The sequence below is a fragment of the Hwanghaeella grinnelliae genome (assembly GCF_004005845.1).
Classification (GTDB): Bacteria; Pseudomonadota; Alphaproteobacteria; order UBA8366; family Aestuariispiraceae; genus Hwanghaeella; species Hwanghaeella grinnelliae.
Map to the genome: position 1 here is coordinate 2,284,629 of NZ_SADE01000001.1, position 55,229 is coordinate 2,339,857.

46 protein-coding genes and 1 riboswitch (1 of these 47 only partly in view) are annotated in these 55,229 nt (G+C 58.3%); of the genes, 20 read left to right on the forward strand and 26 right to left on the reverse strand.

Annotated elements, in window-relative coordinates:
• The 3 genes in view from EOI86_RS10560 to EOI86_RS10570 are tightly spaced (at most 22 nt apart) and all read right to left on the reverse strand, a layout consistent with a single transcriptional unit that may run on beyond the window.
• Positions 1 to 904: the 5' portion of an acyclic terpene utilization AtuA family protein gene (locus EOI86_RS10560; RefSeq protein ID WP_127765011.1), read on the reverse strand. The gene continues 431 nt to the left of window position 1, outside the view; 904 of the gene's 1,335 nt are visible here — the first part of the coding sequence; its start codon is at positions 902 to 904; its stop codon lies beyond the left edge, outside the window.
• A complete protein-coding gene (locus EOI86_RS10565; RefSeq protein ID WP_127765012.1) occupies positions 901 to 2,757 on the reverse strand; it encodes a TRAP transporter permease in 1,857 nt (618 codons plus the stop codon). Before EOI86_RS10565 ends, EOI86_RS10560 begins: the two co-directional genes overlap by 4 nt.
• A gap of 22 nt (positions 2,758 to 2,779) precedes the next feature.
• Complete coding sequence (locus EOI86_RS10570; protein ID WP_127765013.1) at positions 2,780 to 3,751, reverse strand: TAXI family TRAP transporter solute-binding subunit; 972 nt, start codon at positions 3,749 to 3,751, stop codon at positions 2,780 to 2,782.
• 97 nt (positions 3,752 to 3,848) lie between these two features.
• Here EOI86_RS10570 and EOI86_RS10575 point away from each other — a divergent pair, with 97 nt between their 5' ends.
• Complete coding sequence (locus tag EOI86_RS10575) at positions 3,849 to 4,769, forward strand: LysR family transcriptional regulator (RefSeq protein ID WP_127765014.1); 921 nt, start codon at positions 3,849 to 3,851, stop codon at positions 4,767 to 4,769.
• Between the two features lie 263 nt (positions 4,770 to 5,032).
• Here the strand turns inward: EOI86_RS10575 and EOI86_RS10580 are convergent, their stop codons facing one another.
• Positions 5,033 to 6,448: a glutamine synthetase gene (locus EOI86_RS10580; RefSeq protein ID WP_127765015.1), complete on the reverse strand. Its 1,416-nt coding sequence runs from the start codon at positions 6,446 to 6,448 to the stop codon at positions 5,033 to 5,035.
• Between the two features lie 352 nt (positions 6,449 to 6,800).
• Between EOI86_RS10580 and EOI86_RS10585 the strand changes: the two genes are divergently transcribed.
• The 5 genes from EOI86_RS10585 (at position 6,801) to EOI86_RS10605 (ending at position 11,390) form a co-directional block, all read left to right on the forward strand.
• On the forward strand, positions 6,801 to 7,565 hold the full coding sequence (locus EOI86_RS10585) for a creatininase family protein (protein WP_205032124.1): 765 nt from the start codon (positions 6,801 to 6,803) through the stop codon (positions 7,563 to 7,565).
• Between the two features lie 146 nt (positions 7,566 to 7,711).
• A complete protein-coding gene (locus EOI86_RS10590) occupies positions 7,712 to 8,809 on the forward strand; it encodes a putative urea ABC transporter substrate-binding protein (RefSeq protein ID WP_205032125.1) in 1,098 nt (365 codons plus the stop codon).
• A gap of 114 nt (positions 8,810 to 8,923) precedes the next feature.
• Positions 8,924 to 9,736: an ABC transporter permease gene (locus EOI86_RS10595; protein ID WP_127765016.1), complete on the forward strand. Its 813-nt coding sequence runs from the start codon at positions 8,924 to 8,926 to the stop codon at positions 9,734 to 9,736.
• A gap of 21 nt (positions 9,737 to 9,757) precedes the next feature.
• Positions 9,758 to 10,636: an ABC transporter ATP-binding protein gene (locus EOI86_RS10600; RefSeq protein ID WP_127765017.1), complete on the forward strand. Its 879-nt coding sequence runs from the start codon at positions 9,758 to 9,760 to the stop codon at positions 10,634 to 10,636.
• A 4-nt stretch (positions 10,637 to 10,640) separates the two neighbouring features.
• Positions 10,641 to 11,390, forward strand: coding sequence for an SDR family NAD(P)-dependent oxidoreductase (locus EOI86_RS10605; protein ID WP_161973778.1), 750 nt, complete (start codon positions 10,641 to 10,643; stop codon positions 11,388 to 11,390).
• Positions 11,391 to 11,394: 4 nt separating this feature from the next.
• Here the strand turns inward: EOI86_RS10605 and EOI86_RS10610 are convergent, their stop codons facing one another.
• Positions 11,395 to 12,450 (reverse strand): isopenicillin N synthase family dioxygenase, encoded by a 1,056-nt coding sequence (locus EOI86_RS10610; RefSeq protein ID WP_127765019.1) that lies wholly within the window; start codon positions 12,448 to 12,450, stop codon positions 11,395 to 11,397.
• A 165-nt stretch (positions 12,451 to 12,615) separates the two neighbouring features.
• Between EOI86_RS10610 and EOI86_RS10615 the strand changes: the two genes are divergently transcribed.
• Positions 12,616 to 13,383 (forward strand): SDR family NAD(P)-dependent oxidoreductase, encoded by a 768-nt coding sequence (locus EOI86_RS10615; protein WP_240035613.1) that lies wholly within the window; start codon positions 12,616 to 12,618, stop codon positions 13,381 to 13,383.
• Positions 13,384 to 13,401: 18 nt separating this feature from the next.
• Here the strand turns inward: EOI86_RS10615 and EOI86_RS10620 are convergent, their stop codons facing one another.
• Positions 13,402 to 14,064 carry a cysteine hydrolase family protein gene (locus EOI86_RS10620; protein WP_127765021.1) on the reverse strand — a complete coding sequence of 221 codons (663 nt, stop codon included), beginning with the start codon at positions 14,062 to 14,064 and terminating at the stop codon, positions 13,402 to 13,404.
• On the opposite strand from EOI86_RS10620, the gene EOI86_RS10625 reads away from it, so the two are divergent.
• From EOI86_RS10625 to EOI86_RS10655, 7 genes are all read left to right on the forward strand, one after another.
• Entirely contained in the window at positions 14,063 to 14,773 is a 711-nt protein-coding gene (locus EOI86_RS10625) for a hypothetical protein (RefSeq protein ID WP_127765022.1), read from the forward strand. The two genes, EOI86_RS10620 and EOI86_RS10625, sit on opposite strands and share 2 nt — an antisense overlap.
• Positions 14,774 to 14,837: 64 nt before the next feature.
• Positions 14,838 to 14,946: riboswitch (guanidine-I (ykkC/yxkD leader) on the forward strand.
• 135 nt (positions 14,947 to 15,081) lie between these two features.
• On the forward strand, positions 15,082 to 15,918 hold the full coding sequence (locus tag EOI86_RS10630; RefSeq protein WP_127765023.1) for an urea amidolyase associated protein UAAP1: 837 nt from the start codon (positions 15,082 to 15,084) through the stop codon (positions 15,916 to 15,918).
• A gap of 86 nt (positions 15,919 to 16,004) precedes the next feature.
• The gene (locus EOI86_RS10635) at positions 16,005 to 16,634 is read left to right on the forward strand and encodes an urea amidolyase associated protein UAAP2 (RefSeq protein ID WP_127765024.1); all 630 of its coding nucleotides are present in this window, start codon (positions 16,005 to 16,007) and stop codon (positions 16,632 to 16,634) included.
• Between the two features lie 8 nt (positions 16,635 to 16,642).
• The gene (gene uca / locus EOI86_RS10640; protein WP_127765025.1) at positions 16,643 to 20,269 is read left to right on the forward strand and encodes an urea carboxylase; all 3,627 of its coding nucleotides are present in this window, start codon (positions 16,643 to 16,645) and stop codon (positions 20,267 to 20,269) included.
• Between the two features lie 3 nt (positions 20,270 to 20,272).
• The gene (atzF, locus tag EOI86_RS10645) at positions 20,273 to 22,090 is read left to right on the forward strand and encodes an allophanate hydrolase (RefSeq protein ID WP_205032126.1); all 1,818 of its coding nucleotides are present in this window, start codon (positions 20,273 to 20,275) and stop codon (positions 22,088 to 22,090) included.
• A 77-nt stretch (positions 22,091 to 22,167) separates the two neighbouring features.
• The gene (locus tag EOI86_RS10650) at positions 22,168 to 23,259 is read left to right on the forward strand and encodes an isopenicillin N synthase family dioxygenase (RefSeq protein ID WP_127765026.1); all 1,092 of its coding nucleotides are present in this window, start codon (positions 22,168 to 22,170) and stop codon (positions 23,257 to 23,259) included.
• A 27-nt stretch (positions 23,260 to 23,286) separates the two neighbouring features.
• Positions 23,287 to 24,189, forward strand: a complete 903-nt coding sequence (locus EOI86_RS10655; protein WP_127765027.1) for a polysaccharide deacetylase family protein — start codon at positions 23,287 to 23,289, stop codon at positions 24,187 to 24,189.
• Positions 24,190 to 24,306: 117 nt separating this feature from the next.
• On the opposite strand, the gene EOI86_RS10660 is transcribed toward EOI86_RS10655, so the two are convergent.
• Both EOI86_RS10660 and EOI86_RS10665 read right to left on the reverse strand, forming a co-directional pair.
• Positions 24,307 to 24,858 carry a carboxymuconolactone decarboxylase family protein gene (locus tag EOI86_RS10660; RefSeq protein ID WP_127765028.1) on the reverse strand — a complete coding sequence of 184 codons (552 nt, stop codon included), beginning with the start codon at positions 24,856 to 24,858 and terminating at the stop codon, positions 24,307 to 24,309.
• A gap of 164 nt (positions 24,859 to 25,022) precedes the next feature.
• The gene (locus tag EOI86_RS10665; RefSeq protein ID WP_127765029.1) at positions 25,023 to 25,400 is read right to left on the reverse strand and encodes a hypothetical protein; all 378 of its coding nucleotides are present in this window, start codon (positions 25,398 to 25,400) and stop codon (positions 25,023 to 25,025) included.
• A gap of 245 nt (positions 25,401 to 25,645) precedes the next feature.
• Between EOI86_RS10665 and EOI86_RS10670 the strand changes: the two genes are divergently transcribed.
• Positions 25,646 to 26,215, forward strand: a complete 570-nt coding sequence (locus EOI86_RS10670) for a TetR/AcrR family transcriptional regulator (RefSeq protein WP_127765030.1) — start codon at positions 25,646 to 25,648, stop codon at positions 26,213 to 26,215.
• A gap of 19 nt (positions 26,216 to 26,234) precedes the next feature.
• Here EOI86_RS10670 and EOI86_RS10675 read toward each other — a convergent pair whose 3' ends face one another.
• The 3 genes from EOI86_RS10675 to ahpC form a co-directional block, all read right to left on the reverse strand.
• Positions 26,235 to 28,526 (reverse strand): molybdopterin guanine dinucleotide-containing S/N-oxide reductase, encoded by a 2,292-nt coding sequence (locus tag EOI86_RS10675; protein ID WP_127765031.1) that lies wholly within the window; start codon positions 28,524 to 28,526, stop codon positions 26,235 to 26,237.
• Between the two features lie 207 nt (positions 28,527 to 28,733).
• The gene (ahpF, locus tag EOI86_RS10680) at positions 28,734 to 30,317 is read right to left on the reverse strand and encodes an alkyl hydroperoxide reductase subunit F (RefSeq protein ID WP_127765032.1); all 1,584 of its coding nucleotides are present in this window, start codon (positions 30,315 to 30,317) and stop codon (positions 28,734 to 28,736) included.
• Positions 30,318 to 30,451: 134 nt separating this feature from the next.
• Positions 30,452 to 31,015: an alkyl hydroperoxide reductase subunit C gene (gene ahpC / locus EOI86_RS10685; protein WP_127765033.1), complete on the reverse strand. Its 564-nt coding sequence runs from the start codon at positions 31,013 to 31,015 to the stop codon at positions 30,452 to 30,454.
• 174 nt (positions 31,016 to 31,189) lie between these two features.
• Here ahpC and EOI86_RS10690 point away from each other — a divergent pair, with 174 nt between their 5' ends.
• Positions 31,190 to 32,143: a hydrogen peroxide-inducible genes activator gene (locus tag EOI86_RS10690; RefSeq protein WP_127765034.1), complete on the forward strand. Its 954-nt coding sequence runs from the start codon at positions 31,190 to 31,192 to the stop codon at positions 32,141 to 32,143.
• A 67-nt stretch (positions 32,144 to 32,210) separates the two neighbouring features.
• Here EOI86_RS10690 and EOI86_RS10695 read toward each other — a convergent pair whose 3' ends face one another.
• The 3 genes from EOI86_RS10695 to EOI86_RS10705 form a co-directional block, all read right to left on the reverse strand.
• A complete protein-coding gene (locus tag EOI86_RS10695) occupies positions 32,211 to 33,323 on the reverse strand; it encodes an acyltransferase family protein (protein WP_127765035.1) in 1,113 nt (370 codons plus the stop codon).
• Between the two features lie 4 nt (positions 33,324 to 33,327).
• Positions 33,328 to 34,284 (reverse strand): sterol desaturase family protein, encoded by a 957-nt coding sequence (locus tag EOI86_RS10700; RefSeq protein WP_127765036.1) that lies wholly within the window; start codon positions 34,282 to 34,284, stop codon positions 33,328 to 33,330.
• A 147-nt stretch (positions 34,285 to 34,431) separates the two neighbouring features.
• Positions 34,432 to 35,757 (reverse strand): aspartate aminotransferase family protein, encoded by a 1,326-nt coding sequence (locus tag EOI86_RS10705; RefSeq protein ID WP_127765037.1) that lies wholly within the window; start codon positions 35,755 to 35,757, stop codon positions 34,432 to 34,434.
• Positions 35,758 to 35,905: 148 nt separating this feature from the next.
• Between EOI86_RS10705 and EOI86_RS10710 the strand changes: the two genes are divergently transcribed.
• The gene (locus EOI86_RS10710) at positions 35,906 to 37,378 is read left to right on the forward strand and encodes an aminotransferase-like domain-containing protein (RefSeq protein WP_205032127.1); all 1,473 of its coding nucleotides are present in this window, start codon (positions 35,906 to 35,908) and stop codon (positions 37,376 to 37,378) included.
• On the opposite strand, the gene EOI86_RS10715 is transcribed toward EOI86_RS10710, so the two are convergent.
• From EOI86_RS10715 to EOI86_RS10740, 6 genes are all read right to left on the reverse strand, one after another.
• Positions 37,368 to 38,030, reverse strand: a complete 663-nt coding sequence (locus EOI86_RS10715; RefSeq protein ID WP_127765038.1) for a DUF6064 family protein — start codon at positions 38,028 to 38,030, stop codon at positions 37,368 to 37,370. The genes EOI86_RS10710 and EOI86_RS10715 overlap by 11 nt on opposite strands.
• Positions 38,027 to 38,944 (reverse strand): aldo/keto reductase, encoded by a 918-nt coding sequence (locus EOI86_RS10720; RefSeq protein WP_127765039.1) that lies wholly within the window; start codon positions 38,942 to 38,944, stop codon positions 38,027 to 38,029. The genes EOI86_RS10715 and EOI86_RS10720 overlap by 4 nt, the downstream gene beginning before the upstream one ends.
• Positions 38,945 to 39,066: 122 nt before the next feature.
• Positions 39,067 to 40,350: a TIGR03862 family flavoprotein gene (locus tag EOI86_RS10725; protein ID WP_127765040.1), complete on the reverse strand. Its 1,284-nt coding sequence runs from the start codon at positions 40,348 to 40,350 to the stop codon at positions 39,067 to 39,069.
• A gap of 93 nt (positions 40,351 to 40,443) precedes the next feature.
• Complete coding sequence (locus EOI86_RS10730) at positions 40,444 to 41,211, reverse strand: SDR family NAD(P)-dependent oxidoreductase (RefSeq protein ID WP_127765041.1); 768 nt, start codon at positions 41,209 to 41,211, stop codon at positions 40,444 to 40,446.
• A gap of 43 nt (positions 41,212 to 41,254) precedes the next feature.
• A complete protein-coding gene (locus tag EOI86_RS10735; protein WP_161973779.1) occupies positions 41,255 to 42,397 on the reverse strand; it encodes an ROK family protein in 1,143 nt (380 codons plus the stop codon).
• A 209-nt stretch (positions 42,398 to 42,606) separates the two neighbouring features.
• A complete protein-coding gene (locus EOI86_RS10740; protein WP_127765043.1) occupies positions 42,607 to 43,599 on the reverse strand; it encodes a substrate-binding domain-containing protein in 993 nt (330 codons plus the stop codon).
• Positions 43,600 to 43,883: 284 nt separating this feature from the next.
• Here EOI86_RS10740 and EOI86_RS10745 point away from each other — a divergent pair, with 284 nt between their 5' ends.
• Positions 43,884 to 44,624 carry an ATP-binding cassette domain-containing protein gene (locus tag EOI86_RS10745; protein ID WP_127765044.1) on the forward strand — a complete coding sequence of 247 codons (741 nt, stop codon included), beginning with the start codon at positions 43,884 to 43,886 and terminating at the stop codon, positions 44,622 to 44,624.
• A gap of 59 nt (positions 44,625 to 44,683) precedes the next feature.
• On the forward strand, positions 44,684 to 45,685 hold the full coding sequence (locus tag EOI86_RS10750; RefSeq protein ID WP_127765045.1) for an ABC transporter permease: 1,002 nt from the start codon (positions 44,684 to 44,686) through the stop codon (positions 45,683 to 45,685).
• A gap of 115 nt (positions 45,686 to 45,800) precedes the next feature.
• Here EOI86_RS10750 and EOI86_RS10755 read toward each other — a convergent pair whose 3' ends face one another.
• The 6 genes from EOI86_RS10755 to EOI86_RS10780 form a co-directional block, all read right to left on the reverse strand.
• Complete coding sequence (locus tag EOI86_RS10755; protein ID WP_205032129.1) at positions 45,801 to 46,784, reverse strand: C45 family autoproteolytic acyltransferase/hydrolase; 984 nt, start codon at positions 46,782 to 46,784, stop codon at positions 45,801 to 45,803.
• Positions 46,785 to 46,829: 45 nt separating this feature from the next.
• On the reverse strand, positions 46,830 to 48,425 hold the full coding sequence (locus EOI86_RS10760) for a biotin carboxylase (RefSeq protein ID WP_127765046.1): 1,596 nt from the start codon (positions 48,423 to 48,425) through the stop codon (positions 46,830 to 46,832).
• Between the two features lie 92 nt (positions 48,426 to 48,517).
• A complete protein-coding gene (locus tag EOI86_RS10765) occupies positions 48,518 to 51,280 on the reverse strand; it encodes an aminotransferase class I/II-fold pyridoxal phosphate-dependent enzyme (protein ID WP_205032130.1) in 2,763 nt (920 codons plus the stop codon).
• Positions 51,280 to 52,245, reverse strand: coding sequence for a carbon-nitrogen hydrolase family protein (locus tag EOI86_RS10770; RefSeq protein ID WP_127765047.1), 966 nt, complete (start codon positions 52,243 to 52,245; stop codon positions 51,280 to 51,282). The genes EOI86_RS10765 and EOI86_RS10770 overlap by 1 nt, the downstream gene beginning before the upstream one ends.
• A gap of 110 nt (positions 52,246 to 52,355) precedes the next feature.
• A complete protein-coding gene (gene gabT, locus EOI86_RS10775; protein WP_127765048.1) occupies positions 52,356 to 53,660 on the reverse strand; it encodes a 4-aminobutyrate--2-oxoglutarate transaminase in 1,305 nt (434 codons plus the stop codon).
• Between the two features lie 33 nt (positions 53,661 to 53,693).
• Positions 53,694 to 54,290 (reverse strand): VOC family protein, encoded by a 597-nt coding sequence (locus tag EOI86_RS10780; protein WP_127765049.1) that lies wholly within the window; start codon positions 54,288 to 54,290, stop codon positions 53,694 to 53,696.
• A gap of 207 nt (positions 54,291 to 54,497) precedes the next feature.
• On the opposite strand from EOI86_RS10780, the gene EOI86_RS24610 reads away from it, so the two are divergent.
• The gene (locus EOI86_RS24610; protein ID WP_193555777.1) at positions 54,498 to 54,917 is read left to right on the forward strand and encodes a hypothetical protein; all 420 of its coding nucleotides are present in this window, start codon (positions 54,498 to 54,500) and stop codon (positions 54,915 to 54,917) included.
• Positions 54,918 to 55,229 lie beyond the last annotated feature (312 nt).

Here is a 55,229-nt window from a genome sequence, read left to right on the forward strand (position 1 = left end):
CATCGGCACCGTCGACCGCAACCCGGTCCGGCCCTTCCTGATGGAATGTCACACCTGAAAAATCAGCGATGACGTCCGGCTGGAAATAGGCGGATGGATCGTGAACTTCGTAGAGCAGTTGTTCTGTGCAGGTCGCTGTCGAGACGATGCCGCCGCTGCCGTCGACCTTGGTCACGATAGCACTGCCGTCGGCCTGGACCTCAGCTAGGGGATAGCCGATATGCAGCATGTCCGGTACGTCCTTCATGCCGGGATCGGCGAAATAACCGCCGGTCACCTGTGCCGCGCATTCCAGCAAATGTCCCACAAGCGTCCCCCGCCCCAGCGCAGACCAATCGTCGCGCGCCCAGTCGAATTCATGGACCAGCGGTGCCAGGAAAAGAACCGGGTCCGCCGCACGGCCGGTGATGACGATATCCGCGTCCTTGGCCAATGCATCGACGATGCCGTCGAGGCCCGTATACGCGTTGGCGGAAACGATCTTATTGCCAAGGTCCGAGACTGGGCGTCCGCTTTCGTCCAGCGTGTAGTCGCCGGCCAGGATCAGGTCGAGAATATCGTCGCCCGTGACGGCAGCAATGCGCAGCCCTTTCATGCCCATCCCACGGGCAACCCGCCGGGCGGCCTCAGCGGCAGCCTTCGGATTGGCCGCGCCCATATTGGTGATGATCTTCGTTCCGTTGGCCCGCGCCGCCGGCAGAACAGCCTTCAGCCGCCGCTCCAGCATGCGGTCATAACCCGCTGAAGGGTCGCGCATTTTCTCTTGTTGGGAGAGCGCGATGGTGCGTTCGGCCAAACACTCGAAGGAGAGATAATCGAGCCCGCCCTTCTCCACCAATTCCACGGCGGGTTCTATGCGGTCACCCGCGAAACCGGCGCCGGATCCAATTCTTATTGTTTTCATTGCACCTGTCCGCTCTTGCGCCGTCCGATAAGGATGCCCCCGACAAGTATCGCGCCTGCCACGAAAGGACCGGCCGGGTTCGGCCAAATCGCCATCGCGATGGCCGCACCATACAACCCGATGTCCAGGAGTTTCACGCCACTCAATCGCGTTCCCGACAACAAGCCCGGCACGGAGACGACAAGAACCAATCCCGAAATAACGGCTTCCAGAATTGAGAGCATCCCACCCCGCATGGTCATTCCAGGATAAAGAAGCAGCGTGAACGGCACGATATAGGTTACCGCGCCCAACCGTACCGCTTCGATCGCGGCTGGCAACCAATCCGTCTTGGCGATTCCCGCGCCAACGAACACCGCCACACAAACCGGCGGCGTGATCACGGAGATGGTCGCGAAATAGAAGACGAACAAATGAGCGGCAAGCGGGTCGACCCCGACCGCGATCATCGCCGGTGCCAAGACCGCTGCGACGAGGACATAGGCGGCGGTCGTTGGAAGTCCCATTCCCATGACCAGGCAAACCAAACCGACGATCAACGAAACCAAGACAACGGAATCACCCGCAAGCGTGACGATGAGCGAGGAGAGCGTAACGCCGATACCGGTCATGTTGATCATGGAAACAAGAATTTGGGCACCGGCCAGAAGCACGCCGATAATGACCATGCCACGGCCCGCATCGGCCAGCCCTTCGACCACTTTCGATACCATGTCGCGCAGCGGCGTTTGCCCCGCATGGACAACGACGAAAGCCAACAGAAGACCGCATATGCCATAGAAGGCTGCGGTGGAGATGGACCGGCCCAGCCAAATCCCAATTCCCAAACCGCCAAGCGCGCAGAGCACGGGCAGTACGCGGCGCGGCTTAACGATGACGCTCCAAGCCGGCATCTCGTCTTCGGGCACCACCGCCAAGGAACGACGCTTGGCTATCATGTGGACGGTCACGAAGACCGACACATAGAAAAGGACCGCCGGGATTATGGCCGCCAAGATGATCGTGAGATAGGAGACGCCCAGGATCTCCGCCATCACGAAGGCGGCGGCCCCCATGATCGGCGGCGCGATCTGTCCCCCGGTGGACGCCACCGCCTCGACAGCCGCAGCAAAGGGTGCCGGATATCCAAGCCGCTTCATCATCGGGATTGTGAAATTTCCGGTCGTTGCCACATTCGCGACGGCGGAACCCGAGATCATGCCGAACAAACCGCTGGCAATGGTCGCAATCTTCGCCGCACCACCCGGCTGCCGGCCGCCAAGCCGCGTGGCAAGGTCCATGAAAGCCTGGCCCCCGCCTGTATGAAGCAGCAAAGCGCCGAAAAGGACGAAAGCGGCAATCACCGTTGCGGCGACGCCCGTCAGCATTCCCCAAACGCCCAGATCGCCCAAGAAGATCGTTTCCGTCACGAAGGCGACATCGAACCCACGGTGCTGAAGCGCACCGGGCAGATGGTTGCCAAACAGCGCGTAGGCAATGCCGGTCGAAACCAGAATGGGAAAGATCGGGCCGACGGTGCGCCGCCCAAGTTCCAGTACGGCAATCACCAACCCGGCGGTGAGCCAGATATCCACCGCCTCCGCCCACGGCAATGTCGTCATGATCTTATCGTAGTTCACAACGACATAGGCGCAGGCGGCCACCGTCGCGGCGGTCAACGAAAGATCGACAAGCGCACCCAAGGGACGCCATTTCCTGCCCGCCCCCAAGGGATAGAGCGCAAACCCAAGCGCCGTCGTCAAAGCGAGGAAGACGGCGCGCTGGATCAAGCCTTCAAAAGGACCGGTCGCGGCGGTGTAGAAAACGAAACACCCCACGAGAACGGCCAAGACCTGCTGGACTCGAAGAAACATGGACTTGGCCGCCCCGCTTAGATCAATTGGCCGGCTTCAGTTTGGCCGGAAGATCATATCCGTTTTCTTCGAACCACCGGGCCGCACCGGGATGCAGCGGCACCGTGCCGTATTGCAGCGTCAGTTCGGCAAGGTTCACGCCCTTAACGCTGGCCATGGCATTCCCCTGCGCGGATTTGTCTTCCATGATCGCTTTCACGATCTTGTAGGCATCCTCTTCCGACAGGTCGGGCCCGGCGGCAACGCCGACACCGAAACTCCAAGTCTTATAGGCCGGAACGCCATCGGCCGCGCCGGCGGGAATGTCCACAACGGAAATGTCCGGCATTTCAGAGGTCAGCGTCTTCGCCTGCGCATCGCTCAATCCCAAGATACGGATCGGGGTTTGCGTGGCGATATCCATCGTCGATGAATCGAGCTTCAATCCCGCGCCCGATTTCACATACCCGGCGACGCGGTTGTCCTTGATGGCACTGACGATATCGGTGGTGGATCCGCGTACATAGTCGGCGGAAAGGCCCAGGGTGTTGAAGACCGCTTCCGTCGTCGCTTCGGTCGCCGACCCTTTGATGCCGGGATTGAAGCGAACGCCGTTGAGCCCTTCCAGATTCTCGACCGATGCATCAGCGCGGGTCACGACATTTTGCGGCGCGCCGGTATAGACCCAAAGCAGAGACAGATTCTGCGGTTTGCCATCGAATTTCTTGGTTCCGGAGACGGCATGCTGAACCACGTTCGTGGTCACCAGACCCAGATCGATCTGCCCGCGCTCCATGCGCCGCATATTGTCCAGCGTCGCGCCCGTCTCAACGACCGTTGCGTTCAGGCCGTCGGCTTTCTCGTTGATCAATTGCCCCACGGCAACGAAGTAGCCGTAATGACTGGAAGACGCTGAGGTCGACCCGACAAGCAAGTTCTTGTCGGCGGCGGCGGCGGTGCCGGCAACGGAAAACGCCACGGTGGCGCCCAAGAGCGCCCGAGTAATGGAATTCATGATTTCCTCCCTATTTACGACCTGTAATCCAGGTTCATCCACTACGCTATCCCTGAAACTTTGTTGCTAGAATTTCATTTTTTTCTATTATTGTTGCATGAATCACAATTATCCCGATCTAAGAGACTGCCGCGCCTTCATGTCCGTCTACCGGCACCAGTCGTTTCGCCGTGCCGCGGAGGAGATCGGGCTGTCGCCATCCGCCTTGTCACGCCAGATCGTCGCCTTGGAAGAGACCGTTGGCGCGCGCCTCTTCAACCGGGATACCCGCAACGTCTTTCCCACGGATCAAGGAGACGCTTTCGCCACATTGGCCGAAAGGATGCTGAACGTTGCCGGTCTGGAGATGTCCGATTTCCAGGCCTATCTGTCCGCCCGTCATGGGCGGTTGGTTATTGCGGGGTTGCCGTCGGTGACAGCCGGTTTGCTGCCGCGTCTTTTAACCCACTTCAAAACCGCGCATCCCAATGTAGACGTCCGAGTCCTCGACGCGCTTTCAGACAGCGTCCTTCATGCCGTCGAAAACGGTGAGGCGGATATCGGGTTCACCGCCGCCACGGTCAGTCCGCGCAGCCGCCTGTCCTTCCTGCGCCTGCTGGAGGACCGTTTCATTGCCATCGGCACGCCCGATAGCGCATTGGCGGAAGATCGTCCCTATTCCTGGGAAGAAGTGGTGGAGATGCCTTTCATCGCCATGGCGGCGGGAACCAGCGTAAGGGAGTTGGTTGACTGGGCTTGTCAGCGCATCGGCCATCCGCTGGAACCGAAATACGAAGTGTCCCATCTAGCAACAGCCGGCGCTTTGGTAAGTGAGGGATTGGGCATCACCGCCCTGCCCCACCTGACCCTGCCGGTCCTCGGCAATTGGGGACTCATCCAGCGGCCAATCCTGGATTTTGGTACCGAACGGCGGATCGGTCTGATCTGGCGCGCGGGCCAGGTTCTGTCACCCAGCGCCAACGCTTTTCTGAATATCGTGCGGAGCAATCTTTCCGAAGGGCCCGCCCTGTCCCCGTGACGGCCGGCGGTTTGGCCGAAACAGCATGCCGCCCCGGGGACTTCAGGCTGGTTAGAAGATCAACGGCCGTCCGCGAACGGTCCCGGTCGTGAGGTATATGGGAAAGCGGGACCGTCCGTGGATTGCACGATGACCTTCTGCTCGAAAAACGTAGTTTTGCCTTTGGGCTTTACCCCCTTATGCAAACCACTTTTCCCGAACCGGCGCCATACGACACCGGCTAACGTTTCGTTGCGTCACGGGTAAAGTTGCCCAAACGTGGATTACAGGAACTCCAGCATGTCTTCCCGCTCTTCCGCATAGACCGTGTAGAAGCTGCGTTCCCATTCCTTCATCTTGAAATCCAGATAGATATCGCGGAACTCCTCGCCGAAGGTCGAGACAACCAGTGGATCGGTCTCGAACCCTTCCAGGGCTTCCAACAAGGTCCGCGGCAGTCGGCGGATGGTGCCGCCCTTTACCTTATGCACGCCCTTGGCCGACGCTTTGCCCAGGCTTTGGTATAGGTTCTGATTGAAGGGCCGGCCCGGATCCGCCTGCTTTGCAATGCCTTCCAGTCCGGCATTCAGGGACAAGGCGGCGGACAGGTAGAAATTCGCGGCCATATCCGGCGCACGGTTCTCGATGCAGGGGCGGCTCATCGGCAGGCGCAGCATGGCGGACCGGTTGTTGTCGCCATAACAGCGCAGCACCGGCGCCCAGCTCATATCCGGCATGGCACCCTGTGCCAGCAATCCTTTATACGAATTATGCGTCGGACAGGTGATTGCCGAAAGCGCTTGGGCGTGATCAAGCAGCCCCGAAACGAAATGGTAGCCAAGATCGGGGAAAGCGATGCCATGTTTTTCGGCCAAGGCGCCCGTCCCCACCGCATCGCGGTCGAACAGGTTTTCGCCTGTCTTCGCATCGGCAAGCGACATATTGAAATGCGCGCCAGACCTGAAATCGGTCGAAAAAGGTTTCGGCATGAAAGAGGCGACCATGCCATTCTGCTGCGCGATCGATTTCGCCATCAGGCGGAAGAACGTCACGCGATCGGCCATGGTAAGCACATCGGCATAGTCGAAATCGGTTTCGAATTGTCCCCTTCCGCCTTCGGCATCAAAGGAATAGACGCCCCAGCCAAGCTCGTTCATCGCCGCCACCAGCGGGTCCAGGAAGGACGCCGCCTGGATCGTCTGGTTCACGTCATAGGCCGGGCACGGTCCCTTGAAGGGCCGTTCCTGCACCGGCTCTATGCCCTGGTCGGTTTTGCGATAGACGTAAAATTCCGTCTCGACACCCAAGTTGAAGGCATAGCCTTGCTTTGCGGCTTCCGCGACCGCCTTTTTCAGGATGGTCCGGGAGCAGTTCGCATAGGGTTCACCATGATAGTAGAGATCGGCGGCAAACCAGGCGAAGCGTTTGTCCCAAGGCAGGACGGTCATGGTCGACAGGTCGGGAACGGCAGCGCACTCATCTTGTTCGGGGCCGATCAATCCCATGCCGTCCATCGCGCCGACGGTGAACAGTTCTGACCCTTTTGCCATCTTTTCGAACTTGTCGACCGGCACGGTCTTGGCTTTCGGAACGCCGTTCACATCGACATAGGCGGCGAAGCAATATTTGACGCCCAGCTCTTCCAGTTTCCGCTTGGTTTCGGCAATCAAGGCCGGGTCATTCACAGTCGCTTCACTCATTTGGTGTCCCCAAAAATGGTTCATAGGATTGTGGGCTATTCAGCAAGAAGAAGGCCATTTCCGGGGTGCCCGACCGCGATGATACCAAGCCTTTGATTTCCATGGGCCGGCACCTTGATCATGACTACCAGCGTAAATGTCTACTTTTTAATCATGGCTATTAATTAGGCATTCTGAAAAATGAATCAGTTCAAAGTTTAGGCAACCGACCCCCTGCATTAGGAAAAAACCAAACAGAATCAATTGGAACCGAGCTGGCATATCCATTGCTCTTCCTTATCCATCCGCAAGGGCGGATCGGACACGGGGCTATAGCTGCAATCCGCGTCCCGATACACTGTGAGGAGAGCGCATGCCGCGTTGGGATTTGATGACCAGCACCGAGATCGGCGCCGCCATCGCGTCGGGGATAGATCTCGCCATTCTGCCTGTGGGCGCAACGGAACAACACGGCCCCCATCTGGCCAGCGGATGCGACACGATTTCCGCTGAAACAATCGCCGTTTTGGCCTCCGAGAAAAGCGGCGCCTTGGTCCTACCCGGTATTCCCTACGGATGTTCACTGGGGCATACGGACAAATGGCCCGGCACATTGTCTCTGCATCCGATGACACTGACACAGGTCGTCCTGGAATGCTGCCGATGGCTGCAGAAGAACGGGATTCGGAAGGTCCTGCTGCTGTCCGGCCATGCCACCAACGACCCGCCCCTGCGCAGTGCGATCCTGCAATTGCGCTATGAACAGCCTGAATGCCAATACGCGACCATGGGGTTGTGGGAAATTTCAACCCGGGCGCGCGACCTTTATCTGCGCGACGGGGACGACATCCACGCCAATCGCGGCGAGACATCGGTTTTGATGCATTTGCGCCCGGAAATGGTCCGCATAGACAAGGCCGAAGACGTCGGCGACGTCACACCCGGCAAGGTCTTTTCCTACGCCATGCCGGCGACGACGCCCAACGGTGTCGTCGGGCGGCCCTCGGAATCCACAGCCGAAGACGGCGAAATGATGGTCCGCGCGATTGTGGAAGACCTGGAAGACTGGATTGAAAAGGCCCTGGCCGAAGGTTGGCCGGAAATACCCGACGCTTGCGGCCCCGTGGCCGCCGAATAGGCACGGACCCGGCAAGCACGGACAGAGATTGGTTTTGAAAAATGGCGCGCCATCAACAAGCGCCGGACGAACAGGGAAGTGGAACGGCCCATAGCCAAGTTTCACGCGGGGCTTAACCCGCGATTTGTGGAGAAGGAGAGTATTCCATGGTGACCAAGAAGTTCTCGCTCAAAAATTTCTCAGTGGGGAAGATGGCCTCGGCCGTTGCCATCGCCGCAGCCCTGCTGACCGGGGCCGTTGGCGCCGCGGAAGCGAAGACCTACAAATTCGGATACAACATCTATGTCGGCTTCATGCCCTATGGCTGGATGGCGCAAAACGGCATCCTTGAAAAATGGGCCAAGAAATACGGCGTCGACATCGAAGTCATTCAGGTCAACGACTATGTCGGCGGCATCAACCAGTTCACCGCCGGTGAGTTGGACGGCATGGCCGTCGCCTCCATGGACGGATTGACGATCCCGGCCGCCAGCGGCGTGGATACCACGATCATGCTGGCCGGCGACTTCTCGAACGGCAATGACGGCATCCTTTCCAAGAAGGTTTCCGACATCAAGTCACTGAAGGGTGAGACCATTCACCTCTTCGAACTGACCGTGTCGCACTATTTGCTGTCGCGGGCGCTTGAACTGAACGGCATGTCGCTGCGCGACGTGAAGACCGTCAACATCACCGATGCGGATATCGCGCCGGCCTATTTGGGGTCCGACGAATTGGTGCATGCGGTGGCCTGGAACCCGATGCTGCTGCAGATGGAAACCAAGGTCGAAGGCTCGAAGCGGATCTTTGACAGCGCCTCCACGCCGGAAGAAATCGTCGACGTGATGCTGATGCACACGAAGACGGTTGAAGAGCACCCGGAAGTGGCCAAGGCCTTTGTCGGCGCTTGGTACGAAACCATGCAGATCATGAGCAAGGGCGGCTTCGTGGGCGAAGCGATGATCGCGGATCTCGCCGATGCCTCCGGCGGCACCGTGCCGGAATACAAAGCGCAACTCGATAGCACGAAGATGTACTACGATCCGGCCGAAGCCCTGGACCTGATGAACTCTAAGCGTCATCAGAAGACCTGGGACTTCGTACGCACGTTCTCCTTCGATGTGGGCTTGTTCGGCGAAGCCGCGACCTCGGCCGATTTCATCGGCATCGAGTTCCCGGACGGCACCGTTCTGGGCGACAAGGACAACATCCAGCTGCGCATCAACTCTTCCTTCACCGAAATGGCCGTGAAGGGCGAACTCTAAACCTTGTCCGGCGGATAATTCCGGCGCGGCCCACACCAGGGCCGCGCCGGTTCCCGCAAGTTCCGTTCAAGTTCGACTTCGCGCCATTAATTTCAGGCTTCAAGGGTCAGGGTCATGCGTCGCGCCATCAATTACGTGCCGGACCGGCATAGCGGTCTCATTCTGGCGATCTTGCCGTTCGTCTTCTTGATGGGGATATACTTGGTCGGGTCGGATGCCCGGTTGAGCGCCAATCCCGACGACAAACTGATGCCGGGACTGAAAGCTTTCTTCGATGCCATCAACCACCTCGCCTTCACCGAAAACAGAAGGACCGGCGAATACGTCTTCTGGACCGACACGCTGATCAGCCTGCAACGCATTTTCATCGGCCTATCGATTTCCACAGTACTGGCCATCGTCATCGGTTTGCCAATCGGGCTTCTGCCGTATCTGAACCGGCTGTTCGGCCCCTTCATGGCCGCCTTCTCGTTGATCCCCCCACTGGCGGTCCTGCCTATTCTTTTCATCATTTTTGGATTGGGCGAACTTTCCAAAATCGTTCTAATCATCTTCGGCGTTGCCCCCTTCCTGATCCGGGACATGGCAATGGCCACGCTGGCGATACCGAAGGAACAAATCGTCAAGGCGCAGACTTTAAGCGCATCCAGTTGGCAGATCCTCATCCATGTCGTCTTCCCGCAGGTTCTGCCGCGGTTGTTCGACTCGCTTCGCCTGATGCTGGGCGCAACCTGGCTGTTCTTGATCGCCGCGGAGGCAATCGCTTCGGAAGGCGGTTTGGGCTATCGGATCTTCCTGGTGCGGCGTTACCTCGCCATGGACGTCATCTTGCCCTATGTCGCCTGGATCACCCTGCTGGCCTTCCTGATGGACTATTTCCTGATGCTAGGGTCGCGCGCCATGTGCCGCTGGCACCACATCCGTTAAGCCGGAAAGGACCGACGCGGCATGACCGAAATCGCCATCAAGAACGTCTTCAAAGAATACAACCGAAACCCAATCTTGGAACGTGTGAACGTGACGCTTCCCGATCACGAATTCTGCCTGATCCTGGGATCGTCCGGTGCGGGAAAGAGCACGCTTCTGCGCATGCTTCTGTCACAAGAAACGCCGAGCCGCGGCGAAATTCTGATCGACGGGGAACCGATCGACGTCGAACCGCAAGCCGACCGAGGTGTGGTCTTCCAGCGGTACTCGGTATTCCCTCACAAGACGGTTTTGGACAATGTCCTGGCCGGCCCGAGCTTTCGGGAATCGCGGTTCTTCGGACGGCTGTTCGGCAACCGGAAAGCCAAGCTCCGGGACCGGGCGATGGAGCTCCTGGATCAAGTCGGCCTTTCTGATGCCGCGGACAAATATCCGGTGCAACTATCGGGCGGGATGCAACAGCGTCTCGCCATCGCCCAGGCCCTGATCATGGAACCGAAGGTTCTGTTGCTGGATGAACCTTTCGGTGCGCTCGACCAAAGCACAAAGAAGTCGATGCACAAACTGATCCTGGATCTGTGGAACGCGAACAAGATGACCATCGTCATGGTGACGCATGACATCCAGGAAGCCTTCACGCTGGGCACACGGGTTCTTATGGTCGACAAGCAGCGGCGCGACCCGCAAGCGCCGGAAGCCTATGGCTCCACCATTGTCCACGACCTTCGGCTCGACCCGGCCCGAAAAGCGCCCTTGGACCCGAGCGATAACGAGGAAAACCAGAGCATGGAAGACATCTTCCTTAAATGGGCAGGCCGGATGGACCACGCCATCGTCGAGGGTGCCCCGCATCCGACGACGCCCGAAGCCGCTTCGGTTTCAGCGAAGGAAGTGGCCTGACCCCATGCCGAACCAATTGACTGACGGATTGCCGCTCGCCGGCAAGGTATTCGCGGTGACCGGCGGCGCACGCGGGATCGGCGCCGCCATTGTCGCCACCTTGAATGCACGCGGTGCGAACGCCGTCGCTTTCGACATCGATCCATCCGCCGCCCCTGCAGGAAGTGAGTCCATCACCTGTGACGTGACGGACGAAGCGTCGGTCAAAGGCGCCTTTGAATCGCTCAATGCGAAATACGGGCGGTTGGACGGGATCGTCAGCAATGCCGGCATCATGCTCGAGAAGCCGGTAGCGGACACGACGTTGGAGGATTTCGACCGCGTCATCGCCGTCAATCTGCGTGGCGTATTTCTGATGGCCAAATCCGCCCTGCCCTATTTCCGCACGGACATGCCGGATGCGGACAAGCCGCGCATCGTCAATGTCGCGTCGGAACTCGGCCATCTTGGCCGCCCGGAATACAGCGCCTATTGCGCCAGCAAGGGCGGCGTCATCGCCTTGACCCGTGCCTTGGCGCGCGAATTTGCCCCCGGCATTCTCGTCAACACACTGGCCCCCGGCCCAACGGACACGGATATGCTGCGGGCGGAAAAGAACTACGATAGTTGGGTAAAGGACGGCGAAGGCATTCCGCTGGGCCGCGTCGCGACCGCTGAAGAGGTTGCCTTGGCCGCCGCATTCCTATGTGGCCCGGACTCGCGTTTCATGACCGGCACCATTGTCGACGTGAACGGCGGCGCGGCGATGTACTAGAGGCCTAGCTCGCTTTCTTCTCCAGATGGAAACGGCCGAACTGGTTGGTTTCCAGGGAACCGTCGGGCAGTTCCACATTCTCCAGATATTTGAATGTCTGGATGGTTTGAGCGACAAGATGATCGCCGGCAGAGATTGGCCCGTATTTGGTTTCCGTCCCATCGTCGATCAATTCCGGCAAAGGCGCGACCACGGTTTCATAGTCCGTGGCGAAAAAGAGTGGGAAGGAATAGCGCTCCTCGTTCACCCGGTCGACGCGGTGTGAATTGGCGACATAGGTTCCGTTCGACCAGTTCTCCAACATATCTCCGATATTGATGACGAAAGTGCCCTCCACCGGCGGCGCATCGATCCATTCCCCGTCATTGCGCAGGACCTGCAGGCCCGGCGCCGTCGGCAACAGAATGGTGAACAGTTCGTAATCCGTATGCGCGCCGATACCCATGCGCTTCTGTTTTGCCTGTTCTTCCTCGGTGGTGACCTTGTCGGTTTCCCAATAATGGATCAGGCGCAACTGGCTAGTCGGCTTGTTGACGTGTTGGACGAATGTGTCTTCCGGCAGGCCAAGGCCCATGGCGAAACCGCGCAGCAGATCTTTACCCAGCTCAAGCGCCGCAGTGTAATAGCGATCCACAGCCGCTTTATGGGTCGCGACTTCTTCGGGCCAGACATTCGGCCCCAGCATCCGGTTTCCGGCCAGATAGTCCGGGTCATCCGCCGGCAGGTCCATCGCCGTATCGAAGGCTTCCTTCAGGTCACCGCCGCCCTGTCCGTAGAATTCCTCACCTTGTGGAACATAGCCCCGATGGTTCGTGGATTTACCGATATAGTAATCCAGCTTGGTTTCCATCGGCAGCGCGAAGAGGGCCTTGGCGGCCTGCTTCAATCCTTCGACCGTTTCCTTGGGGATACCGTGTCCGGCGATATAGACGAATCCCACATCGCGCGCGGCGCGGTCCAGTTCTTTCACTGCGGCCATGCGTGCATGCGGATCCGACGATCTGAGGCCGGAAACATCCACCAAAGGGATTTCGGAAAAATTGGTGCGCGCCTTGGTCATGTCATTCCCCACTGGAAACCCGATGCACAAAAACAATGTGGTTATTTTGCAGCGCAACAGAGCGCTTGTCCAACCCCGACTGCTCAAACATTATGGCGTACACGGAAATTGTTTGCGGAATTATTTTGCGATGCACAGCGCCGCACTCTGAAAAAGGTATTCAAGGTGATCTCCCTCTATGGAAAGACGGCGCTGATCACGGGCGCCAGCCGCGGCATCGGTTATGGGGTCGCGGAACGGTTCCTGGAAGCAGGCGCGCGCCTGCATATCCTGTCGGAAACGAAAGCCGCGCTGGAGGCCGCAGACGCGCTCGGCAGCCAGGTGACGGGGCATGTCTGCGACATCACCGACGGCGATGCCGTTTCGGCGCTGGTCGCTTCCCTCGGCCCGATCGATATCCTGGTCAACAATGCCGGTCTGGAACGCATTACCGCCCTGACCGATATGTTCGACCCCGCGCCGGTCGTCGAGGAAACCTTCCGGCGGATCATGGATATCAATGTGACCGGCACCTTCCTGCTGACGCGCGCGGTCCTGCCGCTCATCCCCGATGGCGGGACGATTATCAACACTGCGTCGATCTGGGGAAAGACAGGTCCGGCATGGTATTCGGCCTATGCCGCATCTAAACATGCGGTCATCGGGTTAACCCGGGTTTGGGCCCGTGAACTGGGCCGGCGAGGCATCCGCGTCAATGCCGTCTGCCCCGGATGGGTCGAAACCGAACCCGCGATGCTGTCGCTGGAACGGCTATCCGAGGCAACAAGCCGCGAGGCCGATGACCTGCTGGAAGAGATCGTCTCGGCCCAAGATTTGCCGGGACTGATGAAGCCGGCGGATGTCAGTGGATTGTATGTCTTTCTCGCTAGTGATCTCGCCGCCAGCATCACCGGCCAAGCTATCAATGCAGACCGCGGCGAGGTGCAGAGTTAAGGCACGGCTGCCGGACCGTCAGCCGCCCCGCAATGCGTCGGCGACATCCGCACAGGTGGCAATCCAACCGAACAGATGCCCTTCGCTTTGAATTGTTGCCATGGTCGCGTCGTGCAGTGCCATGTCGAATGTTGCGCAGCCGTCGGCCAGGGTCAGACAGCGGTACCCCCTGTCGACCGCTTCCCGCAATGTTGATTGCACGCAGCACTGGGTTGTGACGCCACCGATGATCAGATGCGTGATCCCCTTGGCCCGAAGGCGCAGATCCAAGTCCGTCGCATAGAACGCGCCGAAGCCAGGTTTGTCGATGATCCACTCACCCTTTTCTGGGCGCAAATCGTCAATAAAATCATGGCCGTACTCGCCGCGGATAAGGTAACGCCCCAAAGCGCCCTGCGCACCGATTTCCGCACCCGCTTCCCGGCTGCGTTCCCGTTTCACCGCATTGAGATCGGACAGGTCCGGAACATGCCCCTCACGGGTATGGGCGATGGACAGCCCCGCCGATCGGGACGCCTGCAACAGGTCGCGCAGGGCCGGTACAATGGCCTGAACCGCGCTGCTCTCGCCGTTTGCTTCCGCGTTCTCGATGAAGTCGCGTTGCATGTCGATCAACAGAAGCGCAGTCTTCTCGGGCGGAAAGCTGTAACTGCGATCTGCAAAAGCGGGAACCGTGAACATGTCTGACACTCCAGAAACGACTATCGATTGGCAACGGGGACCGGTACCGGATCGGTACAGGGGTTTGTGGCGCCGGCGCTTGTTGATCGATGCGGACGGCAGCCGTGACGCGGACACCATAGTCTGGTGGCTGCAGACCCGGCAACTCTTCGCCGATATCCGCCTTCCGGGGGACCGCGCTTCCCTTGCCGGGGCAACCTGCTACGCCGATTTGGGCGCGGAAGGCCTTTCCTGCCTTACCAGGCAAGAAGGCTTTGCCGGTGTCCTGGAATGGACGAATACCGCTTGTGCCTGGCGCCGGCAGATCGATTTCCGACCCCTGCCCGGGCCACCGGATGAAGGATGGATGGACGAAGCGGAAGACGGCCTGATGATCGAACGCGGTATCCATCGCGGTTATTTGGAGGAATGGGTGCAGTCCATCCCCAAAGACGCCGCCATGGATGAATGGCTTTGGCATGACGGGTGGGGCGGCGCCACGGTCCTGCGCCTGGGCAATGTCTTCATGCTGGCTGAAGACCGGCGTCCCGCCCCTCCCCGACCAGAGACTTTCGAAGATGACGTGTTGGCCGCCATCGGCAATGAAACGGCTCTGTCGGCTCTGCTTGATTGCGAGATATCCTACGGCAGGGTCGAAGCCGACGGCAGTTGGCGCATCGCGCTCTCCACGATCCCCTGGCGCGAAGGCCAGACGGTCGCTCCACTTTAAGCCCCAATATTTTTTTGCACTGCAACACTTCCCTTTTACGCTCCGCCTTGTATAGTTGTCGTGCAAAGATTGCGGCTAGGGTTCCGATCGTTTTGTAAGCGATGTCTGGTCCGAGAGCCGACGCCTGGTCCACTATCAGACCGGGTCCACGGCGGGATAAAAGCCCGGGAGGTCATGGTGGTGCTGCGGTGCGCCCAACCTCCGAGACCTTGTGTCTCCCGGATCGAAGGACCGCCCCGTTCAGCATCAAGCTTCAATTGCCGGCCGCCCTAGGAAAGGGTTGCCCGGCGGTGACAATGGAGGCGCTGATGACGGCCGAAACAGAGAGCATCGACGAGCTGAAGGCGCGTTATGCCGCATTGAAGGAAACCGGGCAGAAGGAAGGTGAGTTCGAGGCCAAATTGGCCGCCGCCCCCACCGCGCCCGATACGATCCCCGAAGACAAAATCCTGAAGCAGGACGTCGTCCCCGGCGGCTGGTATTGGACCACCAATATCAAACGCGGCCAGACGCTGCGCATCGTCAATACAGAGGCAACGCCCGGCATCGCGTTGCAAGTCTGGAACCGGCACGATCCCTCTGAGCGCTTGAATACCGCCGATACGATCAAGGTCCAGTGGACCGCGCGGATCGGCAAGGGCCGCGTGCTTCTTTCCGATATGGGCCGCGCGATGATGGCGATCACCGAAGACACTTGCGGCTATCATGACTGTGTCGCCGGTCATTCCACCGCGATCACGAACGAGAAGAATTACGGCCCCAGCACCCTACGCAACAGCCCGATGCCCGTGCGCAACAGCCGCGACAACTTCCAGATCGCCGCCGCCAAGCTGGGCCTGAGCAAGCGGGACGTCCACCAATCCTTCTGCGCCTTCGCCCCGGTGATCACCGGCGAAGAAGGCAAACTTCACTGGCAGGATGATGCCCTGCAGCCCGGTGCGTTCATCGACCTTCGCTCGGAAATGGACCTTACCATCTGCCTGTCGAATTGCCCCCACCCGATGGCGCCCGGCGGCAGCTACGAACCGCAGCCCGTTGCCGTCATCTTATGGGATGCAGGCCCGGTCGCGGCGGACGATCTGTGCCGGAACGGCACCGCCGAGGCCATCCGCGCTTATGAGAATACGGATCCGTTGTTTGACTGACCTCTATTGATACGCCGGTGAGCAGCAGGCGCGGACCAAGTGCCGCATGAACGCCGCCCCAGTGCAAAAGCAGGACGAGACAAGACATGACTACATTGAGCAACTTGAAGCCGGAAGACGCGAGCAAGAGCTTCCCCGTCGCCGCCAATTCGCCTTTTTCGACCATCGTGAAAAAGGGTCAGACCATCCGCATCGTCGACAGCTTCGGCCAACAGGCAGTCGATACCCTGTTCTACAATGCCGAAGACACGGATGAGCGGTATTCCGCCCATGACACGGTCGCCGCCCAAGGGGCTGCCTATATCACGACCGGTTCTGAAATTCTTTCCAACGAAGGCAGGGTGATGCTGACGGTGACGGCGGATACCGTCGGTTACCACGACACCTCGGCCGGGGCGTGTTCCGTCGAATCCAACACGGTTCGTTTCGGACACCACACGCGCTTCATGCACGCCTGCCGCGAGAACTTTGTTCTGGAGGGCGGCAAATACGGCATGGACAAGCGGGACATCGTTCCCAACATCAACTTCTTCATGAATGTCCCGATCGAACCGGACGGCAACCTTGCCATCGTCGACGGATTGTCGGAACCCGGCAATTACGTTGAACTGAAGGCGGAGATGGATGTCATTTGCCTGATCTCCAACTGCCCGCAGGTGAACAATCCGTGCAACGGGTTCAACCCGACGCCGGTTGAAATCCTGATCTGGGATTGATCATCGGGATGGTCAGCAAAGTCCTCATCGCCAACCGTGGGGAAATCGCGGTTCGCATCATCCGGACCCTGCGGGAAATGGGCATTGCCTCTGTCGCCGTCTATTCCGAGGCGGATCGACATGCGGCCCATGTGAGGCTCGCCGACGAAGCGGTCCCCATCGGTCCCGCGCCGGTATCGGAAAGCTATCTGAACCAAGACGCGATCCTGGCCGCCTGCAAATCGACCGGCGCCGATGCCGTTCATCCAGGATATGGATTCCTGTCGGAGAATCCGGGCTTCGCCGAAAGGCTGGAAGCCGAAGGCATCCGCTTCATCGGCCCGACGCCGGATCAGATGCGGATATTCGGCCTGAAACACAGTGCCCGTGACGCTGCGGAGAAGAGCGGAGTGCCGCTGTTGCCGGGAAGCGGCTTGGTGGCGTCCCTGGAGGAGGCAAAGGCCGAAGCCGCGCGGATCGGCTATCCCGTCATGCTGAAAAGCACGGCGGGTGGCGGCGGCATCGGCCTACAGCTCTGCGAAACGGATGAAGACCTGCCCGGCCTATTCGACACTGTCCGACGCTTGGCCCAATCGAACTTTTCCGACCCCGGAATATTCGTCGAAAAATACATCGACCATGCCCGCCATGTGGAAGTGCAGATCTTCGGGGACGGCAACGGGCGTGTTGTGTCCCTTGGTGAACGTGACTGTTCGCTGCAACGCCGGAACCAGAAAGTGGTCGAGGAAACGCCGGCGCCGGGGTTGCCGGCGGCCACCAGGACCGCGCTGATCAATGCCGCTCTCTCGCTCGGCCGTTCGGTTGACTATCGCTCAGCCGGGACGGTCGAGTTCATTTATGACGGTCAGGCCGACGCATTCTATTTCCTGGAAGTGAATACGCGCCTGCAAGTCGAACACCCTGTGACCGAAATGGTGACGGGACAGGATCTGGTTGCCTGGATGGTAAAACAGGCGGCTGGCGAATTGGATTTGTCGGTCTACCCCGACATCTTGCCGACCAGTGGCGCGGCCATTGAAGTTCGGGTTTATGCGGAAGACCCGGGCAAGGGGTTTCAACCCTCCACCGGTCCCCTCACCCATGTGTCCTTCCCGGATGAAATCCGCGTCGATACCTGGATCGAAACCGGGGCCGAGGTTTCGATGTATTACGACCCGATGCTGGCCAAAATCATCGTATTCGGGGATACGCGGGAAGCTGCGGCGGATGCCTTGCTCAGCGCCATCGACGGCAGCGGCATCTATGGGATCGAAACCAATCTTGCCTATCTGTCGGCAATCGTCGGCAGCGACATGTTCCGGTCGTGCGATGTCGATACCAAAGCGCTGGATCGTTTCGACTTCGTACCAAGCACGGTTGACGTTCTATCGTCCGGCACTCATTCCGCGCTTCAGGACTGGCCCGGACGGGCAGGTTACTGGCATGTCGGAGTTCCACCTTCCGGCCCGATGGATGCGCTGAATTTCCGGATTGCCAATGTGCTGCTGGGTAATCACAGCCGCGCCGCAGCGTTGGAAATGACCATGGCCGGGCCTGTCCTGCGCTTCAACACGAACACGGTCATCGCGCTGACCGGCGCGGACATGCAAGCCACACTGGATGGCGCGCCCGTTCCGCGCTTTGAGACGACCCCCGTCAAACAAGGCCAGACCCTTGCCTTCGGAAAGGTGGTCAACGGCGGGATCCGGTCCTACCTGGCGGTCGCCGGTGGGTTCGATGCGCCGGTCTATCTCGGCAGCCGCGCGACTTTCGACCTTGGCGGGTTCGGCGGACATGCAACCGGCAACCTCAAAAGCGGCGACGTTCTGCGCTTGAACGGGAAAGTACCGCCCGCAGGGTTTGGGCGAAAACTGCCCGGCTGTCATTGGCCACACCTACCCGAGGAGTGGGAAATCGGCGTACTGTATGGACCACATGGCGCGCCCGATTTCTTCACCGACGAAGATATCGAAACACTGTTTTCAACTGCCTATGAAGTTCATTTCAACAGTGCGCGCACCGGTGTAAGGCTGATTGGTCCGAAACCGAAATGGGCACGGCCCGACGGCGGTGAAGCGGGGCTGCATCCTTCCAACATTCACGACAATGCCTATGCGGTCGGGGCAATCGACTTTACCGGCGACATGCCGATCATTCTCGGACCGGACGGTCCCAGCCTGGGCGGATTCACCTGCCCCGCCGTCGTTGCCAAGGCGGAATTGTGGAAAGTCGGGCAATTGCGTCCCGGCGACCGAGTCCGTTTTCACCGATTGACCCTGGCGGAAGCCGAGGCGCTGGAGAGTAGTCAGGAAGGGTTCCTGAAAGCCGTGAGCGAGGGCCTCGACGTCACACAGTCGCCGCCCCCCACCCCGACGATGCTGCAAGTGTCCGGCATCCGGGAGGACGCCGTTCTTGCCCGCGATACAACAGATGGCGTCGATATCTGTTACCGCCGGACCGGCGAAGATTTCATGCTGGTCGAATTCGGTGAACAGGAACTGGATCTGGACCTTCGGGTCCGCGCGCATCTTTTGATGGAGCGTGTTCAGGCTGAAGGTTTGGATGCGGTCATAGATCTGACACCGGGCATCCGGTCGCTCCAGGTGCATTTCGACAATCGCCGCCTGAAGCCGGCAAATATGCTGGCCCTGCTGCGGCAGTTCCAGGAAGACCTGCCGCCGCTGGGCGATGTCCGTCTGCCCAGCCGTGTCGTTCACATGCCTTTGTCTTGGGATGACGAAAGCACGCGGATCGCTACGAAACGCTATCAGGATCTCGTCCGGCCGGACGCCCCCTGGTGCCCATGGAATATCGAGTTCATTCGCCGCATCAACGGGCTTGAGAGCGTGGAAGATGTAAAGAAGATCGTCTTCGATGCCGACTATATGGTGCTGGGCCTGGGCGACGTCTATCTGGGCGCGCCCGTCGCCACGCCCGTCGACCCCCGGCACCGGCTGGTCACGACCAAATACAACCCGGCCCGGACCTGGACGCCGCAGAACGCGGTGGGGATCGGCGGTGCGTATATGTGCGTCTACGGCATGGAAGGCCCCGGCGGCTATCAATTCGTCGGCCGGACCGTGCAGGTCTGGAACACTCATCGCCAAACCGGCAATTTCAAGGACGGCAAACCCTGGTTGCTGCGTTTCTTCGACCGCATCAAGTTCTATCCGGTCGGTCATGAGGAACTCGCCGAAATGCGCGACGGGTTCCTGCATGGTGAAGCATCCCTGAAAATCGAGGATGGGGTTTTCGATCTGGGCGAGTATCACCGCTTCCGGGCCGACAATGCCGACGCCATTTCGTCATTCCGCGAAATGCGCCAGAACGCCTTCAGCGAAGAACGCGCCCGCTGGGAAGCGCAGGGCATTGCCGCTGTCGTCGATGAAACCGCCATCGAGCCCGAACCGGTCGGCGTCGACCTGCCCGATGGCGCCGCCTTGATCGAGGCGCCGATGAACGGGTCGGTCTGGAAAGTCTCCGTCGAGATCGGGGACCGGATCGCAACCGGTGACAAGGTCGCTGTTCTGGAAGCCATGAAGACCGAAATCGGGGTCGACTCGCCACAGAACGGATACATCACCGACATCCTATGCAAACCCGGACAGATCGTCCGACCCGGCGATCCCCTGCTTGTTATCCAAACGGAGGCCTAGGGCATGACTGTTTCCGTGAGTAAGACCGAAATGCTCGATTTGAGCCTCGACAGTTTGGCGTCGGCCTATGCATCCGGCGACCTGACACCCAGTGTCTTGGTGGCCCGGTTATGCGATGCCATCGACGCCTATGAAGCCGTGGACCCGGCGGTTTGGATCCACCGGATTTCGAAACAAGACCTGCTCGACCGCGCAGCGGAACTCGAAGCCGGCGCGGCGGCCGATAGGGGCCCACTCTTCGGTATCCCCTTTGCCGTCAAGGACAACGTGGACGTTGCCGGCCTGCCATCCACCATGGGCTGTCCGGCCCCCCTCTATATCGCAGAAGAAACTTCTTTCGCAGTTCAAAATCTGTTGGATGCGGGCGCCATCCTGGTGGGCAAAACAAATTTGGATCAGTTCGCCACAGGACTGGTCGGTGTTCGTTCTCCCTATGGCGCGCCGCGCTGTGTTTTTAACAGGGACTATGTGTCGGGCGGGTCCAGTTCCGGTTCCGCCGTCGCCGTCGCCGCGGGCCTGGCCACATTCTCCTTCGGCACGGACACTGCCGGGTCCGGCCGCGTACCGGCGGGTTTCAACAATATCGTCGGCATCAAGCCAACCCGCGGTCTTCTTTCCACATCTGGTGTTTTCCCCGCCAACAAGACGCTCGATTGCCTCAGCATTTTTGCACTCAGCACCGCAGATGGTGACCGTATCCGCCGCGTCGCGGAAGGTTTCGACCCGGAGGACCCTTTCAGCCGAGCTGGAGCCCCCGTGCCCCTGCCGCTGGAAAACCCGCGTATCGGTATTCCCATGCCGGATCAGTTGACCTTCTTCGGCGATGACGCCGCCGCTGAACTCTTCAACACCGCTGTCGAGAAAGCCGAGACGCTTGGCTGGGAAATCGTCACCTTCGATTACGAACCCTTCCGCGCAACGGCGGAACTGCTCTATGGCAGTGCCTGGGTTGCCGAGCGGCTGGCTGCCGTGAAACCCTATTTGGACAAGGACCTTCATCCGGTCACGCGGCAAATCATCGAAGACGCCGGCGGTTTTGACGCCACTGACGCTTTCGAGGCCATCTATGCAGCGCAACGTCTGCATACGCGCTGCGCCATGATCGCCAAAGATTTCGACCTGATCCTCGTGCCGACAAGCCCGACGATTTATCGCGTGGACGCGGTTGAAGACGATCCGATCACCCTGAATTCGAACCTGGGCACCTATACGAATTTCGTGAACCTGCTGGACATGGCGGCTGTCTCCGTCCCTGCCGGATTCCGCGCCAACGGCCTGCCCTTCGGCGTCACGTTGGTTGGCCCCGGTCAAAGCGACGACGCGTTGGCCGTTTTGGCAGATCGGCTGCACCGCGGACTGCACCCACGGTCGGGCATGCAGGATTCGCCGCTGGCGGCCCCCGCCTTGTCGGTTAGGGATAGTGACGGGCTGGTCACGGTCTGCGTCGTCGGCGCCCACCTTACCGGCATGCCTCTCAACAGCCAATTGACCGAACGGAATGCCACCCTGCTGGAAACGACCAGGACCGCGCCGGACTATCGCTTCTACGCGCTGGCCGACAGCGTGCCGCCGAAACCGGGTTTGAGCCGCGACCCGAATTTCGACGGTCCCGGGATAGAGGTCGAATTGTGGCAGATGCCGATGGAATCCTTCGGCAGTTTTGTCGCCCTGATCCCACAACCCTTGGGGATCGGCACCGTGACCTTGGCCGATGGGCGAAACGTCAAAGGTTTCATTTGCGAGCCGGCAGGCATCGCGACCGCGACCGAAATCACACATTACGGCGGATGGCGCGCCTACCGCGCCGACGCTGCCGCATAGATTAGCATTAAGAAAAGGACCAAGACGAATTGGCATGGAGTTGTAGACGTCACCGGAACCGAACAGGAGCAACGCCCATGGAACTGCCGAAATACGATGAAAGCGCGCCGATCCGACCGACCGAAGTCCGCAAGGGCACCGGTTATGCGGCGGAGCGGATCGACTTCGACAGCATCCCCATCGTCGATATCGGCGCGGCGATAAGCGGTGACCCGGACGCCAAGCGCAAGGCCGCGGACGCATTGCGGGAGGCCGCCGTCAATGTCGGCTTCTTCTATATCAAGAACCACGGTGTGCCGGACGCGGTGATCGCGAAAGCACAGGAAGCGGCGGACCGGTTCTATGCCCTGCCGGTCGAGGTGAAAAAGCAGTACGACGTCGCCAAATCGAAACGCCATCGCGGCTATGTCCCAGTCGGGGGGTTGAGTGCCGACCCGACGACGTCGGACCTTCAGGAAGGTTATGAGGTGGGCCTGGAAGTACCGGCGGACGACCCGGATTACCTCGCCGGCAACGCGCTTTTCGCACCGAATGTCTGGCCGGCCGAAATGCCGGACTTCCAGGCCGACATCTATGCCTATTTTGAAGAGATGATGACCCTGGGCCGGTCCATGTACCGGTTGTTCGCGCTGGCCGTCGGCATGCCGGAAGACTTTTTCGACGACAAGGTTACGAAGCCCTGCGCCCAGTTGCGGGTGATGTACTATCCCGCCACAGATCCGAAAGACAGCGCGGTGGGGATCGGCGCGCATACGGACTATGAGAGCTTCACGGTGTTGTACCAATCGGAATCGGGCCTGCAGGTTCAGAACCGGGCCGGCGATTGGATTGAGGCGCCGCCCATTCCCGGAACCTTCATCGTCAACATCGCCGATATGATGATGCGCTGGACCAACGACCTGTTCGTCTCCACGCCGCACCGTGTGATCAATACATCAGGGAACAAGCGCTTCTCCCTCGCCCTATTCTTTGCGGCCGACTATGGCACGGTGGTGGAATGCCTGCCGACCTGCCGGGACGAGAACAACCCGCCGAAATACCCACCGACCCATTTCGGCTATTGGATCGAGAACATGCATTCCTATTCCTACGCCTATCGATGGGACGAACGCGGCAAGTTGCCGAACCCTGAACTGACAAGCACGGAACAAATGGATTCGGCAAACTGACCGCCGACGACGAGAAAGGACCGACCGATGATACAAAACCCTATCCCTTGGCCGAACGGCGCGAAATGCGCCTGCGCCATCACCTTCGATATCGACGCCGACAGCCTGATCCATGTGGCGCGACCCGGCGACTCCCACAACCGCCTATATCCGATCAGCATGGGGAAATACGGGCCCGATATCGCGGTTCCCCGGATCCTGGAAACGTATAAGCGGCTGGGCATCAAGCAGAGCTTTTTCGTCCCGGCCTGGTGTATCGATCAATATGCCCCGGTGATGGAGAAGATTCTGGAAGGTGGGCATGAAATCGGCCATCACGGCCTGATCCATGAAGACCCGATCGTGACCATGGGCGACCGCCAGCGGGCCGCCTTCGAAGAGGCGCTGTCTATTTATAAACGTGTCTGCGGCGGAAAACCGAGGGGCTATCGCGCGCCGGTCTACAACATCACGCCACAGGTCGTGGATCTGCTGATCGAACACGGTTTCGACTATGATTCCTCGCTTATGGGCGACGATATTCCCTATCTTCTGGAGAAGGGCGGAAACAATATCGCGGAAGTTCCCGTCCATTGGGGATGCGATGACTGGCCCCCCTTCGCGCATTACGAAGAAATCGGATATGTGAATCATGTCCAGCCGCCTTCAGTCGGCTATCAGGGATTCTTCGAAGAGTTTGACGCGCAATACGAAGCCGGCGGTTTCTTCATGATGATCGTCCATCCCTTTCTGACCGGCCGGCTCGCCCGCTGGCGCGTCATCGAGAAATGGCTGGAAAACACAATGGCGACGAAGGACGTCTGGTTCGCGCGCCTGGATGAAATCGTGGACCATATGCGCAGCCTTGAGCAAAGCGGCGAGTATACCCCGCGCAAGGATATACTGCCCTACTACCCCGAACAGGTGATCCGCGCCGAAGCCGCGGAATAAAACTGACGAACGAAAAACGGAAAATGCCCGCCACGGGGGTCATCGTGGCGGGCCTTCCTGTGCCAAACCGCTAAATGCGGCCCGGTGTTACATGTCGCGGTGTTACATGTCGCGACGTTAGGCGGCGCGGCCGGCCGGTTCGACTTCCGGGAAATCGATCGGCGTGCCGAAGACTTCGTTGACGTAGTTGGTCAACGTGTTCAGCGCGACATGAGCAACGATTTCGACAAGTTCCGCATCCGAGAAACCTGCGTCCCGCACGGCTTGAACGTCGCTGGACGTCACATCAGCGCGGGAAATCGCGACCTTGCGGGCGAACGCCACCGCGGCTTCCGCTTTCGGATCCGACGAACGGCCCTTGCGGTTGGCGGCAATTTCATTGGCGTCCAGCTTCAGCATGCCGGCGATGGCGGTGTGAGCAGCGTTACAGTAGTTGCAGCCATTCACATTGGCGACGGCCAAGGCAATGCCTTCACGCGTCTTGGCATCCAACGCGCCTTTGCCGAGAGCTTCGGTCAAAGAAAGCGTGCCTTCCAGCGCCGCCGGGCTGTTGGAGATCAGCCTGTAGAGGTTCGGCGCGAAGCCGATCTTCTTTTCCACGGCTTGCAGAAGGGGTTGGGCCGCTTGCGGCGCACTGTTCACGTCTTTGGGCAAATTGATATTCAACATTGTTCGTTCCTTTCAAGGTTTCAGTAACAGGGGTTTAAGACGATAGGCGTGTCTGGATTTCGCGGGTTTTCTTGGCCGGCCAGCCGTCATTCCTGTCCCGCGATAACTGGCCGTTCTACCGGTGCGGCTAAGAGCAACAGGCCCTTGTCGCCGCAGCCCGGCATTTACTGTTCCGCCGCAAGGGTCGGAAAATCTCTAACTTGGAGGGAAACCTCCGGTTCGCCGGAAAGCGCCCTGATGCAAACATGCCGGGGTCGGGCTTTCGCTTCCGCGGAGAGTTGATCCAATTCCATAACCATGACCGACCGTTCGGAGGGTTTGCAGACCCCGCCGCCGGTATGCGGTGTCTTCAGATCGGGCCTGTTCATTGCGGCATGCAGGGTCGGCAACGGGTCACGATAAGCGGCCGTCTCCACAAGACGGACTTCATCCGCATTGGCGCCGAACCAGTTTGCGTCCCATACGCGGTCCAACGCGCTTCCCGCCGCGAAGTCGAGCGCAAGCGTCATCGCCGTCAACGCGCATTTTGATACCAGGTTCATTCCCCTCTCCTCTCACACCGGCTTGGCTGGAACTCCCCAGCTCTCCGCCTCACCGTCTCGTTGATCTACATTAACTGATCGGTGAACCTGATATGATGCACAGTTACCGTTCGGTCAATGTTTGATATTGATTTATCCAGTAACGAAACCGTGATGAGGCTGTCCTTATTTGCATTATAGGCAGTTACTCCTATATCCTCCGGGTCATCCGACCAAACCGGTCGGTAAATGTAATGAGTAGAAAAATGTCTGAATCGAAACGCGACCAGCTGATCCAACGAGCCCTGTCCGTCTTCTATGCGAATGGTTTTCATGCGGTGGGTATGGATAAAATCGCCAAGGAAACCGGCGTCTCAAAGACAGCCATCTACAAACATTTCAGAACAAAGGACGATTTGATCCTGGCAACCTTGCGGTTGCGCGATGAACAGTTCCGAAACTGGATCATCCGCCGCATAGAGGAAATCGCCAGCGACCCGGCGGAGAGGATCCTGGCGTCATTCGACGCCCTGGAGGAATGGTTCACAGAACCAACCTACATGGGATGCATGTTTATCAAGGCATCATCGGAATTTCAGGAACGAGACAGTTCGATTCACGCCATTTGCGCGGAGCACAAACGCATTCTGGAACGATATCTGGTCGATCTTTGCAAACAAGTCGGCGCACGCGACCCAGAAAAACTGGGCGCACAAATTCTGCTGTTGCAGGAAGGTGCAATTGTCGTCGCAGCCATGATGAACCCGGGAAAGGCCGCGGCGGACGCCAAGGACGCTGCCGCCGTTCTACTCGCGCAGGCGACAGCCGCGGCCTAGCGCCAATTCCGCGCCCCTACTACTCGATAACCGGCGGCGTATAGGCCCGGCTTTCCGGAATGTCCTCAGCCGCCGCTTCGACATCCACCAAGCAGCTGTGCGCCGTCGGCCCCTGGGCCAGGTTGGAGGTTCCCTTGTCCAATGTGAGGACATTCGGGTTGCCGTGGCGGCATGTCGTCCCATCCGGGTCGTACCAGGCGCCGGTCGCGATTTGAATGACACCCGGCCGGACTTCGTCGCTGATCCGCAACCCGGCATAACAGTCACCGCGCTGGTTGAAGATACGAACAATCTGACCATCCGACAGGTTGCGCGCGGCGGCATCGTCGGGATGCATCGTCAACGGCTCCCGTCCATCGATCTGCGCCGCCCGGCTGACCGACCCATGGTCCAATTGGCTGTGCAACTTCGTCCTCGGCTGATTGGAAATCATATGCAGCGGGTAAGACCCGACGCCGCCGAGCCATTCGCCGGGCTCCATCCATACGGGATGACCGGGGCAATCCGCATAGTCGAAACCGGCCACGGTTTCCGAATACATCTCGATCCTGCCGCTTGGCGTTTTAAGCGGGTTGGCGTCCGGGTCCTCGCGGAATGCCTCAAGCATCACGGTGGGCTTTTCCGGCGGCGGCACCTTGATCCAACCTTTGAGCTGCAACGTGTCCCAATCCGGCAGTTCGAAGGCGGAGCGTGACGCGGACTGGCGCGATATTTCATACATCCATTTCTGCCATTCCTCAGGGCTGCGCCCTTCGGTGAAGTCTTCCTCAAGCCCCAATTCGGCCGCGATGCCGCGGAAAATATCGTGATCGCTCTTTGCTGCGCCGACCGGTTCAATCGCCTGGTCCATCACGACCTGATAGGCGTCCCTTGGATTGAGACCCAGATCCGAACGTTCCAGCGTGGTGCTGCAAGGCAGAACGATATCGGCGTGACGGGCCAAACTGTTCCAGCACCACTCGTTCACAATCACCGTATCGGGTTTCGCCCAGGCTTTTCGAAGGCGATTCAGATCCTGGTGGTGGTGAAAGGGATTACCCCCGGCCCACCAGACCAGTTTCACATCCGGAAATTCATGCGTCTTCCCATTGTATTGGAAAGTTCCGCCTGGATTTTCCAGCATCTCGGAAATGCGGGCGACGGGGATGAAATTGCGTACCGGGTTCTTGCCTTGCGGGAAGGATCCGAAATGCATATTGCGCAGGCTCTGACCGGACTTGTTTGTGGCTGAATAGCCGAACCCGATACCGGTTCCCGGCAAGCCGATCTGGCCCAGCATTGCCGCCAGATTTATGGCCGCCCAATAAGGCTGTTCCCCATGATCCTGCCGCGTCAGCGACCAGGAAATAGAGATCATCGTGCGGTGCGCCGCCATCCGCCGTGCCAGATCGCGGATATCGTCGGCGGGCAATTCACAGATTTCAGACGCCCATTCCGGCGTCTTCGGCACGCCATCCTCCGCGCCTGTCAGATAGGCGGCATAGCGATCGAAGCCTACCGTGTACTTCTCCAGGAAAGCTTCATTTTGAAGCCCTTCCGTCAGCAGGACGTAAGACAATGCGATCATCAGGGCCGCATCCGTCGACGGGCGCGGCGACAACCAATCGGCGCCGACCGTATCCAGCAGGTCCGACCTGATAGGGGAGACATTCACGAATTTCACACCGGCTTTGTGCGCGTCGAGTAATCCCTGCTTCTGGACATGATTGCCGGTCCCACCCTGGGAGATTTGCCCGTTCTTCAAGGGAACGCCGCCAAAGGCAACGAACAATTCGCATGCTTCGGCAATTGAGTCCCAGCCGGTGGTATTGGCCAGCATATCAAACCATGTGCCCAGCACATGCGGCACAATCACCTCGGCCGCCGCATAGCTGTAGGTATTCACGGAACGCGTGAAACCGCCCATGCAATTCAGGAAGCGCTTCAACTGGCCTTGCGCGTGGTGAAAACGCCCGGCACTGGCCCAGCCGTAAGAACCGGCATAAATCGATGCGTTTCCGTGCGCGTCCCGAACCCGTTTCAGTTCCGCGGCGACAAGACGGTTCGCGTCCGCCCAGCTTACTTCGACGAAAGCGTCTTCGCCGCGCTTGTCACCAGCGGTCCCCGGCCCGCCTTCCAACCAGCTTTTCCGCACCATCGGTGATTTGATCCGGGTTGGTCCATCCAGAACGTCGACAATGCCGTGTCCGATCGGCGATGGATCGCCGTCTTCGGCAAAATCCTTCAAGCCGGTCACGCGTCCGTCTTCGACGGAAACGTTATAGGTTCCCCAATGGGTGGTCGTGATCAGATCGCGGCTGCGGGTATCCATGGAACGCTATCCCTTACAAAATAAGTTGGGCGATTGTACTCCCTGTGCAAAGCAACACAAATGGGAAGTATGATCCCGTTGAGCCCCCTCGCCCAATTTGCAACAAGGAAGAGGGCGCCGAAAAGATCGACACCCTCAGTGTTTCCATGAGCCGTCCTTGGCTCGCCTTGGGACCGTCCGTCAGACGGCGGGTCCGTTGGTGATCCCTCAGGCGGCGAAGGCTTCTTGTTGTTCATAGCCCTTCAGCAAATAATCGAAAGCGGATAAAGCGGCTTTCGAGCCTTCGCCCATAGCGATGACGATCTGCTTATAGGGCACGGTCGTCACGTCGCCGCAGGCGAAGATGCCGGGGACATTCGTCTCACAGCGTTCATTAACCACGATTTCACCAAACTTGGTCTGCTCAACCACGTCCTTGACGAAACCGCTGTTCGGTACCAGCCCGATCTGAACGAAGACGCCGGCCAGATCCTGTTTATGCACCGCGTTTGTGGCGCGGTCCTTGTATTCGATGGCGGTCACTTTGCCACCGTCGGCAATGATTTGCTGGGTGGCCGCGTTCTTAACGATGGTGATGTTGTCCCGGGCCTCGGCCTGATCGACCAAAATCTTGTCGGCCTTCAGTTCCGGTAGGAACTCAAACACCGTCACGGATTTGACGATCCCAGCCAGGTCCAGCGCTGCCTCGACACCCGAATTTCCGCCGCCGATCACCGCTACGTCCTTCCCCTTGAAGAAGGGGCCGTCGCAATGCGGGCAATAGGCGACACCATTGCCGATATTTTCCTTTTCGCCGGGGCACCCCAGCTCACGCCAATTCGCACCGGTTGCAATGATGAGCGTCTTCGTATCGATCACCTCGCCGGATGTCAGCGTGACGGACTTGTTGGTGCCGTTCACCACCTTCTCAACAGAGAAATGTTCCTTCAAGGTGACGTCGTATTCACGCAGATGCGCCATCAGGGCGTTGGACAGTTCAGGCCCGGTCGTCTTCGGGACGGAAATGAAATTTTCGATGCCAAGCGTGTCTTTGACCTGACCGCCGACACGGTCGGCAACGATCGTAACCTTCAATCCCTTCCGCGCGGCATAGATCGCCGAGGCTACCCCGGCGGGACCGCCGCCGATGACCACGACGTCTTGCAGGGGCATCTTTTCAACCGGTGCGGATCTGGGGGCCGACTTCGGTTTGGTTTCCATCAGCTTGTTGACCAGAACCGAGGCATCGACCTTGCCATTGGCGAAGACCTCGCCGTTCAGGAAGACGGTCGGCACGCCCTGAATATTCCGCGCTTCAATCAAATCCGGGTACAAACCGCCATCGATCATCTCGCTGGAAATCCGCGGATTGAGCACAGCGAACTGGTTCAGGGTCTGAACCACTTCCGGACAGTTATGGCAGCTCAAGCTGACGAAGACTTCAAACTTCAAGTCCTCGTCGATACCGGCAATGATCGACTTCAGGCTGTCGTCCAGTTTGATCGGCGTGCCGGAGGCATGCAGCAGCGCCAGCACAAGGGAATTAAACTCGTGCCCGCCGGGGATGCCGGAAAAGCGAATGCCGCTATCCGCACCATCAACCTCAAGCAGGAAACTTACCGGGCTCATCAGTTTTTCGGACTCGTCGCGTTCGACGACGCTGATCCGCTCGCTGACGGAGGCAATATCCTCCAGGTATTTCTTCAATTCATCGCGTTTTTCGTGATCGCCCGTCTGCAGCACCAGCGCAACGTCTTTGCTCATCGACGCGGTGTAACCCTTCAAGGCGTTCAGAATATCTGTACTCAACATGGCTCTTGTCTCTTATTTCCCAGGCCAGATTCCGCAGGTGCGTGGCCTGTCATCATTCCAAATCGGGTCAGCTGCCGGCGGGAAGTTGAAACCCGGCCCCAGGGGAGGAAAGGGCCGGGTTTCCGTGGTCAGGCTTAGATCTTGCCGACCAAGTCCAGGCTGGGCGTCAGGGTTTCTTGGCCCTGTTCCCAAGCCGCCGGGCACACTTCGCCGTCGTGCTCTGCAACGTACTGAGCTGCCTTGACCTTACGGACCATGTCCTTAGCGGAACGGCCGATACCCAGGTCATGGATTTCACAGACCTTGATGATGCCTTCCGGGTCGGCAAGGAATGTGCCGCGCAGCGCCAGGCCTTCTTCTTCGATCAACACATCGAAACCGCGGGAGATCGCGCCGGTCGGATCGCCGATCATCGGATAGTTGATCTTGCCGATGGCATCGCTGGTATCGTGCCAAGCCTTGTGGGTGAAATGGGTGTCCGTCGAGACGGAGTAAACTTCAACACCCAGGCCCTGCAGTTCTTCGTAGTACTTCGCCATGTCTTCAAGTTCCGTCGGGCAGACGAAAGTGAAGTCGGCGGGATAGAACACGAAGATCGACCATTTGCCTTTGACGTCGTCGGTCGTGACCGTCTTGAACTCGCCATTGTGGAAGGCCTGGGCCGTGAACTCGGGTACCGGTTTGTTAATCATGCTCATGGATTACATCTCTCACTTTTAAAGGTTTACTGGGTCTCGCGGGACCCCGACGTCTATGACGACGTCGATGGGCGCTATATGCCCCCTTGCTGCGACGCAATAAAGCGATATAAATTTGCCAATATGATCGATAAAATCGATTGCTAATGTCGCCCGTTTTTCAGAGGTTTGAAAATGCAGAACCTGCCAACGATGAAACAGCTTCAGTACTTGTCCGCCCTGGCAGAGCATCTGCATTTCGGACTCGCCGCCGAAGCCTGCTTCGTGACCCAGTCCACCTTGAGTGCCGGTATCCGCGAATTGGAGGATGTCCTTCAAGCAAAGGTCGCTGAAAGGACCAACAGATCGGTTATCATCACCCCCTTGGGCGATCGTTTGACATCCATGGCCCGAGATCTGCTGCGCGGTGCGGAAGAGATGATGGAGCTCGCACGCAGCGCTTCAGCGCCGATGTCCGGTCCCTTGCGCCTGGGCGTCATTCCAACCATCGGCCCGTATATTCTTCCCGCCGTCCTGCCGCCGATTCACCGGAACTTCCCGGGCCTTGAGCTCTACCTGCGGGAAGATTTCACCGATCGCCTGGTAGAGCGCCTGTTGGACGGAAGGCTTGACCTGCTGCTGCTCGCCCTACCCTATGAAATGGACGGTGTGGAGACGGAAGTGCTGTTCGAAGAAGGGTTCGTTCTGGCTTGCCCGACCGGCCATCCCTTGGCCGAGGAAACCTCGGTCGACACCAGCGCCTTCGAAAATCAACCCTTGCTGCTTTTGGAAGAAGGCCATTGCCTGCGCCGCCACGCGCTGGAGGCATGCAGCCTGGCAGGCCGTTTCAAACGCAAGAACTTTGAGGCCTCCTCCATGCAGACCCTGGTTCAAATGGTGTCGCTGGGCATGGGCATTACACTGCTGCCGCAAATGGCGGTCGATGCGGAGGTGACGAAAGGCCTGGATATCTCCCTCGTTCCTTTGAAGGAGAGCGTCGGCACGCGGCAGATCGGACTCGTATGGCGCAAGTCCTCGACCCGAGAAGCTGAATTCAGATTGCTCGGCGACATGCTGATGAAAGTCGGCCCGCAGAAACAGCCAAACAAGGCCGGAAAAAGGCCTCGAAAGGCCAAAGCCGAAAAATAGTGCCGGACAGTGTCAGGAAGCCGCCTTCTTATTGACCGCACAGGGCGTTTCACACTCGAATCGCACTCTATTTTACCAAGGCGATTGATGTTGCACCCTGGATCGATTGCCACAGTCGGACCAATAGCTTCCGAAAAGCCCAGATTTTATGCTCGAAGACGGAAGCAAAGACGAAACATGTCATCAGTGTGACCGCGAACAGGGTACTGTCCCGCAGGGCCCCACTGTCCATTTGGGGAATGATCGCGTTCCAGAATTGCAGCGCCGGATAGTGGACCAGATAGAGCGAGAAGCTGGACCCCGCCAACCATGCAACCGCCTTTTCCCATCGCGGATTAGGAATTGTAGCGTCGAACAGCTTCATCGCCCCCGCCAAGTGCAGCGCGACAATCGCACCGAGCAGCCCGTTCCAGACGAATTCGTTTGAGAAACGCAGAGCCGTGACCTGCCCCTGCCCCATCGCGACATTCGAAATTGCAAACAGGATGTCCGGCACGTCCAGCGCAAGCGCCACAATGTACACAACCAAGGCCCCGGCGAAGGCGAACACCGCTGTCGCCGGTCGGGAAAATGCCGTTGCACCCCGGTGATACAGCCAGACACCCAAGAGCCAGGATGGCATCAGCAACAGAGGTTTTACCCCGACCACGATCAGAACCAGGGTTAGCCAAAACGCCCGCCGAATGCCGGACAGAAATACGACGATGCCAAACAGCAGGTAATAGGCAGCTTCATAACTGAGCGACCAAAACGGCCCGTTCGTACCTGGGCGAAACCCGCTTCCGGTCCATTCGGTGGAAAAACTCAACGTGCGCAGCAGCACTTCCCAGACCGGCGCCGGATTCCACCACCAACCGTCATAACCGGCGGGGTCGATGCGCGCCCCCCAATAGTCCAGGGCCAAGGTCAGTAGAATCGCAGGCAGCACGACGGAGAAAAGCCGTGTCAGGCGGGCAAAGACATAGGCCGGTCCGGCCATGTCCTTCTGCCGCGCCGCGAAGGCGATGACCAAGCCGGAGATCACGAAGAAGACCACAACGGCGTCGCTGCCCAGATTCAACTCGCGAATGATCAGATAGTCGCCCCGGGTGAACCGCTCATAGGCGAAGTGAGACAGCAACACCACGATCGCCGCGGCAAACCTGAGCAGGTTGAGATAAAGCGAGAAACCTTGCGCCAAGGCCCTACTTCTTCCTTACCGACAGAAAGTGACCGCGCAACGGCTCGGCGAACTGTTCCAGCGGTTCGACCAACGCTTCCTTCAAACTGTTATGCGGTTGTGGCAGCGGGCGCCCGGATGGATCGGCCAAACCAAATTCCAGGGCTTCCGCTTGTTTCGGAACATACAAGGTGCCGAATATCCAGTCCCATATCGCGAGGACTTCCCCATAATTCTTGTTATGATGCCGCGGCGCGCGGCTGTGGTGGATCTGGTGTTGCGCCGGGGAAATCAGAATGTGATCGAGCACCCGCCCATAGCTTAGCCAGATATGGCTGTGCCGCAGATTGGATCCAAGCAAATTGAACACGAAATAGAACAGGTTGATGCCGACAATCGTCGTCGCCGCCATGGGACCGAAAAAAACGGCGATCACGGTTCCCTGCAACACGCCATAAAATGCGCCGCGTACAACCGACGAAATCAAGTCGTAGACCGGGTGTTTTCGATAGGTGGTAATCGGCGTCATCACCTCGGCGCTGTGATGCACCGCGTGAAATGGCCAAAGGCTTGTACAGTCGTGATGCAACCGATGGACCCAGTAAACACCGAAGTCATTAACCAGCAGGGCGAAAAACCCGACGAGCAACGGATTCGCCGGGTCCCCGGACTCTGCCCGCCCAAGCAAAGCCGATACGACCAGAATGGAAGCGGCATTCGTGACGGCGAACTGGTTAAAAATACCGAGAAAGAACAGTCCCCGTGTCACGGCGAACAGTTTCACATCGAGCAAGGTCGACGGATGCCGCCAAACCTCGCGCGGAAGCAGCCATTTCAGAAACGGCTTTCCCGGTTTCGTGGCCTGATAGATTGCGAAAGCGATGATGACGGTCGCAAGCAGATATACCGGAAATAGCCGGACACCTGGACCGAATAGCGCTCTTGTCAGATCTTCCATGCCGGCCTGACCTTGAAATCCCATCAATGCGACCGGGTTTCAGGGGCGCACACCTCCCCCGAGCCTCACGGAACCGCTTGACGGTGATACGTCAAATCCCATGAAGCGGGGGAAAGAAAAGGTCGGCATTTGTGTCGATTTCTAATTCGTGACCCCGAAGATCTTTCCCCGCTATGCCCCGCCTTGCGAAAGCGATTTGTCCATACTTTCGGCGACATCGTCGACATCGTCCATGGATAGGCAGAGCGGCGGCACCATCCGCAGGACATTCTTGTAGTTGCCCGACTTTGAAACGACCAACCCGTTCTCCCGCGTTTTCTCGAAGATCCTGGCGGTAGCTTCCGTTGCCGGTTCCTTGGTAACGCGGTCCTTGACCAGTTCGATGGCCAGCATGAAGCCCTTGCCGCGGACATCGCCGATCAGCGGATATTTGTCCTTCAATTCAAGCAGGCGCTGCTTCAGGGCAGCCCCCACCACACGGGCATTCGTCAACAAGTCTTCCTCTTCAATCACCTCCAACACAGCGCGCCCCGCCGCACAGGCAACCGGGTTCGCGCCATAGGTATGGAACAGGAATTTGCCTGCCATCGGCTCCGCCACTTCTTTGCGCGCGACAACCGCGCCCAGCGGAATGCCGTTGCCGATCCCCTTCGCCATGACCACGATATCCGGCACGACGCCGTCGGATTCGAAGCCCCACATATTCTCACCGGTCTTGCAGAACCCGGACTGGACTTCGTCGACGATGCACAGACCGCCTGCCTCCCGAATGATCTCGAATGCCTGCGACAGGTAGCCGGGGGGCATGGGAATAATCCCGCCATAGCCTTGAACCGGTTCGATCAAACCCGCCGCCAGCGACCCGCCCGTCGTATAGGCAATCGTATCCCGCAAATCCTGGAGATAGGGATCGATTCCTTCGCCGAAGGCGCCCCGGTACTGGTTCGGTTCGGCGGCAAAGGAGATATGGTTGAGCAAACCGACCGGGTGGCGGAAATTTGCGATTCCGGTCACGCTTTGCGCCCCGAAGGTCGCGCCGTGATAGGAATTGCGCAACGCCACAATGTCCGCGTTGCCGGTGGCGGTGCGGGCCATCATCAAAGCAAGATCGATGGCCTCCGTCCCCGAATTGGTGAAATGAACTACCCAGTCATGCCCCTTGGGCATTGTCGCGGCCAGTTCCTCCGCGAAATGTGCCGGAACAGGATGGTGGAACATGGTGGTGCAATGGGTAAGCGTTTCGACCTGTCGCTGGACCGCCGCGATGATCTTCGGATGCGCGTGGCCGACGCTTATGCACAGATTCATGCCGAGCAGGTCGATCAGCTTGTTGCCCAACTCGTCCCAGACGTACTGCCCCTTGCCTTCCTTCAGAATGAGGGGCTTTTCATAGGGAACAAAAGCCCGTTGGCTGGCGGCGTAATACCGGTCCCGGCGTTCAATGATCGCATCCGTCGACCAATCCACGTCCGACACTGTCGGTGCGCTGGCATCCATCACGTTCCTCCTGCCTGATATGCTCTTTCAACTCCTTTATAGAAGGCTCGGCGACCAGAACGCGAGGGACAGATATCGATAATAAAAGGGACAGATTGGCAAAGACGCAATAGCATCAACAGCGGACCAAAGGGAAGCGTCGCGAAAGATGGCGAATATGCAGCAGATCATTCAGCTTGATGAGCGCTCGCCGCTTAGCAATCGAGACCAAATCTGTGAGGCGGTTGGAAGCGCAATCGCGATGGGGACCTTTGGGGAAGGCCAAAAACTTCCCTCATGCCGGACCCTTGCGAAACAATTGAAGGTGTCCCGCAGCACGGTCTTTTCGGCCTATTGCAATCTCGTCGAACTGGGTGTTCTGGACGCGCGCGATCGGTCCGGCTTTGTCGTCGCCATCGGCGCATCGGCCTACCCCCGCGATCCGAATACGCAGGAAGGCACCGCCCATACGGCACCGATCACGCCGCCGGCCTTTACCCCGAACACACTGGCGCCGGACAGAAGCCTACAACACCCGGTCGACTGGAATGACTATCCCTATCCGTTCATTTTCAATCAGGTCGACCCGCACCTGTTTCCACTCGAAGCCTGGCGCGAATGCTCGCGTTTGGCACTCAGCCGACGGACGATGCCGGAATGGATGGCGGACGTCACCGAGGTCGACAGCCCACAACTTGTGAAACAGTTGCGCCAGCGATTGCTGGCCCATCGCGGCATCCTGGCTGACGACGAGGAAATACTGATCACTATGGGCGCCCAGAACGCGCTGAGCATCCTGGGTCTGTTATTCGCGAAAGATCGCAGAAAAATCGCCATCGAAGATCCGGGATTTCACGAAGCGCGAAACGCCTTTCACATCACCGGCAACGACCTGACCGCCGCACCTGTCGATGAAGACGGATTGATACCGGACGCCATCCCCAAAGGCTGCAAGCTTGTGTTCTGCACCCCGAACCATCACTTCCCGACGATGGTCACCTTGCAATTGGAACGCCGTCACGCAGTTCTCGACCGTGCCGTACAGGACGGCTTTTATGTAATTGAGGACGATTACGAAATGGAACTGGCCGGTGGGAACGGCGTTCTCCCGCCCCTGCATTCGCTCGATCGGCATGGCTCGGTCATCCATGTCGGCAGCCTTTCCAAATCAATCACACCCAGTTTGCGGTTGGGTTTCATCGTCGCCCACCGTGAGATCATACGGCAAGCGCGGGATGTCCGCCGCCTTCTGGTTCGCCAACCCCCGGGGATGATCCAAGATACCGCCGCGTTGTTTTTGGCGCTTGGTCATCACGACGCCCACATCAAACGCCTCAAGCGCCGCTATACGCGCCGATGGCAGGTCATGCAGGCTTCCATTGATAAACACCTGCCTAATTTTCAGCGGCCGAAAGCAACCGGGGGAACCAGCGTCTGGTTGACTGGAAAAGACGGGTTCGACGCGTCGGCCTTCTGTGACGATTTGAAACGGCACGGCATTCTTGCCGACAAGGGCCGCACGTTCTTCCTGAACGGAGACCGGAATAACAATTTGCGGCTTGGGTTTTCCTGCATCCCTGTCAATAGGATCGACGCCGGTATTCAAGCGGTGAGGGAAGTTTATCGATCGTTCAAAGCCTAGACTTTCCGGGTTTGCTGAGGCGATGGACCAAACAGATCAGCACCACCGTGGCGATGATCAGTAATACAATGTCCTGCATGACGAACAGCACCAAGGCACGGATGCTTTCCCAGACGAGCAGCATCACCGGCAAAGGGAATAGCCAGAATGGAATGCGTGTCCGATTGAGAAGGAAAAGCGAAAGCGTCGCCGTGATCGTCGCAAGCGGGGTCACGCCGATTGCCTGCACGGCAACAACCGTATCACCGGAATAGAGACGCATGAATGGCCCGATCAAGGCCGCCAATACCAAGCCGAGCAAACCCGCCCAATGGGACGGCACCGCTTTTCCGACATCCGGGCGCAACCCGCCTGTCGTCGCGCCCCATGCCCCAATCAGGACCGCCTCGGTCAAGGCGGCCCAACCGAAATACGTCCCGGCCCAGTTCAACGGCTGATAGGTATGCCAGTAGAACCCGATGCCAATCCAAGCCCAGAGCATTGCGAGACAGACCGCGGTGCCACGGCAAGAGAGACGGCTGGCGCCGGCGCCTTTGATCAGGAAAACGACCAAGGCAAGACCGACAATGACTTCGACCGCTGCATATCCCTCGATATACGCGGTCAGAAGATAGGCGTAGACTTCGTCCGAATACGGGATCAAACGGTTCACAGCGCCGCCACGTAGTCGATCATGCGGCGACGCATCGCGGCGTCCGGCATCGGGCCTTCCATTGCGCGCATATTTTCATCCATATGCGCAATCTGCGACGTCGCCGGTATGGCGCAAGTGATTGCCGGATGGGATATTATGAACTTCAAAAGGTATTCCGGCCAAGTGGCGATCCCCAATTCCGACGACCATTCCGGAAGAGGCTTGCCCCGCAGCGCGTCCGGCAAGCTTCCCCTCCGGAACGGTCGGTTGGCGATCACGGCTTTGCCCAAGTCGGCCGCCATGGGAAGCAGGCGGACCTCCGCTTCCCGGTCCAGGATATTGTAGGTCAGTTGTACGAAATCCACGTGCTCGGACTTCATGACCTGCGCCATCTCTGCATGGCGCGACCCGTGCGATGTGGTCACGCCCAGATACCGGATCCTTCCGGCCTTTTTCCGTTCGGCCAGCATCGGCAAATGGGCTTCCCAATTCACGAGGTTGTGGACCTGCATCAGGTTGAACCTGTCGATCCCCCATAGCCGAAACGAGTCCGCAAGCTGGCTGCGCCCCTCATCCGCATCGCGAGTCCAAACCTTGCTGGCGCTGAACAGGCCATCGGTACTGCCGAGCCGTTGAAAGCAATCGCCAAGAACGTCCTCCGCGGTTCCGTACATCGGTGAGGAATCGATCATGCCGCCGCCATGGCTGAAGAACCGGCGCAGCACTTCGGCCCTTTGGGCGCGCAAGGCGGGCACCGGTCCGACATTGAACGTAATCCAGGTTCCCATGCCGATGGCCGGCAACATCTCGCCGGTGGCCGGAATACGCTTTGACAGTTTTAGGGCCGCCGCGCTGCCGGCAATCGGAATCCCCAGCATGGAAGCAGCAAGACTGCCGATCAGAAATTCCCGGCGGTGGACGGGAAATGCCATTTCACCCTCCTATGCGATTGGCACCAGTTTCGCTCTCGTCTTACATAGACATAGTCTTGCGAAAGCTCGTGTCACCCGCCCCGTCTTTCCCGGCATTTTTAGAATGGCGGGAAGGACGGCTTTCACGTGTTCCCAGATTTGGGCGAGCCATCTTGCTGCAGCCATGCCAACAAGCCTTGCGCTGCCGCCACGCCCGACGCAAAGGTGCCTTGCAACAGGTAACCGCCGGTCGGCGCTTCCCAATCGAGCATTTCTCCGGCCACGAAAACGCCTGGAAGGCGGGCCAGCATGAAATTCCCGTCCACTTCGGTAAGCACGATACCGCCGGCACTGGAAATCGCACGTTCGATGGAAAACGGAGCGGTCAAAGTGATCGGCGCGGCTTGTACCAGTTCCGCCAGCGCGGCGGGGTCTGAGGGCAATGAAGGCCCTGCTGCCTCACGCATCAGATTGATCGCAATGGGCGGCAATCCAAGGGCCCGGCGCAGAAAGTCGGTCTGGGACTGTTTTCCGCGCGGTCTGCCAAGCCGTTTCCGAAGGTCTTCGGTTGACCGGTCAGGACAGAAATTGACCTGCAACACCGTTTGACCGTCAGTCTCTATCCGTTCACGCAGCAGGGAAGACAAGGCATAGATCGTGCCCCCCTCGATGCCCTGGGCAGTCACCATGGCTTCGCCCCGTACGGTTCGCCCCGCACAGGTCAGCGCCACGTTTTTCAAGGGCTGGCCCTGGAACCTCTGCCTGAAAATCTCGCTCCACTGAACCTTGAACCCGCAATTAGCCGGCCGCAAGGGCGCGACGGCGACGCCCTTCTCCTCAAGTATAGATGTCCAGGCGCCGTTCGACCCAAGCCGCGGCCAGCTTGCTCCGCCTAAAGCGAGAATAACTGCCCTGGCCGGAACCTTTTCCTCAGCGCCATCGGCGGGCCGGAACAACAGATCGCCCGCTCCGTCCCAACCCAGCCATTCCATGCGATACCGAAATTCCACCCCCTGGTCTCGCAACCGGGCCAACCAAGCCCGCAGCAAGGGGGCTGCTTTCATCGCCTTTGGAAAGACCCGTCCGCTGGACCCGACGAACGTCTCCTCGCCCAAACCGGCAGCCCAATCCCTGAGCATAATCGGTGAGAAAGACTCAATCGGCGGAGCCAGGAACGCGCGAGACTTACCATAGCGTTTCAGGAATTTTTCCAACGGCTCGGAATGCGTCAGGTTCAAGCCACCACGCCCGGCCATCTGCAGTTTGCGGCCAAATGTAGGCATCCGGTCATAGATCGTGACGGATATACCGGCGCGGCTCAGTACCTCGGCAGCGATTAAGCCGGCCGGTCCCCCGCCAACCACGACCACGCCCGACCGGGCCGACTTCTTACCGCTGATATCGATTTCCGGGGCGATGTCATCCATGCCGCCGTTATCCACGGCAAGGCGCTCTAGAACAAGTCCGCTGTCGGGACGAAAGGTTAGACCGCTCAGAACGCCGGATGTTTCAAGAACAGGCTATAGCCAGCCGCCGTCGATGACGCAGGATTGGGCCGTGCAGCCACCTGCCTCGTCCGACGCGAAGAAAAGCACCGGTCTGGCGATGTCGATGGGGTAGATTTTCCGCTTCAGACACTGCCCCTTCAACATGTCCGCTTCGGCCTCCGGCGTCACCCAGTTGTCGATCTGCCTCTGTGTCATAACCCAACCGGGCACGACGCAGACAACACGAATATTGTCGGGTCCAAGATCTGTCGCAAGCGACCGCGTCAGCCCCATGACAGCGGACTTCGCCGTGGTATAGGCCGGCATGCCGCCCTGTCCTAACATCCAGGAAACGGATCCAAGGTTCACGATGGCGCCGCCGCCGGCTGCGGCCATATCCGGCGCAACCGCCTGCGCGGCGAAAAACTGGTGACGCAAGTTGACCGCCATCCGATCGTCCCAATATTCCGGCGTCACGTCCTGCATGGCGTGCCGTTGATCATTGGCGGCATTGTTCACAAGGACGGTCACTGGGCCGATATCCGATCTGATCTTGTCGACGCATGCCCGCAACGCGGTGATATCCTTCAAATCGCATTCGTAGAACTTGGCCGAATGTCCCTCGGCCGTTAGTGCCTCCGCCAATGCCTCCGACTCTTTGACCTTTACATCCAGGAAAGCCACGCGCGCGCCCTGCCGGGCAAACTGCCGCACGATTTCCTCCCCTATGCCGGAGCCACCGCCCGTCACCAACACGACTCGGTCTTTCAAGCTCGGGTAGCTCGCTATCGCATCAGCCACGTCTTCACTCCTTCCAAATCAGAACTCAATTCCGTTTTTGTCATCAGGCCACCGCTGCGGCCGTCGGATCGACGGCGACAATTGCGTCCACCTGCTCCAAAGCCAGGTGGACCATCCCCTCGGTGATCATTTCAACACCGCCTGGAACGATCAAAATATCCGCTTCCGGGTCGATGGCTGGCGTTATCGACTCCCGCAATCCGGCCACAAACGCCTGCTTCATCAGGTGGAAGGCCCGCAGAGAAGACCCCGTGACAGCAATCCGGTTCGGACCGAGGACGGAAGCAACGACGCGGACCGCATCGGCCAAAGCAGCCCCCGCTTCCTCGAAAATACGAACCACGGGGCTTTCGCCTTGCTCAGCGCGACGAACCAGATCCTGCATCTGGTCTTCGCTCGGTTGTTGGTGGTTCGTTATCGATAGATTGGTGAGTGTCCTTGCATCCCTGTAGAGGGCGTAATCAGCGAGGTAGGCTTCGATGCAACCACGTTGCCCGCACCGGCACTGGGCGCCAGACGGCTGCCTACGCACGTGACCGATTTCCGAGGACGCACCCCGCGGTCCGGGGAACGGACCGCCGTCAACCAACAATCCCATGCCGACACCGTGCCCCGCCATCAGGACGCCGGTGAGCCCTTGCTTCAAGGCAGGATTGCGTTGCGCGGCCGCAAGTGCCGTCGCCGTGCCATCATTCTCCATCACAATCGGAACCCCGAAATGCTTGGCCAGCGGGGTTACGATATCCGTATCGCGTATCGACAGGATCGGGCTCCAGACCTGCTGGCCTTCCGTCGGGTTGATGATCCCCTGAACTGCGATCCCTATGGCGCTCGGCAAAGGTCCCGGAACCCTCGAAAGAACAGTGTCGATTGCCACGGCGCATTGTTCCGCCACCTGTTCACCGGAGAGCGACCGGGTGGAGCACGGAAATTCTTCCCGCACGAAAATATTGCCGGCGAAATCCGCGACGACGGCCTCGACCACGTCCATGCGCAGAGATGCCGCGGCAACCCGCGCGTAATTGCCGTTGAGGCTTAAGTTCACGCGCGGACGGCCACGTGCATTCTCGGTCGGAACTTCCTCCGTTGCTTCGATGAACATACCCGTCCCGATGAGGTCCGAGGTAATGTTCGACACGGCAGCAGCGCTCAACCCGGTTCGTTGTCCGAGTTCAACCCTGGCCATGGATCCATGCCGACGCAACTGTCGAATAAGGTGAGCGCGATTGCTCTCCCGTTCCGGCGGTCCAGATCTCGGCCAAGGTCCATTCTTCATCGCGTCAGTCTCCGAAAATTCATCTGCCGACATCCGTCATTCGGCTTGGCCGAGGTCCGGAAGCACACATCCAGGCGGATGCGGCTTCCGTCCTCAAGGTTGGAGACAAGGCTCCGCTTCTACTTCGCGAGGCAGCTATCCGCCGTTTCCGGTTTGCATTCGTCGAGCCCGGTATACAAGGGGTCGCCGACGTTCTTGCCGTTGATCAGATCGATCATGACAGACGGTGCGCGATACCCCATTTCAAACGGGCGCTGACCGACCTGAACATGACTGCGCCCTTCCTTCAGGGCCTTCATCTGCGGCGGCAAAGTGTCACCCGCGATGATGATCAGTTCCTTGCTCTTCAGCTTGTCCATGACCTGATCCGTCACCTGGGCATATGCCTGCGGCGCAAATTGAGCCCAGCCGCCAATTAGGATGAAAGCGTCCAAGTCGGGGTTCGCCAGGAAAGTATCCGCCATTTGCTGGTTGGCGAGATCTACCTGATCATTGGTGAAAAGCGGGCATCCGTCGATTTCAGTCCAGCCGCTTTGCCCGGTCAGACGGTCCGTATCTTTCTTACCGGCAATGGTGTCCCGGAAACCGGCGGCACGGGCATTGATGTTGTCAGCCGCGACATTGCCGAGTTGCAGGCACACGGAACCGCCATCAGGCTTCAAAGCGGCTGCATGTTCCGCCATTTTGACACCCATCAGGTAGTTGTCCGTCCCCAAATAAGTTTTGCGAAGACCGCGATCCGCCGCGATGAAATCAGCGTCGATCGTCATGACCGGAATTGAAGGGTCGCGTTGCTTGATAAGGTTGCCCATCGCCGGGGCATTGGACGGCGAGATCGCTATGGCTTCGATCCCACGGGTAAGCAAGTCATCGACAATCTGCACTTCGCCGGCTTCATCCGTGCTGGATGCAGGCCCGGTATAGAGGCAGGTGTATTCTGAATCAGGGTTCTCCTTTTGCCATTTTTGGCAACCAAGGTTGATCTGTTCAAAGAAGGGATTGTCCAAACCCTTTACCACGATAGCTAGAATCTTCTTATCGGCCGATTGCGCCGACACGGACACAAGCGCCAATACGCACGCAAGCGCCCCCACCACAAAAGACTTCCTCATAGCATTCCTCCCAGGTTATCGGCCTTTTTGGCCTGTTTGCCGACTGCCCTTGCGGTTCACGACCGATTAGATCAGCACGGCTTTCTATTTTTTTATTTCTACAAATTATTAAATACACCACAAACTGCCAATCAGGCAAGTTTTCGTATCTATATACCATTTTCGTGCCTTCTAGAACGCCTATCTCGACAATTTACTTGCGTTTGTGAATTTATTATCGAAAGATCCCTATCAATTCGATGATAAGCTGGGAAAACCGGCAAATCGGGAGGAAGCAGCGGGCAATGCCCATTTTAGAACTTCGCGGAATATCGAAGCATTTCGGTGCGATCCAGGCGTTAAAGGAAGTCTCCTTTACGGTCGAACCCGGTGAGGTTGTCGGTCTGATGGGCGACAACGGCGCTGGGAAATCGACACTGGTGAAAATCATCGCCGGGAACTTTCGTCCAAGCGCCGGAAAAATCCTGATCGCCGGGGCCGAGATGGCGTTTGACTCTCCCCTCGCCGCGCGCGGCGAAGGGGTGGAAGTCGTCTATCAGGATCTCGCCCTATGCGATAATTTAACGGCGGCAGCAAATGTGTTTCTGGGCCGGGAGATCACTCGCAAGATCGCCGGAATCCCAATCGTCGACCATCGCGCCATGATGATACGGGCCGCGGAACTTTTCGCGGAATTGAAATCCGAGACCCGCCCGCGCGACCTTGTTCACGACATGTCCGGCGGACAGCGGCAGGCCGTTGCGATTGCGCGGACACGTCTTGCGGAGTCGAAAATCGTTCTGATGGACGAGCCGACCGCGGCAATCAGCGTAAGGCAGGTCGCCGAGGTCCTGGACCTGATCATGCGCCTTCGCGACCACGGCATCGCCGTCATTCTGATCAGCCACCGCATGCCGGATGTTTTCAGTGTGGCCGACCGTGTCGTCGTAATGCGCCGGGGTCAGTTGGTCGCAAACAAACCTTCGGCGTCATCGTCACCGGAAGAAGTGACGGGCTTGATCACCGGGGCAATAGAGGCCGCATAGGGACCGACCGCCCAACTTAATAGAACGGGCAAATACTGAACCGCTGGGGGAATTGAATAATGGCGACGCCATCCATTGAGGATGTAATCGGACAGAGCCAGCATCACGGGTGGTTGGCGCGAGTGACGAGCCGGCAGACATTTTGGATATTCTTGGCGGCAATCATCGCCTGTGTCCTGCTCTCTCTCGTAACGGACACCTTCGCGACCGAACGCAATCTCTTCAACGTGACGCGCAATTTCGCCTTTGTCGGCATCATCGCGCTTGGCATGACGACGGTGATCGCGTCGGGCGGGATCGATCTTTCCGTCGGGTCCTCGGTCGTCCTTTCGGCGATCGTGGTCGGCACAACAATGGCGGCCGGGTTTCCAATCTATGTCGCGGTGCCCCTCGCCATCGGCGCGGCGCTCTGTGTCGGGCTCTTGAACGGCGTGCTCATCGCCTATGCACAAATGCCCCCCTTCGTCGTCACCTTGGGCACATTGGCCGTCGCGCGCAGCCTGGCCATGGTTCTGTCCGGCAACAAAATGATTTACGAATTCGGCCCTGACCACGACCTGTTGCTGGGGCTTGGCGGCGGCAGCATGGTCGGCATCGCCAACCCGGTCTATTTCCTGATGATCCTTGCCGTCTTGACCGGCCTTTCCTACCGCTGGACCCGTTGGGGCCAGCATGTCTTCGCCGTCGGCGGCAATGAGACCGCAGCGGGGATGACGGGTATTCGCGTCGCCCGGGTAAAGGTATCGGTCTATATGTTCTCCGCCTTCACGGCCGGTGTAACCGGGGTGTTGGAGGTAGGTTGGCTCGGTGGGGTGACGACCAATTTAGGCCAAAGCATGGAACTAACCGTTATCGCCGCAGCGGTAATCGGCGGCGCCACCCTTGCCGGCGGCAGCGGCACGGCACTCGGTGCGGTGGTGGGCGCGGCTTTGATTGAAGTCATCCGGAACAGCCTGATCCTACTGGGCATCAGCACCTTTTGGCAGGGTACCTTCGTCGGCAGCTTCATTATCATCGCCGTTGCGATCGAAAGAATGCGGAGCCTACGCCAGAATGCCTGAACCCGAACCGGTTTCAATTTGGGAGAAAAGATGAGCGTTCCCTATAAAGGCTCAGTCTTACAGGGCGGCAAGGGGAAACCCAGGAATATGATTATTCTAAAGCCTCCGCGGTCCGTTATGCCAGCATGGCGCCGGCCGGGAACTTGATCGTCCGGGTCCCAATACTCGGGTTGGTCACCTCGTGATCCCAAACCTCACCCGGCCACCGATACTCGATTGCTCCTCTGGCAGGCCAATAGACGGCAGTGTAAAGCGTTCCAAACCCGCGGTCATAGGCTAGGGAATACAAGGGCGGTTTCTGAAACGCGGCTATAAAACGATCCGCCGGTTCATCATGCAGGGTCAAGCGTTGCAACAGGAACCTCTCCCGCTCGACCGTTGCGGTTGCCCGCGCATGCCGATGCCATTCCACCTGCTCCTGATGGTTTGTCGCGACCGGCTGGTCCGTCACGCTGGTCCCGCGATCCGGTGACATATAGACGGTGTTGTACCGGCCATTCTTATCAACGACCGTAACATTATAGGCCATGTGACAGGGAATGCGTTTCAGTGCCCGGACGGCTTCTTGTGTGGTTCGGCAGAACTCCAGCACATAGCGAATGATGATCGGCACGCCGAAACCGTCACCGACGATGGTTCGACCGCCGAATGTGAGCGAAACGGCCAGTCCGGCTTCGTTCATCCCGTCAACCAAACCAAACAGACCGTCCGTCATGCCTGTGACCCATCGATCGTTCCAGCGGCTGTTAAGGATCACCGCGTCGGAAAGTGCCGGTGGGTAGTCATAGTTACGAACCAGCAGCGGTTCGTCGCCGGCTTTTACTGCTTGCGAGCAACCCGACAGATAGGGCGGCGGGCAATAGAAGCTCAAGAAACGGGCCGCTACATCCCCACCGCCTACCAGTTCAACAAGTTTGTCATATGTCGGAACCAATTCCGGCATATGCTTTTTCAACGCTCTATAGCCCGCAAGGTATGTTTGCCGTGCCTCTACACCTTCGGAAAGAAACCAGCGTTCATAGGCGGGCCAATACGCTTCGAACAGGGCGCGCCACCGGTCCCCGGGCTTAGCCTCGGAGACCGATTGGAATGTCAACATTGCGCCCTGCGAACCCCAGTTCACTACGAAAGCTCCGCCTATAGCTTAAAGGATCTTAAACGCCGGTTCCGAGGTCTGCATCGGCAGGGCGCTCGGCAAGGGGCGCGCCTTGTACTGGCTCTTTATCCCTTCAATCCACGCCTTGGACCGCTTGGTCAGACGGAACTTATCGTCCATCGCACGACCACGGGTGATCAAGATGCCTAGATCCGCGCCTTCATAACGGAAATCGCCGACACCTTGAATGCGCAAGAAAAAGGCCTCTGCTTCACTCTCGACCGCACGGCGGTGATAGTCGAACCGGTTATACTCGACCGACCCATCCGGCATAAGCCTCCAGATGCCACTTTCCGGCGCTTGCGTAATGATGTCGACATTATCGTCGGTATGCTTGACCACCATCTGGCACCATTGATCGATATTATCCGGGTCCGCCCAGCGGTCGTTCAATTCTTCGACGTTCAGGTCGAACTCTACACCGGAAAATTCCAGTAGATGGAACAGGAACAGCGGAGCATCCGCATGGGCGAAAGCCGCGTGGTTGGTCATGGAACTTGCACCAGTGACGCGTGGATTACACTCGCCGAGATAGATGGACCCGTCGTCCTGATCGATCAGGAAGTCGAGTTCGAAATATCCACGATAGCCTTCCTCCACAAGCTGGTTTCCGAAGTCGAACGTATACTTGCGTGCGGCGTCACGAATTTTCTGGTCGAAGGCACCGGCGAAAATTTCATTGCCGCACCAACCGCCGCGATAGGGCGTCAATTCCTTGAACCCGACCAGTTCGGTCATCAACGGACCGACGATCGTCCCCTGTTTCGTCGCACAGGCCTCGATGGCCGACCCGCGGCAGGTGATGCGCTTCATGATCTTGATTTCGCCCTTGCCGACAATCTCATGCTCATGTTTGCGGAAATCCGCTTCGGTTTTGATGAAGAAGGTCGTGTGTCCGGAATCGCCGAATGCCGACTGCAGCACCAGGTCATTTCCGATCGGTTCGGAAACTTCCTTCAGATGCTCCCAACTCTTCACAACCGACAGGACGTTGGGCACGCTGGGCACGCCGGCCTTGTTGCCGATTCTAACCGTTTCAATCTTGTGATCGATCTTTTCGCGCAGTTTCGCCTTCGGGAACCAAACTTCGATCCCCAACTCCTTACAAATTTTCTCGACACGCTCATCAAACATCAGGAAAACCGCCTTCGGCTTTCCCCCTTTCGAGCGGATGAAGTCGATGACCTCTTTATGCTCCAAAAGATATGCGTTGATGTCTTCGATCGACTCGAACTCCGCATGCGGCTGCTCGCTCGGCACAAAGGCGTTCGGGTGACGACCGTCGTAGCAATCGATGTAATTGATGTAGCGGAAGTTCCGGCACCACTCATCAATGCCCAAAAGATTGAAGTTCGTCGCACTGATAAAGAAAATGGGGTCTTCGTTCCGGTGGAAATACCGACGGACCTCCGAAATATTTTTCAGCTTCACATTTTTATTGGGCGGCCGCCGCGCAGCAACCGCCTTTTTCGCGCCGGCTTTCTTCGCCCTGGCCTTCTTCGCGCTGGCCTTCTTCGCGCTGCTCTTCTTGGCGGCGCTTTTCGTTGCAGCCTTGGCAGCCTTACTCGTTGCTTTTGCACTCATGAAGTGACTCCCTCTTCTCTGTTCCATGTTATCTGGACGGCGTCTTCTTTATCCCAGCGGGGACGCTTCGCCCTTTTCGATTTTTATTTTGCCTACTTGCCACGCATCCTTTCAGCGGATCTGACCAAGGCATCTTCCGTAAACACCCGTAACCCCAAATCCGATCGATAGCCGTGAATTTCCTTAACGTCCAAGTTTCGCAGAAATTCGATAATTTCGTCGCTGACCACCTGTCCCGGCACAAGGATCGGAAAGCCGGGGGGATAGGGAATGATGAATGTCGCGGAGACGACCTGGCGCCCCTCTTCCATCGCCTTGGCCAATGTTCCGTCCGTTAGTCCCAGATACTCACATTCTTCTTCCGCATAGGCCAAGAAGAACGCCGTGCGCATGTCTCCTTCCGGTGTCGTCCCATTCGGATCCGGCCGAAACGCGTCATGAAACCGCGAAAAGTCAGGAAGTGGTGGCAATTCGTGAGTCAGGGAATGGACCTTCTTTTCGTGAACGCGGCGTTCCGGCCCGTTCATATCTTCAGTCCGTTCTTCCAGGTCCTTCGCGATCTTCACCAAAATTTCGATCAGATAGGCGATCGAACTCCGGGTGGTCCCGATATTGGTCATGAAGAGGACGGTGTTCCGCGACGTCTTGTTGATCTGAATGCCGTACTGGTCCATCAGGACGTCGTTCTTGAAGGTATCCCCGTCAAGTCCGGTTCCACCGACGAACAGGGTTACCCGTGTTGCATCCAGGCAAAATTCGTCGCCGGACCAGGCATCCCAGATTTCGTTCCAACCCCGTTCCGGGTCATAGTAACTCTCAATACCCGACTGCCGGTGCTCGGCCGGGATCATATCGCGAACCGTCAACACCTTGAAGTGTTTGGAAAGCAGCGGGTGGGTGCTGACCCTCTGCCGAAGGACCATCGCCAATTCAACCTGCTTCTGAACCAAGTCGAACCCTTCGAGTTCGACTTGCCGGCGACCAACATCCAACGACGCCAAAATTTGGTAATTTGGCGATGTCGACGTATGCGTCATGTAGGCTTCGTGGAACGACTCCTCCACTTTGGAATTGAAGTCCTGATCGTACATATGGATCATCGATCCCTGCCGAAGCGCCGTCAGGGTCTTATGAGTGGATTGTGTCGCATAAGCACGAATTCGGACCTTATCCGGGTCCGGATAGAGGTGCTTTTCCAACAACCCGTCGATATCCCCGTCTTTGACTTTGGCGAGTTCCTTCTGCTTCTTTGCATACAAGGTCCGATATGCTTCCGACTTGTATTTCTTCCGGAGCGTGTCCGCCGAATGCATCGCCGTACGGGTTCGATACGTCGGCCCGAAACGTGCGAAACCGAACCACGCCTCATCCCACAGAAAAACGAGGTCCGGTTTGATTGCCAGACATTCTTCCATGTAACGCTCGACGTTGTATACGATCCCGTCGAATGTGCAGTTGGTCAGCAAAAGCATCTTGACACGGTGAAGCTTCCCGGCCGCCTTCAATTCCAGCAGGATCTTTTTGATTTCCCGCAAGGGAACCGCGCCATACATTGAATACTGATGTAGTGGAAAAGAATCCAGGTAGATCACTTCCGCGCCCGAAAGGACCATCCCATAGTGGTGCGACTTGTGGCAGTCGCGGTCGACGAGAACGATATCCCCGGGACGAACCAGTGCCTGCACGACAATCTTGTTGCAGGTGGACGTGCCATTTGTCGCAAAGAATGTCTTCCTTGCCCCAAACGCCCGGGCGGCCATTTCCTGCGCCTTCTTGATCGGGCCGTGAGGTTCCAGAAGCGAGTCGAGCCCGCCGGATGTCGCAGAGGTTTCCGCCAGGAAAATATTCATGCCATAGAATTCGCCCATGTCCTTGATCCAGTGCGATTTCGCAATGGATTTCCCGCGGGAAATCGGCATGGCATGGAACACGCCGGTTGGCTGCTTGGAATACTGCTTCAAGGCCGTAAAGAACGGGGTGTCGTATCGTGCATCGACCCCGCGCAGGATGTTAGTATGAAGCTCCAAAAAGTCTTCGCGATTGTAGAAGACACGACGGCAGGCATCGCCGACACGGCCCGCAATGTCTTCTACCGCTTGGTCTGTCACCAAATAAAGGTCGAGTTCGGGGCGCATGGCATTGACGACGTCGGCCAGTGCAACGCCATAATCCTGCGGCTCCAAGTCGTCCAGGTTCTCCAATTGCGCCTGCATAAGATACCTGTTGAGGACTGGCATATTGTGGGCGGAACGCAGTTTGAAACCGAAACGAATGACAACGGATTGGATCGCCGGATTAAACAGAACCGCGATCAGCGCATCTTCGAAACTTGGAACGAAGATCGGTTCATAAGTGAACGCGTCTTCATCGCGCCTGAAATCAGTGAGACTGTCTCTCTGTTGCCGCTGCTGCGCGTGGCTGATGTCGTCGACGATCAGGACCTCGAAATAAGGACGTCGGCGGATCCGCTCGTCGTTATCCTCCGCCTCTTCCTCGTCCTGCTCGGAAACATCGATGATTGAATGCAGATTGATGTGTTTGCGGCGGTAGCTCTCGCTCATCAGCGCGCCGACGATCTTGTTCACAAGGGCGAAAAGCTCTTCATACGCTTCATCGCGAAACAATGACTTGATCTGCAGCACCACCAGTCGGCCCGGAAAAGCAAAATACTCTTCCATCGGCGAAACCTGCTCTATGAGAGAGCTGACGGCTTCCAGATCGTCCGGCCTTCCCCGCCCTTCCGCCAGTCGTTGGCAGAGATTCTTAATTCTGTTCCATGTATCCGCCCGGAACATCGAGGCATTGTAGTACTGACTGAGTGAACTTCTTGTTTGTGTCTTCGCTTTTCGCGGCACTAGTCGATTCCCCCCGTTATTGCCTGCACCACGCGCGGATCAAAGTTTGGTTGATCGCTCACGGTTTGCAGCGGCATTGTTTTTGCCGGTTCTGGAACACCGATACCTTCACGGGTACCTTGAAGCGGCATTCCCAATTCTCCCAGACTGTCCAGATAGTCACTTTGGTACCCCGGCTGGTAGACGGGGAATTCGGCGTTTCCGTCCCGGAAACTCTTCAACGTTTGCCCAAGGCCACGCAGCCCGGTTGCCCGTTGGCGTCGAACCGTTTCAAAGTCGACCTCGATCGGGATGATCTCCTCCTGACCGGCCGATTGATAAATCAAATTCCCAGCCGGCCCGACGACCAGTGATCGCCCGACGCCGCCAGCCCCAAGGCCGTTGATATCAAAGATGTAGCATTGGAACATTGCGGCGGAAGATCGGGCGATTGAAAGTTCGACGTCCCGATCGATTGTGCCGGTCAAGACCGGGTGCAGCAGCACTTCCGCCCCCATGGCCGTCAACTGCCGCATCGTCTCGGGGAACCAAATGTCGTAGCAGATCGAAAGTCCGAACCGCCCCACATCGGGCACATCGAAAACAAGGCATTCGCTGCCGCCGGTAACCCCGTGCTCGTAGGGCGCGAAAGGAAACATCTTTCTATAACGCGCCACGACTTCACCAGCCGGATTGATTACGACAGCCTCATTATAAAGTTTGTCCTCGCTTCGCACGAACATCGAACCGGGGATGATCCAAACATTGTGCTGCCGGGCCTTCTCCTGAAACACGGCCAAGACTTCATCAAGGTTGGCCGGGTGGTTTTCCGGAACCGGCCCGTAAGGCGCCAATTCGCTGAACAGAATCATCTGAACCCAAGGAAACCGTAACATTGCCAAGTCAATCTTGTGGCTCATCGCGGATACGTTCTCGTGGAGAGCGGCGACGTTCATTTGAATTCCGGCAATGGCAAACGGGATCATCTAGTTCTTTCCTGCCCATCAGGGCTTGCTACTTTTGAACAAAGGTATCCAGGTGACAACGCTTGGCTGTCATCATGGCCCATGAAGTCTCAACCGAGGATCGTAATCCCCTATTCGGCCGCGGCGGAAAACGTGGCGACCTGGCGCAAAGACTGCTCCAGAATCGTCATTCCCTCGTCGACAACCGCATCACTCGCCGTCAGCGGAACCAATATGCGGATGCTGTTTCCGAACACGCCGCAGGACAACAGGATCAAACCATTGTCCAGGGCCTGCGCGCAAAGCGCCTTGGCCGCCGCCGCGTTCGGTATGTTTGTTCCGTGCCGCTCGACCAATTCGAAGGCTATCATTGCGCCGAGCTGGCGGATGTCACCAATCGGCAGATAGTCCTCCCGCGACGCTGCAGCCCGAATACGGTCGACGACACGATTCCCCAATGCCTCTGCGCGCTGGTTCAGCCCAAGCCGCTCGATTTCGTCGAGTACACCGAGGGCCGCAGCACAACTCACGGGATTGCCGCCATAGGTGCCACCCAAGCCACCGGGTTCGGGTGCATCCATGATCTCCGCCTTGCCGACAACACCGGCCAGTGGGAAGCCGCCCGCCATGCTTTTCGCCATGGTAATCATATCAGGTTCAACACCGGAATGCTCTATGGCAAAGAGTTTTCCGGTACGACAGAAGCCGGACTGGATCTCATCGGCTATCAAAAGGATGCCATGACGATCGCACACTTGCCGCAGGTGTTGCAGCAGCTCGGTCGGGGCAATGTAGAATCCCCCTTCCCCCTGCACCGGCTCAATAATGATCGCCGCCACCCGTTCCGGTTCGATATCCGCACGGAACAGCTGCTCAAGCGCCGCTACCGTATCGTCGACCGTCACACCATGCATCGGCATCGGGAATGGAAGATGGTAGACCTCTCCCGGGAAAGGGCCGAAGCCCTTCTTGTAAGGCGCGACCTTCCCCGTCAGCCCCATGGTCAGATTGGTCCGTCCATGAAACCCGCCGGAGAATGCAATAACGCCGGAACGGCCGGTATAGGCCCGGGCAATCTTGATGGCGTTTTCCACCGCTTCCGCGCCGGTCGTCACGAAAAGGCTTTTCTTTGCCGATTTTCCCGGCGCAAGCGTATTCAGTTTTTCAGCCAGTTCGACATAGGGCTCGTATGGAACAACCTGATAGGCCGTATGCGTGAACCGCGCCATTTGCTCGGCGGCCCGGGCCAGAACGGCTGGATTGCAATGCCCCGTATTCAGGACTGCGATCCCACCGGCAAAATCAACATAGCGCCGACCTTCGACGTCCCAGAGCTCGGCATTTTCCGCCTTTTGGGCGAAAATCTGCGTCGCTGTGGCGACGCCGCGCGGTGTCGCCGCCTGACGGCGGATATTCAAGGAGTTATTATCAGTCATTCCACCAGCCCTTCGAAGAATTGCATGGATGCTTCAGGCGGCTTCGCTCGCCGACCGCAAATGCATTGCCTGTTCCGCTGTCGGCACAACCATGTCCGCGCGCGGTTCATGAACGGAAAAACCGGACGGTGCTTCCGGAGAAACGACTGTCTGCTCCAAGCCTTCCGCGACGGCAGTACCTGCCTCAGTTTCCGCAGGAACGGCAGGCGCAGGAGCGATCCTATGGGCAACACTCCAAACATGGCCAAACGGATCGACGAATTTACAGAACCGTTCCCCCCACGGCGCGTCGGAGAGTTCGAACAGAACGCCGGCACCGGCGGCAAGCGCCCGTTCCCAGATTTCGTCTGTCTTGGTGAGATAGAGATGCAATCCAACCGGTGCGCCGCCGAATGCAAGCGGCGACAGAATGCCGAATGCCGGCATTTCATCCATCACGCGGATGATCGAATTGCCGATTTTGAGTTCCCCCTGGATAACGGTCAAGCCGTCATCGCTACGGAGGCATGACAGCAATTCCGCGCCGAATATCTCAACGTACCAGGCCATCGCGGCATCCGCGCCACGAATGACAAGCTGGGGCGTTGCGGTACGATAACCACGGGGAATGGAGGCAACTTTCTTTGCCATGACAGATCTCCTGGCAGTCGGTGGATGCGTGAATCGTATCCGCAATCATCACCTGTGTTGGTCCGCGGCCTTCCTTTCGAACCCGCCGTCATCTCTTTTCCTGAAAGTGCAACGGATCGTATCGGCCTAAGAAATATTGAAACACCATGATACATGATGTACACCATTGTTAATGATGTAGCTGGTTTTGTGTAAGGCGTCAACGATATGGATCAAGATGTAGCCCTTGGGGTGAGCACGACAGTCACGCAAGCAGACATCCCCATTCTCCGAGAATCGGGCCGATTGGGGGAATATGCCGTTGTCTTTCGCGCCTACCGGCAGCAACAGGGCGGCGGTTTTGGCGACCAGTCGGTTCATCCCTATGCCTGGGGCGTTCTCGTCTATGTCGATGGTCTTGTTGCCCGCGTCTATAGCGCCCGAGGGTTACCGCGAGAGTGGATGGATCTGACGCGCCTAGAAAAATGGATGCGGGAACAGGGCTTCTGGTACTGGTGGATGCGGAACGATCTGGAACCGTTGAGCGAAGGTAGTGGCGACACCGATGCCGATGAGCAAACCGGTCCAAACGAAGAACCAGGCATGCAAGGCGGCCTTCCGATCCCAATGCAATCCCAGAACAGCTAGATCTTGCACCTGAAAACGCCACCGTGATGGGCAATCCATCAATCCGGCTGGGTCGTACATGCCCTATTTACCACTCCGGGCCTCACCCGGGATACCAAGTTGCCACGGTCACCGATAACAGAGCCAAATAACCTGAAAGCCCCAAAGCATCGGCACGGTTCCCGTTCCTTCACGGTGTCGCGGGCTCATTCGGTGGGTGTTGTACAAAGCAAAAGCCCCGCATTGCGCGGGGCTTTGATGTTTGGTTGCGGGGACAGGATTTGAACCTGTGACCTTCAGGTTATGAGCCTGACGAGCTACCGGGCTGCTCCA

Bases quoted from the DNA above. Each gene is read 5' to 3' on its own strand.
- EOI86_RS10565 (WP_127765012.1), bottom strand. From the start codon at position 2,757: ATGTTTCTTCGAGTCCAGCAGGTCTTGGCCGTTCTCGTGGGGTGTTTC.
- EOI86_RS10570 (WP_127765013.1), bottom strand. From the start codon at position 3,751: ATGAATTCCATTACTCGGGCGCTCTTGGGCGCCACCGTGGCGTTTTCC.
- EOI86_RS10575 (WP_127765014.1), top strand. From the start codon at position 3,849: ATGAATCACAATTATCCCGATCTAAGAGACTGCCGCGCCTTCATGTCC.
- EOI86_RS10580 (WP_127765015.1), bottom strand. From the start codon at position 6,448: ATGAGTGAAGCGACTGTGAATGACCCGGCCTTGATTGCCGAAACCAAG.
- EOI86_RS10585 (WP_205032124.1), top strand. From the start codon at position 6,801: ATGCCGCGTTGGGATTTGATGACCAGCACCGAGATCGGCGCCGCCATC.
- EOI86_RS10590 (WP_205032125.1), top strand. From the start codon at position 7,712: ATGGTGACCAAGAAGTTCTCGCTCAAAAATTTCTCAGTGGGGAAGATG.
- EOI86_RS10595 (WP_127765016.1), top strand. From the start codon at position 8,924: ATGCGTCGCGCCATCAATTACGTGCCGGACCGGCATAGCGGTCTCATT.
- EOI86_RS10600 (WP_127765017.1), top strand. From the start codon at position 9,758: ATGACCGAAATCGCCATCAAGAACGTCTTCAAAGAATACAACCGAAAC.
- EOI86_RS10605 (WP_161973778.1), top strand. From the start codon at position 10,641: ATGCCGAACCAATTGACTGACGGATTGCCGCTCGCCGGCAAGGTATTC.
- EOI86_RS10610 (WP_127765019.1), bottom strand. From the start codon at position 12,450: ATGACCAAGGCGCGCACCAATTTTTCCGAAATCCCTTTGGTGGATGTT.
- EOI86_RS10625 (WP_127765022.1), top strand. From the start codon at position 14,063: ATGTCTGACACTCCAGAAACGACTATCGATTGGCAACGGGGACCGGTA.
- EOI86_RS10620 (WP_127765021.1), bottom strand. From the start codon at position 14,064: ATGTTCACGGTTCCCGCTTTTGCAGATCGCAGTTACAGCTTTCCGCCC.
- EOI86_RS10630 (WP_127765023.1), top strand. From the start codon at position 15,082: ATGACGGCCGAAACAGAGAGCATCGACGAGCTGAAGGCGCGTTATGCC.
- EOI86_RS10635 (WP_127765024.1), top strand. From the start codon at position 16,005: ATGACTACATTGAGCAACTTGAAGCCGGAAGACGCGAGCAAGAGCTTC.
- uca (WP_127765025.1), top strand. From the start codon at position 16,643: ATGGTCAGCAAAGTCCTCATCGCCAACCGTGGGGAAATCGCGGTTCGC.
- atzF (WP_205032126.1), top strand. From the start codon at position 20,273: ATGACTGTTTCCGTGAGTAAGACCGAAATGCTCGATTTGAGCCTCGAC.
- EOI86_RS10650 (WP_127765026.1), top strand. From the start codon at position 22,168: ATGGAACTGCCGAAATACGATGAAAGCGCGCCGATCCGACCGACCGAA.
- EOI86_RS10655 (WP_127765027.1), top strand. From the start codon at position 23,287: ATGATACAAAACCCTATCCCTTGGCCGAACGGCGCGAAATGCGCCTGC.
- EOI86_RS10660 (WP_127765028.1), bottom strand. From the start codon at position 24,858: ATGTTGAATATCAATTTGCCCAAAGACGTGAACAGTGCGCCGCAAGCG.
- EOI86_RS10665 (WP_127765029.1), bottom strand. From the start codon at position 25,400: ATGAACCTGGTATCAAAATGCGCGTTGACGGCGATGACGCTTGCGCTC.
- EOI86_RS10670 (WP_127765030.1), top strand. From the start codon at position 25,646: ATGTCTGAATCGAAACGCGACCAGCTGATCCAACGAGCCCTGTCCGTC.
- EOI86_RS10675 (WP_127765031.1), bottom strand. From the start codon at position 28,526: ATGGATACCCGCAGCCGCGATCTGATCACGACCACCCATTGGGGAACC.
- ahpF (WP_127765032.1), bottom strand. From the start codon at position 30,317: ATGTTGAGTACAGATATTCTGAACGCCTTGAAGGGTTACACCGCGTCG.
- ahpC (WP_127765033.1), bottom strand. From the start codon at position 31,015: ATGAGCATGATTAACAAACCGGTACCCGAGTTCACGGCCCAGGCCTTC.
- EOI86_RS10690 (WP_127765034.1), top strand. From the start codon at position 31,190: ATGCAGAACCTGCCAACGATGAAACAGCTTCAGTACTTGTCCGCCCTG.
- EOI86_RS10700 (WP_127765036.1), bottom strand. From the start codon at position 34,284: ATGGGATTTCAAGGTCAGGCCGGCATGGAAGATCTGACAAGAGCGCTA.
- EOI86_RS10705 (WP_127765037.1), bottom strand. From the start codon at position 35,757: ATGGATGCCAGCGCACCGACAGTGTCGGACGTGGATTGGTCGACGGAT.
- EOI86_RS10710 (WP_205032127.1), top strand. From the start codon at position 35,906: ATGGCGAATATGCAGCAGATCATTCAGCTTGATGAGCGCTCGCCGCTT.
- EOI86_RS10720 (WP_127765039.1), bottom strand. From the start codon at position 38,944: ATGGCATTTCCCGTCCACCGCCGGGAATTTCTGATCGGCAGTCTTGCT.
- EOI86_RS10725 (WP_127765040.1), bottom strand. From the start codon at position 40,350: ATGGATGACATCGCCCCGGAAATCGATATCAGCGGTAAGAAGTCGGCC.
- EOI86_RS10735 (WP_161973779.1), bottom strand. From the start codon at position 42,397: ATGGCCAGGGTTGAACTCGGACAACGAACCGGGTTGAGCGCTGCTGCC.
- EOI86_RS10740 (WP_127765043.1), bottom strand. From the start codon at position 43,599: ATGAGGAAGTCTTTTGTGGTGGGGGCGCTTGCGTGCGTATTGGCGCTT.
- EOI86_RS10745 (WP_127765044.1), top strand. From the start codon at position 43,884: ATGCCCATTTTAGAACTTCGCGGAATATCGAAGCATTTCGGTGCGATC.
- EOI86_RS10750 (WP_127765045.1), top strand. From the start codon at position 44,684: ATGGCGACGCCATCCATTGAGGATGTAATCGGACAGAGCCAGCATCAC.
- EOI86_RS10755 (WP_205032129.1), bottom strand. From the start codon at position 46,784: ATGTTGACATTCCAATCGGTCTCCGAGGCTAAGCCCGGGGACCGGTGG.
- EOI86_RS10760 (WP_127765046.1), bottom strand. From the start codon at position 48,425: ATGAGTGCAAAAGCAACGAGTAAGGCTGCCAAGGCTGCAACGAAAAGC.
- EOI86_RS10770 (WP_127765047.1), bottom strand. From the start codon at position 52,245: ATGATCCCGTTTGCCATTGCCGGAATTCAAATGAACGTCGCCGCTCTC.
- gabT (WP_127765048.1), bottom strand. From the start codon at position 53,660: ATGACTGATAATAACTCCTTGAATATCCGCCGTCAGGCGGCGACACCG.
- EOI86_RS10780 (WP_127765049.1), bottom strand. From the start codon at position 54,290: ATGGCAAAGAAAGTTGCCTCCATTCCCCGTGGTTATCGTACCGCAACG.
- EOI86_RS24610 (WP_193555777.1), top strand. From the start codon at position 54,498: ATGGATCAAGATGTAGCCCTTGGGGTGAGCACGACAGTCACGCAAGCA.